Origin of the sequence: Microbulbifer agarilyticus (genome assembly GCF_019800665.1) — a bacterium.
In the GTDB taxonomy this organism is placed as follows: Bacteria; Pseudomonadota; Gammaproteobacteria; order Pseudomonadales; family Cellvibrionaceae; genus Microbulbifer; species Microbulbifer agarilyticus_C.
In genome coordinates this window covers 115,344-165,486 of the sequence record NZ_JAHVKO010000007.1, presented here as the reverse complement: position 1 = coordinate 165,486, position 50,143 = coordinate 115,344, and the positions used below count along the sequence as shown (strand labels likewise).

General features: G+C 56.4%; 49 protein-coding genes and 1 pseudogene (1 of these 50 running past the window's edge). 13 read left to right on the top strand and 37 right to left on the bottom strand.

The annotated features are described in order from the left end of the window. Nucleotides 1–629: 629 nt before the first annotated feature. The 9 genes from KUV22_RS16280 to KUV22_RS16240 form a co-directional block, all read right to left on the bottom strand. Complete coding sequence (locus tag KUV22_RS16280; RefSeq protein ID WP_222232837.1) at nucleotides 630–1,088, bottom strand: hypothetical protein; 459 nt, start codon at nucleotides 1,086–1,088, stop codon at nucleotides 630–632. Between the two features lie 577 nt (nucleotides 1,089–1,665). Further along, nucleotides 1,666–2,196: a hypothetical protein gene (locus tag KUV22_RS16275; RefSeq protein ID WP_222232836.1), complete on the bottom strand. Its 531-nt coding sequence runs from the start codon at nucleotides 2,194–2,196 to the stop codon at nucleotides 1,666–1,668. Between the two features lie 54 nt (nucleotides 2,197–2,250). Next, nucleotides 2,251–2,514: a CPCC family cysteine-rich protein gene (locus tag KUV22_RS17560; protein WP_390625305.1), complete on the bottom strand. Its 264-nt coding sequence runs from the start codon at nucleotides 2,512–2,514 to the stop codon at nucleotides 2,251–2,253. Nucleotides 2,515–3,131: 617 nt separating this feature from the next. Next, complete coding sequence (locus KUV22_RS16265; protein WP_222232834.1) at nucleotides 3,132–3,629, bottom strand: hypothetical protein; 498 nt, start codon at nucleotides 3,627–3,629, stop codon at nucleotides 3,132–3,134. A 138-nt stretch (nucleotides 3,630–3,767) separates the two neighbouring features. Further along, entirely contained in the window at nucleotides 3,768–4,112 is a 345-nt protein-coding gene (locus KUV22_RS16260) for a hypothetical protein (RefSeq protein ID WP_222232833.1), read from the bottom strand. A gap of 504 nt (nucleotides 4,113–4,616) precedes the next feature. After that, nucleotides 4,617–4,886, bottom strand: a complete 270-nt coding sequence (locus KUV22_RS16255) for a hypothetical protein (RefSeq protein WP_222232832.1) — start codon at nucleotides 4,884–4,886, stop codon at nucleotides 4,617–4,619. Nucleotides 4,887–5,057: 171 nt separating this feature from the next. After that, nucleotides 5,058–5,771, bottom strand: coding sequence for a hypothetical protein (locus KUV22_RS16250; RefSeq protein WP_222232831.1), 714 nt, complete (start codon nucleotides 5,769–5,771; stop codon nucleotides 5,058–5,060). Between the two features lie 184 nt (nucleotides 5,772–5,955). Beyond that, nucleotides 5,956–6,426, bottom strand: a complete 471-nt coding sequence (locus KUV22_RS16245) for a hypothetical protein (protein ID WP_222232830.1) — start codon at nucleotides 6,424–6,426, stop codon at nucleotides 5,956–5,958. Nucleotides 6,427–7,697: 1,271 nt separating this feature from the next. Beyond that, complete coding sequence (locus tag KUV22_RS16240; protein WP_222232829.1) at nucleotides 7,698–8,393, bottom strand: SDR family oxidoreductase; 696 nt, start codon at nucleotides 8,391–8,393, stop codon at nucleotides 7,698–7,700. 55 nt (nucleotides 8,394–8,448) lie between these two features. Here KUV22_RS16240 and KUV22_RS16235 point away from each other — a divergent pair, with 55 nt between their 5' ends. The 5 genes from KUV22_RS16235 (at nucleotide 8,449) to KUV22_RS16215 (ending at nucleotide 12,100) form a co-directional block, all read left to right on the top strand. Beyond that, nucleotides 8,449–8,769, top strand: coding sequence for a DUF3301 domain-containing protein (locus tag KUV22_RS16235; protein ID WP_224919577.1), 321 nt, complete (start codon nucleotides 8,449–8,451; stop codon nucleotides 8,767–8,769). Nucleotides 8,770–8,805: 36 nt separating this feature from the next. Continuing rightward, nucleotides 8,806–9,027: a DUF1653 domain-containing protein gene (locus KUV22_RS16230; RefSeq protein ID WP_010133025.1), complete on the top strand. Its 222-nt coding sequence runs from the start codon at nucleotides 8,806–8,808 to the stop codon at nucleotides 9,025–9,027. Nucleotides 9,028–9,073: 46 nt separating this feature from the next. Continuing rightward, on the top strand, nucleotides 9,074–10,141 hold the full coding sequence (locus tag KUV22_RS16225; RefSeq protein WP_222232827.1) for a saccharopine dehydrogenase family protein: 1,068 nt from the start codon (nucleotides 9,074–9,076) through the stop codon (nucleotides 10,139–10,141). A 148-nt stretch (nucleotides 10,142–10,289) separates the two neighbouring features. Continuing rightward, nucleotides 10,290–10,817 carry a phosphatase PAP2 family protein gene (locus KUV22_RS16220; protein ID WP_222232826.1) on the top strand — a complete coding sequence of 176 codons (528 nt, stop codon included), beginning with the start codon at nucleotides 10,290–10,292 and terminating at the stop codon, nucleotides 10,815–10,817. A gap of 83 nt (nucleotides 10,818–10,900) precedes the next feature. Further along, nucleotides 10,901–12,100, top strand: coding sequence for an MJ1255/VC2487 family glycosyltransferase (locus tag KUV22_RS16215; RefSeq protein WP_261319632.1), 1,200 nt, complete (start codon nucleotides 10,901–10,903; stop codon nucleotides 12,098–12,100). Nucleotides 12,101–12,130: 30 nt separating this feature from the next. Here KUV22_RS16215 and KUV22_RS16210 read toward each other — a convergent pair whose 3' ends face one another. The 13 genes and pseudogenes from KUV22_RS16210 to KUV22_RS16150 all read right to left on the bottom strand — a co-directional run bounded on the left by KUV22_RS16210 (nucleotide 12,131) and on the right by KUV22_RS16150 (nucleotide 22,149). Then, complete coding sequence (locus KUV22_RS16210) at nucleotides 12,131–12,976, bottom strand: polysaccharide deacetylase family protein (RefSeq protein ID WP_222232825.1); 846 nt, start codon at nucleotides 12,974–12,976, stop codon at nucleotides 12,131–12,133. 36 nt (nucleotides 12,977–13,012) lie between these two features. After that, nucleotides 13,013–14,419, bottom strand: coding sequence for an ATP-binding protein (locus KUV22_RS16205; RefSeq protein ID WP_222232824.1), 1,407 nt, complete (start codon nucleotides 14,417–14,419; stop codon nucleotides 13,013–13,015). Between the two features lie 5 nt (nucleotides 14,420–14,424). Then, on the bottom strand, nucleotides 14,425–15,099 hold the full coding sequence (locus KUV22_RS16200; protein WP_222232823.1) for a response regulator transcription factor: 675 nt from the start codon (nucleotides 15,097–15,099) through the stop codon (nucleotides 14,425–14,427). A gap of 35 nt (nucleotides 15,100–15,134) precedes the next feature. After that, a complete protein-coding gene (locus tag KUV22_RS16195) occupies nucleotides 15,135–15,560 on the bottom strand; it encodes a PepSY domain-containing protein (protein WP_222232822.1) in 426 nt (141 codons plus the stop codon). Between the two features lie 56 nt (nucleotides 15,561–15,616). After that, nucleotides 15,617–16,222, bottom strand: coding sequence for a glycine zipper 2TM domain-containing protein (locus tag KUV22_RS16190; protein WP_222232821.1), 606 nt, complete (start codon nucleotides 16,220–16,222; stop codon nucleotides 15,617–15,619). A gap of 221 nt (nucleotides 16,223–16,443) precedes the next feature. Continuing rightward, nucleotides 16,444–16,950, bottom strand: a complete 507-nt coding sequence (locus KUV22_RS16185; RefSeq protein WP_222232820.1) for a DUF3106 domain-containing protein — start codon at nucleotides 16,948–16,950, stop codon at nucleotides 16,444–16,446. Then, nucleotides 16,943–17,248, bottom strand: coding sequence for a hypothetical protein (locus KUV22_RS16180; RefSeq protein WP_222232819.1), 306 nt, complete (start codon nucleotides 17,246–17,248; stop codon nucleotides 16,943–16,945). The genes KUV22_RS16185 and KUV22_RS16180 overlap by 8 nt, the downstream gene beginning before the upstream one ends. Next, on the bottom strand, nucleotides 17,232–17,630 hold the full coding sequence (locus KUV22_RS16175) for a hypothetical protein (protein WP_222232818.1): 399 nt from the start codon (nucleotides 17,628–17,630) through the stop codon (nucleotides 17,232–17,234). The genes KUV22_RS16180 and KUV22_RS16175 overlap by 17 nt, the downstream gene beginning before the upstream one ends. Further along, nucleotides 17,627–18,169, bottom strand: a pseudogene (locus tag KUV22_RS16170) (RNA polymerase sigma factor); the annotation flags it as partial. The gene KUV22_RS16175 and the pseudogene KUV22_RS16170, both read right to left, overlap by 4 nt. A gap of 131 nt (nucleotides 18,170–18,300) precedes the next feature. Then, a complete protein-coding gene (locus KUV22_RS16165; RefSeq protein WP_222232816.1) occupies nucleotides 18,301–18,684 on the bottom strand; it encodes a hypothetical protein in 384 nt (127 codons plus the stop codon). Between the two features lie 144 nt (nucleotides 18,685–18,828). Beyond that, nucleotides 18,829–20,187 (bottom strand): L-cystine transporter, encoded by a 1,359-nt coding sequence (locus KUV22_RS16160; protein ID WP_222232815.1) that lies wholly within the window; start codon nucleotides 20,185–20,187, stop codon nucleotides 18,829–18,831. Nucleotides 20,188–20,336: 149 nt separating this feature from the next. Continuing rightward, complete coding sequence (locus KUV22_RS16155) at nucleotides 20,337–20,834, bottom strand: TlpA family protein disulfide reductase (protein WP_222232814.1); 498 nt, start codon at nucleotides 20,832–20,834, stop codon at nucleotides 20,337–20,339. Continuing rightward, complete coding sequence (locus KUV22_RS16150; RefSeq protein WP_222232813.1) at nucleotides 20,791–22,149, bottom strand: YihY family inner membrane protein; 1,359 nt, start codon at nucleotides 22,147–22,149, stop codon at nucleotides 20,791–20,793. The genes KUV22_RS16155 and KUV22_RS16150 overlap by 44 nt, the downstream gene beginning before the upstream one ends. A gap of 219 nt (nucleotides 22,150–22,368) precedes the next feature. On the opposite strand from KUV22_RS16150, the gene arsC reads away from it, so the two are divergent. From arsC to KUV22_RS16110, 8 genes are all read left to right on the top strand, one after another. Continuing rightward, nucleotides 22,369–22,713, top strand: coding sequence for an arsenate reductase (glutaredoxin) (gene arsC, locus KUV22_RS16145; RefSeq protein WP_222232812.1), 345 nt, complete (start codon nucleotides 22,369–22,371; stop codon nucleotides 22,711–22,713). Further along, nucleotides 22,713–23,327 carry an NAD(P)H:quinone oxidoreductase gene (gene wrbA / locus KUV22_RS16140; RefSeq protein ID WP_222232811.1) on the top strand — a complete coding sequence of 205 codons (615 nt, stop codon included), beginning with the start codon at nucleotides 22,713–22,715 and terminating at the stop codon, nucleotides 23,325–23,327. The genes arsC and wrbA overlap by 1 nt, the downstream gene beginning before the upstream one ends. Next, nucleotides 23,320–23,724, top strand: coding sequence for a DUF2069 domain-containing protein (locus tag KUV22_RS16135; RefSeq protein WP_222232810.1), 405 nt, complete (start codon nucleotides 23,320–23,322; stop codon nucleotides 23,722–23,724). The genes wrbA and KUV22_RS16135 overlap by 8 nt, the downstream gene beginning before the upstream one ends. A 45-nt stretch (nucleotides 23,725–23,769) precedes the next feature. Then, nucleotides 23,770–25,638, top strand: coding sequence for a signal peptide peptidase SppA (sppA, locus tag KUV22_RS16130; RefSeq protein WP_222232809.1), 1,869 nt, complete (start codon nucleotides 23,770–23,772; stop codon nucleotides 25,636–25,638). Nucleotides 25,639–25,854: 216 nt separating this feature from the next. Then, entirely contained in the window at nucleotides 25,855–26,592 is a 738-nt protein-coding gene (locus KUV22_RS16125) for a glycine zipper 2TM domain-containing protein (RefSeq protein ID WP_222232808.1), read from the top strand. A gap of 413 nt (nucleotides 26,593–27,005) precedes the next feature. Further along, entirely contained in the window at nucleotides 27,006–27,857 is an 852-nt protein-coding gene (locus KUV22_RS16120; protein ID WP_222232806.1) for an HAD-IIB family hydrolase, read from the top strand. A 12-nt stretch (nucleotides 27,858–27,869) separates the two neighbouring features. Further along, nucleotides 27,870–29,093: a glycosyl transferase gene (locus KUV22_RS16115; protein ID WP_222232804.1), complete on the top strand. Its 1,224-nt coding sequence runs from the start codon at nucleotides 27,870–27,872 to the stop codon at nucleotides 29,091–29,093. Nucleotides 29,094–29,189: 96 nt separating this feature from the next. Beyond that, nucleotides 29,190–30,890 (top strand): sugar phosphorylase, encoded by a 1,701-nt coding sequence (locus tag KUV22_RS16110; RefSeq protein WP_222232843.1) that lies wholly within the window; start codon nucleotides 29,190–29,192, stop codon nucleotides 30,888–30,890. Nucleotides 30,891–30,904: 14 nt separating this feature from the next. Here KUV22_RS16110 and KUV22_RS16105 read toward each other — a convergent pair whose 3' ends face one another. From KUV22_RS16105 to KUV22_RS16035, 15 genes are all read right to left on the bottom strand, one after another. Further along, complete coding sequence (locus KUV22_RS16105; protein ID WP_222232802.1) at nucleotides 30,905–32,152, bottom strand: MFS transporter; 1,248 nt, start codon at nucleotides 32,150–32,152, stop codon at nucleotides 30,905–30,907. A gap of 122 nt (nucleotides 32,153–32,274) precedes the next feature. Beyond that, nucleotides 32,275–34,338, bottom strand: a complete 2,064-nt coding sequence (locus tag KUV22_RS16100; protein WP_222232800.1) for a transglutaminase TgpA family protein — start codon at nucleotides 34,336–34,338, stop codon at nucleotides 32,275–32,277. Beyond that, complete coding sequence (locus KUV22_RS16095; protein ID WP_222232799.1) at nucleotides 34,335–35,345, bottom strand: DUF58 domain-containing protein; 1,011 nt, start codon at nucleotides 35,343–35,345, stop codon at nucleotides 34,335–34,337. Before KUV22_RS16095 ends, KUV22_RS16100 begins: the two co-directional genes overlap by 4 nt. A gap of 20 nt (nucleotides 35,346–35,365) precedes the next feature. Further along, the gene (locus KUV22_RS16090) at nucleotides 35,366–36,277 is read right to left on the bottom strand and encodes an AAA family ATPase (protein WP_222232797.1); all 912 of its coding nucleotides are present in this window, start codon (nucleotides 36,275–36,277) and stop codon (nucleotides 35,366–35,368) included. A gap of 111 nt (nucleotides 36,278–36,388) precedes the next feature. After that, entirely contained in the window at nucleotides 36,389–37,573 is a 1,185-nt protein-coding gene (locus tag KUV22_RS16085) for an O-succinylhomoserine sulfhydrylase (RefSeq protein ID WP_222232795.1), read from the bottom strand. 150 nt (nucleotides 37,574–37,723) lie between these two features. After that, entirely contained in the window at nucleotides 37,724–39,202 is a 1,479-nt protein-coding gene (gene purF, locus KUV22_RS16080; protein WP_222232793.1) for an amidophosphoribosyltransferase, read from the bottom strand. Between the two features lie 68 nt (nucleotides 39,203–39,270). Beyond that, nucleotides 39,271–39,768, bottom strand: a complete 498-nt coding sequence (locus tag KUV22_RS16075; protein ID WP_077405036.1) for a CvpA family protein — start codon at nucleotides 39,766–39,768, stop codon at nucleotides 39,271–39,273. Nucleotides 39,769–39,898: 130 nt separating this feature from the next. Further along, nucleotides 39,899–40,612, bottom strand: coding sequence for an SPOR domain-containing protein (locus KUV22_RS16070; RefSeq protein ID WP_222232791.1), 714 nt, complete (start codon nucleotides 40,610–40,612; stop codon nucleotides 39,899–39,901). 37 nt (nucleotides 40,613–40,649) lie between these two features. Next, the gene (gene folC, locus KUV22_RS16065; protein WP_222232789.1) at nucleotides 40,650–41,903 is read right to left on the bottom strand and encodes a bifunctional tetrahydrofolate synthase/dihydrofolate synthase; all 1,254 of its coding nucleotides are present in this window, start codon (nucleotides 41,901–41,903) and stop codon (nucleotides 40,650–40,652) included. A 190-nt stretch (nucleotides 41,904–42,093) separates the two neighbouring features. After that, the gene (accD, locus tag KUV22_RS16060) at nucleotides 42,094–42,948 is read right to left on the bottom strand and encodes an acetyl-CoA carboxylase, carboxyltransferase subunit beta (protein ID WP_222232788.1); all 855 of its coding nucleotides are present in this window, start codon (nucleotides 42,946–42,948) and stop codon (nucleotides 42,094–42,096) included. A gap of 258 nt (nucleotides 42,949–43,206) precedes the next feature. Beyond that, nucleotides 43,207–44,019, bottom strand: coding sequence for a tryptophan synthase subunit alpha (gene trpA / locus KUV22_RS16055; RefSeq protein WP_222232787.1), 813 nt, complete (start codon nucleotides 44,017–44,019; stop codon nucleotides 43,207–43,209). A gap of 11 nt (nucleotides 44,020–44,030) precedes the next feature. After that, complete coding sequence (trpB, locus tag KUV22_RS16050; RefSeq protein ID WP_222232786.1) at nucleotides 44,031–45,251, bottom strand: tryptophan synthase subunit beta; 1,221 nt, start codon at nucleotides 45,249–45,251, stop codon at nucleotides 44,031–44,033. 3 nt (nucleotides 45,252–45,254) lie between these two features. Then, nucleotides 45,255–45,917, bottom strand: a complete 663-nt coding sequence (locus KUV22_RS16045) for a phosphoribosylanthranilate isomerase (RefSeq protein ID WP_222232785.1) — start codon at nucleotides 45,915–45,917, stop codon at nucleotides 45,255–45,257. 190 nt (nucleotides 45,918–46,107) lie between these two features. Then, entirely contained in the window at nucleotides 46,108–46,992 is an 885-nt protein-coding gene (gene truA / locus KUV22_RS16040) for a tRNA pseudouridine(38-40) synthase TruA (protein ID WP_222232783.1), read from the bottom strand. Nucleotides 46,993–47,095: 103 nt separating this feature from the next. Continuing rightward, nucleotides 47,096–50,143 carry the 3' portion of a FimV/HubP family polar landmark protein gene (locus KUV22_RS16035; protein WP_222232781.1) on the bottom strand. The gene runs 54 nt beyond the window's last position, so the window shows 3,048 of its 3,102 coding nt (coding positions 55–3,102); its start codon lies beyond the right edge, outside the window; it ends in the stop codon at nucleotides 47,096–47,098.

The following is a 50,143-nucleotide window of genomic DNA, read 5'->3' as shown; positions in this document are numbered from 1 at the left end:
CAGCATGCGCACCTATTGACTGCTTGTATCTATTCTCGTTGTTGCATTCCCAGGCTTCGGTGTAAAAAGAAACACAAACAAGAAAAAACGCAATTACCTTATTCATAGTGTGCCTTAACGCCCACAGCAGGGGCGGCTTACCTTGTGCGCGTTTTGCGAAAAAATGGGAGCGAAGCGACCTGCGCAAAAGGTGCACAAGGTAAGCCGTCCCGCGGAGGCCCAAAGGGCCGTAGCAAACTGCCTGTGATTGTTACATGTGATCATATACCAACCAACTAGCAGCTAGTGAAAGCATGAGGAACAACAACACTATACACGATCGTGTTTCTCGATTTTCTGAACTGGCCACAATATGTATTTTATAAAATGGCTCCAGTCCCATTGGCCTGCCGAACACTAGTTCCAAAAAGAACTTGCCTGTATAGGACCATAATGCCGCCAACACGTAAAAGACTTTAGGTAGGGCAAGTAAATATATAAGAGCACTTGCAACAACAAACCCAACTAATGCAATTAATCCCATTCAATCCTTCTACCGAAATGACATGTAACGCCCCGCACAGGGGCAGACAAATAAGCGCAGCGTTTTGGCTGTCCCAGCGACCAGTGGGAGCGATTGCTGCGGCTTGTTATACGCTGAAATGTGCAACGGCACGCTCATAAATGGGCCTGTATTTATTAAAAATAGGCAGTGAGTGTCTGACGGCTTCTTTCTCTGCGTGGTTATGCCAGCCAAAGTAATCTTCCGCGATATATAGCTCTTGCCGCTCTTCCTCGGACAACCCCAAATCAAGATCGAAGAGTATTCGCGCTATAGCAGCGTATAACGACAACTGCTCTTTTGAATACATACTCGCAGTCTCTCCAATAAGGAAGCCTTGAGTAGGCTCCCCATACACTTGGAAGTCATTGCTGATTAGCTCAATAATCTCAGACTGATCATATGCCAAAGATATTTTCTCAACAAACGGGTCAACCCCTTCTTTTGTGTACTGAGAGTAGGCCCAGTCGATGGCCTTCTCATACGAGATGGATTTTTTCTGCAAGAGATAGCTCAGAACGTTGTATTCGGCTGCACTATGTTTCATGTTGGTTGCGTATAACGCCCGCAACAGGGGCGACCAATACTATGCACATTTTGTGCGAAATTGGGCGCGCAGCGACTCGCACAAAATGTGCATAGTGTTGGGCGTCCCACGGAGGCCCGCAGGGCCGGAGTCAACTGCTTGCGTTTGTTATGAGTACCTCCAGGAGTAGCAGCGCAACGAAGAGAAAAAAGAATATGAATGATGCTTCATACCTTCTTTTTACTCGTTTTTTAGACGCTAATACTTCCTTTGGTAGATCCTCTCGCTCAAGTTCCGCATTGCCAAATATCAGCCCCCAATAATAGTAGGAACGATTGAAAAGCGAAAAATACTTTTTGTGAAGATCCGGGCGTTCGTTCTTTACAGCCTTTAAAAGGCTCCTGCCTGAAACCGTGGCAAAGAGAAACAGCCCAAACCCCAAAGTAAAACAAAGTATTCCAATAACTAGCATGCTGTCAGTACGTACTCATAACGCCGCGCTCAGGGGCGGCTTGCTTTGTGTATTTTATGCGCAAAAATGGAGCGGAGCGACTGCGCATAAAGTGCACAAAGTAAGCCGTCCCCTTGCAGCGCTTTGTTAGGTGGATATGTCGTTAGCTACGAGCTCTTCGCCTGAGAAATGCATACCGACATACAGCCACTTGTACTCCGGGAAACTTTCAAAGCATATTTCCCACTCTTTATGATCAGCAGAGTTCACTGACAGTGCTGATACTTTAAATATTTTTTTAGCTGAATCTGATTTGTTGATCGTGTCATAGCTATGAGCTATGTACTCAAGATCTGATTGGCACTTTTGCCAAAATTTTTCTAATTGATTTAGCTTATTTACTACAAAGTCGATAGCTGCCTCTGAAGGGCCGTCATTATCTCCAGGAACTGAGTGAAAAATATCACCCTCATCAGTTTCCCATGTGCTGGCCCGTTGATCGAAAATCATTGAGCCGAGCTTTACGTTCTGAACACGCAACGGCTCATCTTTCTCAAATATTTTTTTTATTGCTTTGAACATGGCCGTACTGTCACCTAACGCCGCCGGCAGGGGCAGCTTACCTTGTGCGCCTTTTGCGCGAAAATGGGAGCACAGCGACCTGCGAAAAAGGTGCACAAGGTAAGCTGTCCCGCGGAGGGCCACAGGCCCGTAGCAAATTGCCCGGCCTTGTTATACGTTACGCTTTGCAACATGTAATGTGCGCCTCTCTTTTGCGTCAATTACCACGTTACTAAATTTTGCCTTCCAGGCTCCGAACTTTACGAAATTACCTCTTGCTTGACGAAGATTCATATCATCGTTTAATTCAGATGCAGCATTCCAATCTGGGTTTTCAGGATCAAGACAGTCGTCTTCCCAGAAGCAGACTGGGCATACTAGGCATTTTCCTCGTTCCGCTAGTGAATAATAATCACAGCAGGGACACTGCTGCATATTATCACTGATAGGGAATTCCCTTAATTCCATCGCTCGGTCTCGACTTACGTATAACGCCGCCGGCAGGGGCAGCTTACCTTGTGCACCTTTTGCGCAAAAATGGGAGCAAAGCGACCTGCGCAAAAGGTGCACAAGGTAAGCTGTCCCGCGGAGGGCCGCAGGCCCAGAGCATATTGCCCGGCCTTGTTATGTGTTTAGAAACCACAATAGTGAAATTACTACGGCGCAAAACAAAAACTGCCAACCAAGTGCCCACATTGCAAATTTCAGCTTACCAAAATTTCCACACTCTACCTTTTCGATATATGCCGGTTGAGACAATCTGTCATAAGCATACAAGGCTGGGAGCATCAGTAGGTAGAACCAATTACTAATGTATCCCAACTGCAGCACCAGCAAGGCAACAACGATAAAGTATGGAGTGCCCAAAACTCCGAGAAAACACATATGTTTCCTACTGACCCTACTCAACATCTACTCTCGACACATAACGCCGCCGGCAGGGACAGCTTACCTTGTGCGCGTTTTGCGCGAAACTGGGAGCAAAGCGACCTGCGCAAAAGGTAAGCTGTCCCGCGGAGGGCTGCAGGCCCGGAGCAAATTGCCCGGCTTTGTTAAGCGCCTTCACTGAACAGCCAATCAGGGTATATTTCTTTTGCCTTATTCATAACCGATTTCTCCGAAATACCTATTTCCTTGTCCGTGATGGGCACGCCCAACAGCCATTTTACCGACTGTCCATTAGATAGTTTTAAATCAAATGGAGACGGAACATAAGCCATATGCCTATAGGTACTCTTCCCATTTACGCGAATCACATCTTCACAAACCAAAGGCCACTCATCGGAGCTACGCTCAGCTAACCAGTAGATAGAGCTTGCTAACGAATTCGGTAACCATTGTTCAGAACCCATCGCAGTAAACTCGAAATTACCTGCAGGTAACGACAAACCCATTTCAAATGCGCCAATTGTCGAGAAAAAAACCTCCCCGAAGTGTCCAATTGGGATAGGTCTACTACCACTGTTATCACGATATGCATTAACAGAAGGAGTACCTCCAACTATCTCCTTCAAGAAAATTGCTAATTCTTTATGGTGATTCGGTGGCATTCAGACTCCTTTATCGCTTAACGCCGCCAGCAGGGGCAGCTTACCGTGTGCGCGTTTTGCGCAAAAATGGGAGTGCAGCGACCTGCGCAAAACGCGCACACGGTAAGCTGTCCCGCGGAGGGCCACAGGCCCGGAGCTTCATTGCCTGGCCTTGTTAGGTATTTCTTGTACCTTATCACTTCCACAGTGACAACCACAAAGCGGGAAGGAGCTAGAAACCTTCGAAAAGTTTCGTATTTTTAAATAGGTCTCTAAGCTGTTTTTAAGTGAATTAATCCTCTCAGAACAAGGTAAAAAATGATACGAAATTGAATGATTTGGCGGCAGTGGATCAAGAACCGACTTTAATTCATTGATACCTTTGTATGTATGTCCTTGATATATATAACCGGCTTCCCGAACTAATATCCGCTGCTCACTTTCACCAGCTGTAGCATTCATTGCAAACAACGATATAGCAGCCACTATGGTTGCAATTTTCATGTGATACCTAACGCCCGGCTTTGGGGCGGACTTGTAGCTGCGAAGCAGCGGAAAGGCCGTCCCAGCCCCGGAGGGGCGACAACAGCCGCTTGTTAAATGGCATGCTAACCCCACTTACCCTTGTAACGAGAGTACTCTGCTATATTTTCCCAGCAAGCGCGACATGAAATTAACCCATGCTCCTGCGATAGTTCTACGCCACCATAAAGTTGCTTTTCTTTTAGCACCTGCTGGAAGGGAATTTCACCACTTACTAAGTGCCCAACACCCCAGCCTTTTCCATTTACGGTGGACACGACTTTTAATCCATGATTTTCGGATAAATAGTTCAGTGTTTTCTGTAAATGTACGCACATGACTAATGCCTTTTAACGCCGCCGGCAGGGGCAGCTTACCTTGTGCGCGTTTTGCGCAATAATGGGAGCGTAGCGACCTGCGCAAAAGGTGCACAAGGTAAGCTGTCCCGCGGAGGGCCGCAGGCCCAGAGCATATTGCCCGGCCTTGTTATGTGTGACCAACCACTCTTGCCAAAAGGGCAATGAAAACCCAACCGACCAGCCCCCAAAAACTAAATTTTTGTACTTGAATAAGTAACCAGAATTTCTCAAATTGTTCTGGCACTATTCTTTCTCTAGCAGCGTCTTTATGCCAGATCGACCCTTTGATCACAAAGCCCGATCCTGGCTTTGAGAATGCCACGATGAAGAGCAAAATCAGAAAAGACGAAACCCCCACCCCAAACATTAATACTTTAGGTATGTGCTCATAAATCAAGGTGTAGTTTCCCTGACACATAACGCCTGGCTCAGCGCGACATAGCGACGCAGAGCTTTTGTGTAAAAATGTGAGCGCAGCGAACATCACAAAAGCGAAGCAAAGCGTATGGAGTCGGCTGCAGCCATTTGTTATGTGATAGATCTTGGCGGTGCCTTGGCACACGACAATTCATTGCCGGTCCGTATTACTTTCTCCTGATGCAAGAATATGATAACCACCAACACTCCAATTTATTTTACACGGAAGATACCCGCAGTTCTCTGAAATATATTCATAGCTGCGACTAAGCTCACTACTCGCACCGTTAAAGGAAACAACTATTTTTTCATACATCCCGGAGAAACCATTATTCTCCATATATTCATTAAAGTTATCTGCGATAGATTTTGCTGCGCGCTCATAAACGGATGTTTTTTGTAGCAAGCCATTAACCTTTAGCTGCTTTGCCATTTTTACACGGAGCTCCACCAACAATGAGTCCGCGTCAGGTCCGAAGCCAGTCGTCTTGCTGCTTTCCGACATTGAACGAATATCAAAAGCAACAGGCTCAGACAATTCCAAATCTGGAGCTTTAATGTATAGTGTATCGCCACTAAGATGATGAACAATGTCACCAAGCTGAACAAAATACTTGTAATTCGCAACTACCGAAATTCTAGCTTCCGTGTCCCCAATTGGTAAATCAAAAAGCGTCTTATTGAATCTTTTTACTTCAAGTGTTTCACCACTTCTCAATGTGGCAACGACATATTCATCCGAACCCTCAATTGAAATAAAAGACGAAACGCTATTGTTAAATTCCTCGAAGGAGACCAATTTAAAATTGGCCGCCCACGCACCAAAAATTATGGCGATAACGGATAAAATTACTACTACATTCAAACTTATTTTTCGTAAAGAAGAAAACAAAAGAGTCACTCCGAAAACTTCTAATTAAAATTCAGCTATTCAGCACATATTACGGGAATACTTAGTTTTCACATAACGCCGCCAGCACAGGCCGGAGCACGCAGTGCGGAGGTCCAGCCCCGAAGGGGCAATTGTGCCTGGCCTTGTTAGTTGAATTTTACTTTTGGATAACATCAATTGGCTTTGCTTCCAACTTGTACTGAGAGATTATAGATTGCGCTTCCATGACTGAAAGCACTTTGAGCTGAAGCCTTGCTAGGGATTCTTGGCTAGAAAACATCGAGCGTAGTAATAGCGCACGATAAACCTCTTTACGCTCAGCAGCAGTATCACAGCGAGATTTACAGAATATATTGTAAACGCGTGCCATCTCTTCCCAAATTACTAAATTAGATTCTGGGTCTAGATCTCTTTTATAAAGGTCAACCGCCTGCTCAAAGGATATTCCATCAATAATCTCAAAGGTATCGGTGGTAACTTTGATACGCTTTAGCAAATCTTGGGGCAAGCTTTGATGTACATAGCCATGCATCTGGATCTGATTAGGATCGATAGTTACTATTTTTTCCTGGGCATAGGCCGTATAGGAAAAAGATAAAACCATTAATACTGAAATAATACCCTTCACTTTAACTCCTCTTGGGTAGCAACTAACGCCCACAGCAGGGGCGGATTACCTTGTGCGCGTTTTGCGCAAAACTGGGAGCGTAGCGACCTGCGCAAAAGGTGCACAAGGTAAGACGTCCCGCGGAGGCCCGAAGGGCCGGAGCATATTGCCTGTGCTTGTTATGTGAGCGTGTTCGCAAGCTACTGCGCCCCTAACCATATGATAAAGACAACAAAAATAACTACAAAAGTCTGCAGCACAGTGCCCATCTTGACTGATATACGGAGCGCAATACCAGGAATCAATAGGCATAGAGAGCCTAGTAACGATACCGAAGCGATTATCCTTCCAAGACTATGTGGATCTTTATCACCTTGCGCCATACCAGTCGTTAGGAACAGCCATATTGAAATCAGCGCAAGTATGAAGCCTAGGCCTATTTCGATGCTCGATAAATGCTTCATAGCTTTTGAACGCTGCATTACTAGCTCACATAACGCCGCCGGCAGGGGCAGCTTGCCTTGTGCGCGTTTTGCGCAAAAATGGGAGCGAAGCGAACCGCGCAAAATGTGCACGAGGTAAGCTGTCCCACGGAGGGCCGTAGCCCGGAGTTTTTTGCCCGGCCTTGTTAAGCGGGCCCTGCTAATCGGACTGTTCATTTCGCAGACGACCATTCCGCTTACGTAAGACTTCGTTCCTCGATTCAGAATATCGAAAATATCCTCCAAAACCAAAGCGGCCGTCATTTTTTAAGTCGCTTGACTGAGGATTAGTCCTATCTGTTACAAACAAATAGAAAAATGGCCCCAGAAATGGAATTACAGTTACTGCACTAACCATTATTTTCATAACTAGGAATCTCTCTCTCCGCCAGTTGCGTATCACAAGGAATAACGAGACCAATTCAGATGCTACTACCAGATAAAAGATGCCTGTAATTTCCATATGCGCTTAACATTTTAATCGTAGTCCCAAAGACTACTATCTCATGCCTACTATTCCTAGTGACACTCAAAGGTAACTTCTTTCAGAAACCCTATAAAATTCAAGCAGTTGACCACTCCAACTCACTCATTACCTTTCTGCAAAAGTGATCGTCACGACTACTATCCCCGATTGGCGCAATCGCTCTAACTTATTGAATTGAATAGTCTTTTAGAAGAGCGTGCCTATCTCGCTGGAGATAGTAGTCGTAACGACCGAAATACCGAATCTATATTGGTCATATTTGGATTAGTAATAGCGTGACTGACAATTGAAATTAGCTGCTCCACACACGGATATTCAAATGGTCACCAGGGAATAACGCATCCATCGTAATTAAAGAACTGGCCGCTATCTTCCTCACTGGCATTAAGCAGTAGACTTTTTATACCAGTAACACTTTCCTCGGTAGATATCAGTGCATTGGGGCCGCCCATTTCGGTTTTAACCCAACCCGGATGCAGGGCAACAACCTTGATCCCCTGCTCTTTTAGATCGATCGCAAGGCTCTTTACTACCTGGTTCAGCGCAGTCTTTGAGGAGCGGTACATGTAGCCGCCCCCTGACTGGTTATCGGCAATACTGCCTACCTTACTGCTCAATATTCCGACAACTTTATTTTGGCCAGCCGCCAGATTGGGGTAGAAGGCCTCGGCGAGTTTGTATGGGGCGATGGTGTTGATTTCCAGTACCTTGCGCCACTCATCCACATCGACGTGGCCAAAGGTCACGCCTTTCGGCCCGTAATAGCCGGCGTTGCTCACCAGAATATCCAGTGGGCGCCCTTGCAGGCTCCGCGCCAGGTCTGCCAACTGCACATAGTCGGTAACATCCAGCGTGTGCACTTCCAGGTTTGCATAGGATTCGTTCAGCTCGCTCAGCTCCCACGCCGCGGAAGGGTTACGGCAGGTAGCGATCACTTTCCAACCATCTTTGGCAAATTGCCGGGCCATTTCGAGGCCTATGCCGCGGTTACAACCGGTGATGAGAATCGTGCCAGACATGTTGACTCCTGTGGTGGTATTCTTGCCCGGTTCGATAATAGCAACTGCAAATGTTATGTATTACTCGCTTGGCGATTTGATCTGGATTTTTTTACTGGCACTGCCCGCCTGGTATTTTTGGGCCGGTATGGCGGCCAAGGACCGGGTACGCAAGGTTGTTAAGGATCACTGTATGAAGACCGGTGTTCAGTTGCTGGACGATACGGTGATGCTGGACCGCACCCGCATCAAGCGCGACCGCCACGGCCAACTGCGCATTCAACGTCGTTACGAATTCGAATTCACCTCGACTGGCGAGCGCCGCTACGAAGGTTTCGCGGTACTGCACGGCCAGCGTATTACCCAGATCCAGCTCTCGCCCTTTCACCTCGACTAATCCTCGAGCCGGTGAAAAAACAAACAAGAGAACCCCATGCAATCACTCAAGAAAGGTATCTACCGGCACTACAAGGGCAATCTGTACCACCTGATGGAAATTGCCACCCACAGTGAAACCGGGGAACAACTGGCTATTTACCGCGCTCTGTATGATGACTTCGGTGTGTGGGCACGTCCCCTGGCCATGTTTGCAGAAACCGTAACCAAAGACGGTAAGACATTCCCGCGCTTTGCCCTGGAAAAGCCGCTTGATTGACTTCAGCATCGCGGCCTTCGCCAAATAAAGACAATAAGGACTCTCGGTGAACAACAAACAAATCCTGATTTACGGCGCCTACGGATACACCGGCGAACTCATCGCCCGTCAGGCCGTGGCCAAAGGGCTGAAGCCTATTCTTGCTGGCCGCAGTGCCGCCAAGCTGCAACCGTTGGCAAACGAGCTGGGCCTACCCGCCATTGCGGCCTCGCTGGACGATGAGGAAGCCCTGGCGCACGCGCTGAAGGATGTGGCCGTCGTTATCCACTGTGCCGGGCCCTTCTCCGCCACCGCGGAACCCATGATGCGCGCCTGTATCGCCACCGGCACCCACTACCAGGACATCACCGGGGAAATGTCCGTGTATCAGATGGCCCACGGGATGGACGCCGAGGCGCGTGCAGCTGGCGTGGTGCTGTGCCCGGGCACCGGCTTTGATGTCATTCCCACCGATTGCCTGGCGGCGGCGCTGCATAAGGAAATGAACAGTGCCACCCACCTGACCCTGGGGTTTGACTCGGATTCGGGCCTCAGCCCGGGTACCGCCAAGACCTCGATCGAAAGCCTCGGAGTGGGCGGTGCGGTGCGCCGCAATGGCAAAATCGAGGTAACGCCCCATGGCGAGCTGACCCGCAAGATCAATTTCGGGCGTGGCGAGAAGTTTGCCGTTGCCATCCCCTGGGGCGATGTGGCTACCGCCTACTATTCCACCGAGATCCCGAATATCGAGGTGTATATCCCCATGAGCCCGCGCCGGGCGAAGAAAATGCAAAAGCTGAACGCATTCCGCTGGCTGCTGCGTATGAAGTGGGTACAGAACTGGATGAAGGGCAAGGTGGACGAGAAGGTCCGCGGCCCCAGTGAGTCACAGCGCTCCCAGCAGCAGACCTGGGTATGGGGCGAAGTCCGCAACGACCGCCGCGGCGAGCGCCGGGTAGGCCGCGTGGTCACCGCGAACGGGTACGACGTTACCGTGCATGGGTCACTAGCGGTACTGGAGCATCTGCTGAGCTATACCGGGAACGGGGGCTATTTCACCCCGTCGAAACTGTGTGGCCATGAACTGGTCGAGAAGCTGCCGGGCTCCGGCGCGATCAAAATGTCCATCGACTAGACCTGTGCCTACGGCGCCACCACTCGCGTGGCGCCCTCTCTTCCCTCCCCACCAAAACGGCACCTAAACGCCACCAGCGTTTGCAGATTTCACAGACCTGACACATTTTGTTCAAGTCTGCGCAACATAGGCTTCGTACTTTTACCGTATGCGAAGGTTACCTATCACCCTAAAAACCGTCGATGTGTCGCTGGTCCTGCGTATGGCAGAGCGCGCGGCGCGACCGGCATCCCGTAGAAACTACCTGCTGCTGTCCCGCTCCGCGGACGGCTGGCTCTATCTGGCATCACCGCTGCTAGTAGCGATTGTGAGCCTGCAGGTGGCGCTGCAGTTCCTTACGGTCTGCGGTGCGGCCTTCGTCATAGAGCGCTCACTCTACTGGACAATCAAAAACACCACCCGCCGTAACCGGCCCCCGGAATCGATTCCCGGGCTGCGATCCATTGTTATTGCCAACGATCGCTTCAGCCTGCCATCGGGCCACACCTCCGGTGCCTTCCTGTTTGTGACCATGCTCGCCCAGTGCCTGCACCCATTGTGGGCCCTGGGTTACTTCTGGGCCGCTGGTGTCGGCACTTCCCGTGTCGGGCTCGGCGTACATTACCCGACCGATGTTTGTGCCGGTGCACTGCTCGGTACCTGTGTAGGTCTTACGGTCGCCGGATCACTGCTATAAGTGCCGCGCGCCACGTTTGACCAACCAAGCATAAGACACCTCAAAACCCTGCAAACCATCGCAATTCCTTTCGGAGAAGCAATTTGAAAATTCTGTACGGCGTTCAAGGTACTGGTAACGGCCATATTTCACGGGCCCGGGCCATGGCGGAAGCCTTCCAGCAGTTCCCGAACTTGGAGGTTCAGTGGCTGTTCTCTGGCCGCCCGCCGGAAAAGCTGTTCGCGATGGACACTTTCGGCGATTACTGGTGGCGCGAAGGGCTTACCTTCGTGCACAAGGAAGGCAAGATCGATCAGCTCGCCACCGCCAGGCAACTGGATTTACGCAAGCTGCTGAAAGACATTCGTGAACTCCCGGTAAACGATTTTGATCTGGTTATCAGTGACTTTGAGCCGGTCACCGCCTGGGCGGCGAAAAAGCGCAAGTGCCCAAGTATGGGATTGGGGCACCAGTATGCCTTTGATTACGCTATCCCAGCACCGGCTTTTGGCTGGCTGCCACGGACCATCATGAAACTGTTTGCGCCAGTGCCCCTGGGCCTGGGGATGCACTGGTATCACTTTGGCCAGCCGATCTTGCCGCCGATTGCCCACGCCCACGAGGACACCGTGCCCCCAGAGCAGGACCATGTGCTGGTATACCTGCCGTTTGAACATGCACTGCCGCTGTTGCAACAACTGGCGCAATTGCCGCAGAAGTTTATTGTTTACGGCTTGCCAACCGATCTCCCCAAAGCGGACAACATCACCCTTAAGGCACCTTCGATAGAAGGCTTCCGCCACGATGTCGCCACGGCGCGTGCGATTATCTGCAACAGTGGCTTTGAACTAATTGCCGAGACACTGACGCTGGGCAAACCGATTTTGACCCGCCCGCTCAAGGGGCAGTTCGAACAGGAGGCCAACGCCATGGCGTTGCAAGAACTGCAACTGGCGAGGGTGGTAAAACATATCGATGCACTCACCATTGGCCGCTGGCTGGAGGAGCAGCCGAGAGGCGTGCGCATCGACTGGCCGGATGTAGCGCACGCTATTGTTCAGTGGATTTCCGAAGGCCGCGCCGAAGCGCCACAAGAGCTGTCCAGAAGATTGTGGCAGGGTGTCATTCCCGGCCAGCGCCGTACCAAAGCCGAAGTGCAAGGCAACAGCGCAGCGGTGGAAGTGGACGGTGTCGAAGGTGTGGAAGGTGTGGAAGGTGTGGAAGGTGTGGAAGGTGTGGAAGGTGTGGAAGGTGTGGAAGGTGTGGAAGGTGTGGAAGGTGTCGAGGGTAGCGAAGGCACCTGACAAGGTGCCTCGGTTTTTGCGCAGCGCGGTTTAACGCTGATTACGCACCTGCTCCCGTTGCAGATGGGCTACGGCTTCCCGCATGGTCGTTACCCAGTAGCGCTCCGGATTGGCCGCCAGGTGTTGCAGGAGTGCGCGGTGGTCCTCGGAGGCGACCGAGATGTAATCCCCACCCACTCCGTGAAACAAAAAGCCCACAAGGCTGTGGTTTTCCCGGGCGGCTTCCGCCACGGCAATCAGTTGTTCTGCGGTTTTTTCTGCACCGTCGAACGAGGCTATTCGGTAAAAATCTTTGTTGTCCGGATGATGCTGCCCGTCGGCGGAAAACAAGCGCGCGGCACTTACCAGTTTTTTCAGCTCCGGCAGTACATCCTCACCCCCCGCCGTCATATCACCGCACGGGTAAGCAAAGGTACGCTCCTCCTCACCGTCGATGGCCTTGAGCATGGTATTGGTGGTCTGCACTTCATCCACAAATTGCGCGAGGGTGTATTTATCCAAATCCTGCCACGGTTGCACCCAACTGCGGTTAGCCAACGATTTTCGGCACGGGTGGTAAAGCATATGGTTGCCGAGTTCGTGGCCGCTCTGCGCGGCGCGGCGCCACTCGTGCTGGCGCAAGCGCACCGACGGGCGCGCACCGCTCAGATAAAAAGTACCGGGCAGTTTATGTTTATCGAGCTGGGGGATGGCCACGTCCAGGTGTGAATCCAGCGCATCATCGTAGGACAACACCACAGCAACTTCCGCACCACCAGGCCAGGGGGAAGCGGCCTGAGCGGCCGGCGCCAACAGGGCTGTGCAGCAACAAGCGATAACGGGAAACGCTGCCGACAGTAGCTGCCGTAAATTTTTCCCTGACCATCGTGAAAACATACAAAATCCCTGTTTGTTTTATTGTAACTGTACGGGTTAAAGCTCGACCCGCAGGGTAAGCCCGCCGAGATTTCCCTCGGCCGTTTCCGACGGCGCCGCTATGGCGATGCTACCGTGGTAACTCTCCACGATATCAACCACCACGGCAAGACCAATGCCCTGCCCCTGTTGCTGCTCGTCGGCCCGTACACCGCGTTGAACCACCTGTTGCCACTGGTCTTCGCTAAGGCCCGGACCATTATCGGCAATAATAATTTCCAGGCCGCGGCGGTCGTCGGTGTTCTTCGCACTGACCAGCAGTTTGCCACCGCCATACTTGTAACCGTTGTCGAGAAGGTTACCCAGCATTTCCATCAGGTCCCCTTCATCGCCATAAAATAATACGGAAGGATCGCACAACAGTTCCGCATCGATGGTTTTATCCCGGTAGGCTTTATCCAGTGCCGAGAGAATTTTCTCTGCCATGGGCTGTACCGCCACGCCGCGCAAAATGGACTTGGGCGACGTCGCCACCGCACGCTTCAGCTGGTAACTGATAATCCCGTCCATGCGCTCCACCTGCTCCGCCAGCGCCTGCTGTGCGGCCTGTGGGTTTGCCGCCACGTCCATGCCTTTCAGTACCGCCAGTGGCGTTTTCAGACTGTGCGCGAGGTCACCCAGCGTATTGCGGGTTTTCTCCCGCTGGCGACGCTCATTTTCTATCAGCAGGTTCAGGTTATCGGTCAGGGGTACGAGCTCTTTGGGGAATTTGCCCTGCAAGGTATCGGCACCCCCACGCTGCATGTTTTTCAGCGCACTGGTCACTTGGCGCAGAGGTGCCAGCCCCCAGTGCAGCACGAGGAGCTGTACCGCGATCAGTGCCAGGGCGCCGATACCCAACCAGCGCCAAAGGGTAGTATTGAATTGATACACCTGCGCCTGCAGCGGCCCGGCGTCTTCCAGCACCACAAAGGTAAATTGCAGCTCGTTATCCAGCCCCCAGGCGATTCCCTGGCGGAAGCTGCTGTAGGGCACGGTCGAGTCCGGCAGCTGAATTTCGGCAAACACCTGCTGGCCCTGGCGCAGCGGTAACGGCAGCGGTAACTCGGAGAAATTTGGCAGGCTAAGTGCCGAAGGGGAACGCCAGATAACCCGGCCGCGGGCATCCATTACCGCACCGATCAAGCCGGAGTCCGGCTGGTTGAAGCGCGGCTCCGGCAGGTTCAGGGGCAACAGCAGATTGTCGCCGTCTGGCTCGGCCACCGCCAGCAGCGTATAGATATGCAACTGCAGCTCACGCGCTTTGGACTCATCCAGGGAGGTGCGGTAGGCCTTTTCCAGCACACCAGAAAGTACCACCAGAAAAACCAGTAGTACCAGGGTGGCCATCAGCGAAAGACGGCCAGACAGGGAGTGTATCCAGCCCGAGAGGAACTGGCGGATATCAGAGAGGCGGTTCAGCAAGGTAATCAGCTCGCCGGGCTAAACCGGTAACCGCGCCCACGCAGGGTTTCGATGGGTTTTATCCCACCTGCGGCATCCAGTTTCTTACGCAGGCGACCGATAAATACTTCAATCACGTTACTGTCGCGATCACAGTCCTGCTCGTAGATGTGCTCGGTGAGTGTGGTTTTCGATACCACCTCATCCGGATGCAGCATCAGGTATTCGAGCACCTTGTACTCAAACGACGTCAGGTCCAGCTCGCTGTCGGACACCTTCACTCGCTGGGCACTGGTATCCAGCTCGATGGGGCCGGCACTGATGACAGGGGAAGAAAAGCCTGCGGAGCGTCGCACCAGTGCGTTCAAGCGGGCGAGCAACTCTTCGGTATGGAAGGGCTTGGTCAGGTAATCGTCACCACCGGCTTCCAGGCCGCGCACTCGCTCCTGCCAGTGGCCGCGAGCCGTGAGAATCAGGATAGGGAAATGCCGCGATTCTTTGCGCAGGGTTTCAATAACCTGGATACCGTCGATTTTCGGCAGCCCCAGGTCCATTATCGCTACGTCGTAAGGGTATTCACGCCCCAGATACAATGCTTCTTCGCCATCCGGCGCTTCGTCAACGGTGTACCCCCCCTTGCGCAGGGAAGCCGCCAGCTGTTCTCGCAACGCGTGTTCATCTTCTACCAGCAGTGCGCGCATGGTGTGTCCTCAGTAATGCATTTTTCGTTATAGAGTTAGCGAGAAATTCTTCCGCTCTGTCGATCCACGAACACTACATAGACCTGACTTTTGTCAGAAAGTCCCTTCACGCGGAACATACTTTTGCCTTTCCGCTGTACTTCGCTGATCGCCAGGATCTTGCCACCAAAGCGTCGTTTCACCAGCGCCGCGGCCTCATTTTTGGAAATGCCTTTGTTCTGCACCCGCACCGTGGCCAGAGGCTTTATTTCCAGATACCTTACTTTCGCGGCCTGCGGCATTTGTGCCCCTGTTAACGCCGCCTGTGACATTGCCGATGCCGCAGACACCGGCGCGCTCACCAGTGCCGCCAGTAATAAGCAGGCCAATACGGCAAACGGTACAAGTTTCATCCCTGCGAAGTTGATGGATACGGCCCCTTTCACTTGCTGTGCGGCTTGCGGACCTCGAGTGACTTTCACTGCTCTGCTCCTGTCGATTCCATAGCGCCGGTGGATGAATAACAATCAGACGTTGATCACAGTACCGGCGTGACGTCTACACGAACCCGAATTCTATCTCCAGGATGGTGGTTAGTGCGAATCAGATATTCCTGGCCGTTGTAGCGGTAGCTGACGTCGTAGCCAATCAGCTCTCGGCGTGTGCTCACTTCTTCGACAACCTGACAGCGCTGCTGGGTGCCGTACTGGACTGGCGCCTGGCTGCGGCTGATGGCATTGCCGATAACGGCGCCTACCGCAGCGCCCGCGACCATGCCCGCAGTCTTGTTACCGTGATGGTGGCGGTGATAGCGACGGTGGTAGCGCTTGTGGTGCTTGTGTCCTTTGCTCACATTGCGCCCCACCGCAGCCCCCACGAGGCCGCCGATGATGGCTCCGGCCGGGGACGGCTGCTGATAGGTGACGGTCTGGTCCCAGCACTGGGTTCTGGGTTCGACGACATTCACGTCATTATAGATAGGCGTCACTGCGGTGACGGGGGCATAGTCATAGCCATCCTGGCCCCCATGTGGACCGGGGTAATAGCCACTGTCGCCCGCGCTAGCGCTGACACTCACCGCCACCAGTACCACGGTGAGACCAACCAGTGCCAGCTGCTGTAACCACTTGTTTGTTAATGCCATGTTGCATACTCCCTAGACCTGAGCGGTGGTGCTCTGGTGTGACTCTTTTCTGAAACTGGTCACTACCAGGCATCTTTGTTTGGCCAACAATTCGACCGATGGGAGTACTTTAATAGGCGCTGACTGAATCGTTCCTGAACTGAAATGAAAAAGCGGGGCCTCCTGCCCCGCTTATATTGGACCCGCTTAAGTTGGCCCCGCTTATATTGGTCTCGTGTGTATCAGCCCCGCTTCTGCCGTTTACCTCTGCGCTGTTTGAAGCGCTCCCGCTGCTCTGGCGTCATGTTGCGCCAGCGGTCGCGCAAGCGGCGCTGCCGCTCGGGTGGCAGCTGCTTGAAGCGCTCGCGCGCCTCGCGAATTCTCTTGCGCTCTTCCGGCGGCAATTTTTTGAAGCGGTCATAGGCCTCGCGCAGCTTCTGGCGCTGCTCGGGCTGCAAGCGTTGCCAGCGGCCAAATTCCTGACGGGCCTGCTGTCGCTCCTGAGTGCTCATGCCCGCCCAGCGCGCCGCGCCCTCCCGCAGGCGGGTGCGTTGCTCAGGGGTAAACTGGTCCCAGCGGCCTTCAAAGCGCTGCAGTAATTGGCGCTCGCTGTCGCTCAGGTCCTTCCACGCGGCCGGGTCTGCCCAGGCGCTACTGGCAAGGGAGGCCAACAACAGCAGCCCGAAGCCGATTTTCCGCACGTTGCCGAAAACGGGGTTCGATGTGTGTTTAGCTGTGGCGTTACTCATTTCGCTCACCCTGCTCACTTTGTTCACGTTGCTCTCTCTGCTCACGACCTTCACCCAAATCGACCACCTCTGGCCTGGGCGGGGCAGGCTCCTTTTCCAATACGCCTTCCACATCGCTGGGGGCGATAAATTCACCAGTCTCGTCGGTCCAATCCGACAGGAATAACAAAAAGTCTTCATCCAGGGGTTCGTTGGCAAACGCAAACGGCAACATCACCAGCTGAAGCGGTAAAGTCCAAGCCAGAATCCGCTTTGAAGTGCGGCGCCTGCCGCGGCCCAACTCAGGACGTGTGGCCATCCAGCGCCTCCTCTGCCAGCCACTGGTAAAACTCCACGTCTTCGATCATGTCCAACTCGGCGTCTTCGTTCAGAATCCACGCATCGGCCAGCATATCCACCGGCTCGCCCTGGGAGCTGGAACGCTCCTGTCCGACAAACAGCGCCACCGTAAGCACTGCTGCGGCACTGGCAAGCCCCGTGGGTAACCAAAGCATCCAGCTTGGCCGCGAAGTATTCGCCGCACCATCTAGTGCTGCAGAGCGCGCACGACGCAGGCGCGACAGGGTTTCGCCGTCGAGCGATTGCTCGCGGCGCTCCATGGCTGCGCGCGCACCGGCCGCTAATTCGGCATCGTTGTGCTCCCTCGACTGAGCCTTGGACTTGTCTTGTGGCGACGTCATCGCACTTCCTCCAATTGTCCACGCAGGGCAGCCAGTGCCCGGGACAGGTGGGTCTTCACACTACCGCTACTGCAGGACATAGCAGCAGCGGTTTCCGAGATATCAAAGCCTTCGACACAGCGCAACATAAATGCCTGCTGCTGCCGCGGGGGCAACCGACCGACGGCGGACTCAATCGCATCCAGAGCGCGCTCGGAAAACACACCTTGCTCCGGCCTCGGGCCACTCTGGTCTTCCAGTGCGCCCGGGTCAAACACATCGTCCGACTCATCGTCACCGCGGGCAAACTTTTCCCGCAGAAGCTGCCAGCGCGAGACGGTCTTGTGCCGGCGGTGCCAATCGGTAATTCGGTTATTGAGAATGGTAAAAAACAGCGGGCGCCACTGCTCCCGCTGTTTGTGGCTGTAATTGCGCACCAGCGCGAACATAGCATCCTGCACAATATCCAGCGCATCGTCACGGTTCCCCACCGCCATCGCGGCCATGGAGAAGGCACGCTTCTCTACCGAGGCTAAAAATTGTTCCATGCGGCGTGCAGCGGCCCTTTGCCTGGAGACCCCTTGCTTGGAAACCCAAAGTACAGGGGCCTATTGTGAAAGCTTGTTATTATCATGCGATTGCGGCGCGGCCCGCGCTACCCCGGGCCGCAATATCTAATCTCCGAGTTGCGTTAGCTACCCACCCGCGCGCTGCGACGGTCCATTCGGCGATCCACTTTCTGCCCCTTGCGATCGAGCTTGCGGTCGACGCGCTCGCCTTTGCGATCCAGGCGGTTGTTGATGCGATCCCCTTTCTTATCGAGGTGCGCCGCGCGTTTGTCTTTGCCGTTGGCTGCCGCGCGTTCGGACTTGCGGTCTAGCCGGTTGTTAATCCGGTCACCCTTGTTGTCCAGTCGGTTCTCAATGCGGTCGCCCTTGTTATCCAGGCGCTGTTCGATGCGATCCCCTTTGTTATCCAGGTACTCCGCGCGCCGGTCGCTGGCATCTGCTGCTGCGACGCTGGAAAGCGCAGCGGTTACGGTCAGGAGGACGATCTGTTGCTTGATCCGTTTCATCGATGGTTCCCTATTATGATCAGTGATCAGTAATCAGTGGTCGGTAAGTAAATGCCAGGTGGAAACGTCGTTACACACCTGTGTGGTTCACTTATCAAAACGTGCAAGACCGCAATAGGTTGACACATCGATGAAATTTTCTGGTTAGCGGGCCTCTGCAACCTCCACGCTGGGCCCCAACCAACGCTGAGTCAGGGTACCCGCGGTCATGGCGCCATTCACATTCAACGCGGTGCGCGCCATATCGATCAGCGGCTCGACGGAGATCAATAGTGCGGCAATCTGCACCGGCAGGCCCATGGTAGGCAGTACCACCAACGCGGCAAAGGTCGCCCCGCCACCCACGCCCGCGATACCGAAGGAGCTGATCACAATGACGGCGATCAACGAGGTGAGCCACACGGGGTCAAACACATTGATCCCCATGGGTACCGCCACCATCACCGCCAACATGGCCGGGTAAATACCCGCGCAACCGTTCTGGCCAATGGTGGCGCCAAAGGAAGCGGAAAAGTTGGCAATGGCCGGGGAGTTGCCGAGCTTGTCGATCTGGGTTTCCACATTGAGTGGAATGGTCGCGGCACTGGAGCGGGAGCTGAAGGCGAATACCAGCACCGGCAACACAGTGGCGAAATAGTGCAATGGACTAATGCCGTTGATCATAAGCAACAGCGCGTGCACCACAAACATCAGCGCAATCGCCACAAAGGAAGCAAGTACAAAGTTGAACAGGTTAAAGATATCCGTCCAGCTGGACTTGGCCACCAGCGCCGTCACCAGCGCCATAACGCCGTAGGGAGTAAACGCCATAATCAGGCGCACCAGCTTCATTATCCAGGCCTGCGCCACGGTAACAAAACGTTCGATAGCGGCACCCTGCTCCGGGTTCTCCCGGCGTACCGCCAGCGCGGCGAGCCCCATCAATACCGCAAAGATCACCACCGCGATCACCGAGGTATCGCGCTGGCCGGCGAGGTCCGCAAAGATATTGCGGGAAATAAACGAGGTAAGGATTTCGGGAATGCTGAGGTCCGTCACGCGGCCCATGCGTTCATTCAGCACATCCACCCGCGCGGCTTCGCGGGAGCCTTCCACCAGCCCCTCTGCCGTCAGGCCGAACAGGTGCGCGATTACCACACCAATAAAGGCAGCAATCGCAGTAGTGCCCAGCAGGACCACCAGCACCGACCCGCTGATTTTGCCGAGCGAGGCGGTGTTGCTCACCTTAACCACCGCGGCGAGGATCGAGATCAACACCAGCGGCATCACCAGCAGGTGCAGCAGATTCACGTAGCCGTTGCCAATCAGGCCAATCCAGTCGAGTACCCAGGGAGTGTTTACGCCCCAGCCCTCCGCCAGATGCATCAAGCCACCCAGCAACACCCCCAACAGCAGCCCGGCAAATACCGCCGGGGCCAGCGAATTGCGGCTGTGGTGCCAGCGCGCCAGCGGCCAGAGTAAGAACAGATAGAAGGCCAGCAGTAGAAATGCACTCAATTGCATTTATTTTGAGTCCCAGATTGCGGATTTAAGGAAAATAGTTTGCGCGCATCCTAACAGCCGGCGCGTATGTCCCTTAAAGACGCTTTGGTTATACGGGTAGAAGCAAGCGTACGACACATGCCGGCCTATCCTCACCCGCTGCTCCGCCCTTACTCTGATAGGTAAGGCTGGATAGCTTCCATTAGGGATTCTGCGGTTTGCGGGCCGATTAACGTCCGCTGCCACTGGCCGTGACGGTCGATGATAAAGGTGGAAGGCAGCACCTGTGGTACCGCCTGGCCCCAGCGACCTTCGGGGGCATCCGCCAACAGCGGGAAAGCGATGCCGAACTTGTCCGCTTGCCGCTGTATTTCTTCTTTTGGCGGCTGGTCAAAATTTATCCCGAGCACCAGAACCCGGTCTTGGTGCTCGCGGTAGAAGGTATTTAGCTCCGGTATCTCTTCACGACAGGGTGCGCACCACTCTGCCCAGTAGTTCACCAACAGGACTTTTCCCGAGGTATCCAGCGGTTTGCCGTGCAAATCGGCTAGGCCACCGGAGCGCGCACCGCACCCCGTGGCCAGTGCGAGCACTGCGATAAGCAGGAAAAGAGCGCGGAACCGCTCAAGACTTAGCTGTTTTACTCGACGACTTGCCGCTACGCGCATTGCGGCCACTCCCTTTACTGACCGATTTATTATCTGGGACCTCTTCCCCGGCCACGACGGCAGGGGTCAAACTGGTATCCACGCTCTTCTCCACAACCTCTTGCGACATCGACTCGCGAAACAAATCGCCAAGGCTCCGGGAAAGGTGCTCGCGGGAAAAGTCTCTCGCTTCGCGGAAGCGCACTTCCACCTCGCGGTACCAGGGGCGCACCTCCAACTCACGGTGGCCGCTCTCTGGCACCGGTGCCGGGTGCAGCCAATCGAGCATCTGCTGCAGGGTCACGGAATCCAGGTCGCGCACCAGCACGAACTCATTGCGGTCGGTTTGTCCGATTACCTGATTGTCTTGCAGTACTTCGCGAATGCGCCGCCACTGTGCCGGGCGAATACCCGCGCGCGAAATATCCTGCTCGCGGATGGTCTGCCCCTGCTGATAGTTGCAGAAGAACTTCCACAAAATAGACAGGGTTGCCACCAGGTCGGAGTAATTTCGCCCCTGTGCCGCCGCGTGGTAGGCGGACAGTGTACGTACCAGCACACATCCTGCCAGTACGATCATCCACATCAAATAGATCCACAATAGGAACAGCGGTACGAAGGCAAAGGCACCATAGATCGCCTGTACCGAACTGCGCGCGACAATGGCACCAAACAGATACTTGGCGAACTCAAAGGCAAAGGCGGTGATCACGCCACCGGCGAGGCCATGACGCAGTGGCACGCGGCAATTGGGCACCGCCACAAACAGCAAGGTAAAGGCGATGGCGGTAAACACCCAGGGCAGCACCCGCAGCACCACCGGCAATACGCCCAGGCTATCGTTGTGCGCGAGTACTTTCTGCGAGAACAAATAGGTGGTGGCGGCCATGCCGGCACCGAGCAAGATCGGCCCGAGACTCAGAATTGCCCAGTAGAGCAAAAAGCTGGAAACACCACGGCGGCCCTTGGGAATATCCCAGATCGCATTAAACGTGGTCTCGATATTTTTCAGCATAAAGCCCGCAGTCAGCAGCAAAATGCCAATACCGACACCGGTAAGGCGCTGGGCCTGGGAGGAGAAACTATCGATGTACTCCTGCACTTCGCGCCCGCTTTCCGGCACGAAATGGGAAAAGATCTGATGTTGGATTTTGCTTTCCAGACCCGCGAAGTCTGGAAACAGTGACAGCATGGCGTAACTCACGGTCACCAGGGGAACGATCGCGAACAGCGTCATGTACGTGAGTGCGGCGGCATTCTGCCGGCAGTTCTTCTCGTTGAACACGGTCCACAAAGAGGTAAAAAAGCGACGCCAGCGGTGCACCATTTCAGTCATGGGTCTTCTCAATTTGTTATAGCTTTTGTCATACGACTCCCCACACCACTTGCCAAACCCGCTCTCGCTTACCTTTTGAAACAAGTGGCTACGCGCCATTTTCTCGTGAATGGAGCGTATAAATCCATGCAATTTGTCTAAAAAGTACGCCATACCTCAGCGTAGACGACCAACCGCAGGCTGTTAGAATACGCCAAACCTTAACAGGATACGCTTTCGATGTGGACGATCTACCATAACCCTCGCTGTTCAAAATCTCGCCAAACCCTGCAGTTGCTGCAGGAAAACAATATCGAACCGGAAATCGTACTCTATCTGGAGACGCCGCCAGATGCCGCTGCCCTGAAAACGATTCTTGGCAAGCTCGGTATTGCTCCGCGCGATTTGCTGCGCAAGGGCGAAGATGCCTATAAAGAACTGAACCTGAAAGACACCAGCCACAGCGACGACGATCTGATCGACGCCATGGTGAGTCACCCCAAACTGATCGAGCGCCCTATCGTGGTCAAAGGTGACAAGGCCGTACTCGGCCGTCCGCCTGAAAATGTACTGGAGCTGATCTAGTGGCTGCGGCAAATCAAGCGCCTTACATCCTTGTTCTTTATTACAGCCGCAGTGGCGCCACGGCCAAAATGGCCGCGGAACTTGCCCGCGGCGTCGAAGAGCTCGGACTGGAAGCGCGATTGCGCACGGTACCTTCGGTTTCGCCAGATACCGAGGCTTCCCAACCTCCGGTACCGGACAGCGGTGCGCCCTACTGTACCGCCGACGACCTGCGCCACTGCGCCGGCCTGCTGCTGGGCAGTCCCACGCGTTTCGGCAACATGGCATCGCCATTGCGCTACTTTCTGGACCAGACCAGCGACATGTGGCTCGACGGCAGCCTGAGCGGCAAACCCGCCGCAGTGTTTACTTCCACCGGCAGCCTTCACGGCGGCCAGGAAACCACCCTGCTGTCGATGATGTTGCCGCTGATGCACCACGGCATGGTCATCGCTGGTATCCCCTATTCTGAAGGTGCCTTGATGCACACCTCCACCGGCGGAACACCGTACGGTGCCTCCCACTGGGCGGGCAGCGCCGAGGACGGCCTGAGTGCCGATGAAATAACCCTGTGCCGGGCACTTGGGAAACGCATTGCTGATCTGGCGAGCCGACTGGGAGAACACCGTGGCTAAAGAGAAGAAACCAGGCAAGCCCATCGACGAGGCACTGGTAGCCCGCAAATTGGCGTTCGCACGCAAACTGAACTGGGTGTGTTACGGCGGACTTTTGCTGTTGTTCGTGGTGTGGAACCTGTTCCTGGGTGGTTCGTTTAAGTGGTGGTTACTGCAGACAGTACCCCTGCTGCTGGTATTACCCGGCCTGCTCAAGCAGCGTCAGCGCAGCTATTTATGGCTGTGTTTTATCCTGCTGCTCTATATTACCGCCGGAATCGTCGACGTAATGATGCCTACACGCGGCTGGCAGCATGGCGCGTTGACCGCCCTCAGCCTTATCCTATTTGTATCTTCAATGATGACCAGTCGCTGGCAGGTGCAGTTGCATAACGCGCGCACCCACGTCAGTTTGTAAACCACAGAAGAAACACAACAGACCGATCAACAAGGAGTTTCAGGTTTGACCGACTCAACACGCAGCCGCGGGTTTATCCGCCGCTTCTTTGGCGCCATTGGCGGAGCCATCACCTGGCTGCGCCGGGTGGTTACCAACCTAATCTTCCTGCTGCTACTTCTGTTTATCGGCGCCGCCATCTTTGGTGGTGAAGAGCGCATTACCGTACCTCAGGGTGGCGCGTTAAAGGTGGCACCCAGTGGTTTCCTGGTGGATGAACTCAGCCAGCCAGGTGGGCTGCCGGGCTTTTTCGGTGGTCCCTCCGCACCGCAAGAGACGCGGGTAAAAGATCTGGTCGATGCCATTGATCACGCGGCCGGCGACAGCCGAATCTCTGCATTGGTTCTGGAACTCGACAGCCTCGCCGGCGCCAGCTTGAGCAAGCTCGAAGAAGTGGGTGAAGCGGTGCAACGCTTCAAGGCCAGCGACAAGCCGGTTTATGCCATCGGTGACAACTTCACCCAGGGCCAGTACTTCCTCGCCAGCCATGCGGACAAGGTTTACATGAACCCGATGGGCTCACTGCTCATCACCGGTTTCGGCAGCTACCGCAGCTACGTGAAAAGCGCGCTCGACAAGCTAAAGATCAACTTCCACGTATTCCGCGTGGGCGATTACAAAGACGCCATCGAGCCCTATATCCGCGATGATATGTCGCCCGCCTCGCGCGAGAACAAGGCGCGCTGGCTCAATCGTTTGTGGAACGAATACACCGAACAGGTTACCGGCCTGCGCAACCTGCCCCCCAGCGCCGTCGATAACTATATTGCCGAACTGCCGCAGAACCTGCGTGCCGAAGGCGGTAGCTGGGCCAAGGCTGCTTTGGCGAATCAATTCGTCGACAAGCTTCTCACTCGCCGCGCGGCCGTCGCCGAGCTGCAGGAGGTCGTTGGGGAAGCCAAGGAAGATAAATCCCAGTACCGCGGCATTCATGCGCAGGATTACCTGCGCCACATGAAAATGACCAACCTGCCGGACCCGCGCCAGCCCAAAGATAAAATCGCCCTGATCAGTGCCGCCGGCGCGATCGTTGATGGCGATGCACCGGCCGGACAAATCGGCAGTGCCAGCCTCGGCAAGCTGATTGCCAAGGCCCGCGACAAGAACGTCAAGGCGCTGGTTCTGCGTATCGACAGTCCGGGCGGATCGGCATTCGCATCGGAAGCGATTCGTCAGGAACTGCTCGCCACCCGCGAAGCGGGCATCCCGGTGGTGATTTCCATGGGCAGTGTTGCGGCCTCCGGCGGTTACTGGATTGCGGCCGGTGGCGATCGCATCTGGGCATCGCCGTCGACCATCACCGGCTCCATCGGTGTGTTTGGCGCCTTCCCAACCTTCGAAGACTCGCTGGAACACTTGGGCATCTACAACGACGGTGTTGGCACGACCGCGCTGGCGGGCACCATGCGTCTCGACCGGCCGCTGCCTGAGGCCGCCGCCGATATCCTGCAGCAGGGCGTCGAGCATACCTATGCGCAATTCCTGCAGCTGGTAGCCGAAGCCCGCAACAGCACTCCCGAGGAAATTCACAAGATCGCCCAGGGTCAGGTGTGGACCGGCCGCGCGGCTCTGGAGCTCGGGCTGGTGGATGACCTCGGCAATCTCAAGGATGCCATTGCGGACGCCGCGCAACTGGCCGAGATCGATAAGTACGATGTGATGGAGATCCAGCGCGAGTTGAGCCCCAGCGAAAAGCTGATGCGTGCACTGGCAGAAAATGTCGATGCCCAGGTTTCAGCGAGTATCGAGCGTAACCTGCCGCTGGGTGCCTGGTTCAGTAGCCTGCAGCCCGCATTGCAACCGTTCGCTGAACTGAAGTCGTTCAAAGATCCGCGTGCGCTGTACCTCCGCTGTATGGGGTGTGTCGCCCCCTAAGAGGACTCTAAAATCTCCTCTGAAAAGGCCATGGTGGTCTTCATCGCCACCATGGTTCCCTCTCCCGCTCCCACTCCCCGCCCCTCTAACGGAGCCACGAGCGTTAAAGCTCTCAAGGCAATTTTCCAGAACGTCGGCCATGTCACTTCCTGTCGACCTGCTGGTTGATAGTATTCGCGCCATATTTGGCAAATTTCGAAATGCGGATACCAAGTCATGAAACTACTCTCCTCCGTTCTCGTCGCACTGCTCTGCGGCAGCCTGTCGGCGGCACTGCACGCCGAGCCCCCCGAAGGAAAAGGCTGGAAGAAACACCACAAGCACAAAAAGCACAGTTACAAGGAAGAGTACTGGGAAGGTAACTGCAAGATTGAGCGGAAGTGGAGCCGCAACGGCGACTATAAAGAAGAGCGCACCTGCAAGACTCCCCGCCGCTATGCGCACCACCACGGCCATCGCGATGCTGCACGTGTGATCATTCTGCCCCCTTGGTTCGACCAGCGCGCACCTGAGCCCGAATACCGTCCGGAATGGCGCCCAACCACCCGCACCTCAGTATCGCGCTGTAACAGCGATCAAGTGGGCAGTGTTCTGGGTGGACTGATTGGCGGCGTCATTGGCCACCAAATCGGCGATGGCCGTGGCAACACAGCGGCCACCATTGGCGGAGCCATTGCCGGGGTATTGATCGGCGGCGAAGTGGGCCGGCGTATGGATCAGCGCAACCAGGCGTGCGTGGCGCAAGCACTGGAGTTTGCCCCCGAAGGCGAGCGCATCACCTGGCAAAACACCCAGGGCAATGAGAACTACGCGGTAATCCCCGGTAGCGTCGAAATGCGTGGCGATCAGTATTGCCGCTCCTACACCGCCGAGTTCTTTTCGAACGACGCATCCGACAGCACTCGCGGCACCGCCTGCCGTCAGCCGGACGGTACCTGGGTCCGCTCTATTTGATTCAGGCGCTGTCTCCTGACTTCGCAGCTCTAGTTAACGGCTAGACAAGGGCATTCCCTCTCCGGGAATGCCCTTTCTTTTTGCCCTCAAGGGCCTTTCAACCTGCCCAGCCCCAGCCCCAGCCTTAACCTTACCGTCAGCTCGCCTCCCATCTCCCACATTTTCGCCGCAATAAGCGCCGCACCCAATTGGTGCACCCCCTGCTCTGGCCTCGACTCGATTACCCAAGATGAGGCATGCGGTGCGATGGACTGGAATCAACAAGAGAATTTCCACGCCAATTGTCGTGAGCAAAGCACCGCCGTGGCTCACTTTCCGTAGACTGGCACTATTTTTGGATTAGTAGATCTGAGCGCGCCCTTTTAGGTGACGCTCTCAAGACCTGCATCAGGAAGACCCGCATCTGGAACGGAATGAATAAAAATACCCGACTGCCGCACCATTGGATGATCGTCAGTGATCTGGACGGTACCCTGCTCGATCACTTTACCTACTCGCACCAACCGGCCGATGCGACCCTGATGGATCTGGAAACGGCCGAAATCCCGGTGATTCTGAACAGCAGTAAAACCCGCGACGAGATGCTGACGCTACGGGACGCACTGCAAAACCGCCATCCGTTTATTGTGGAAAACGGTTCCGCGATTTTTATACCCTCGGGTTATTTCCCGCAGAAGCCAGAACACGCACAAGAAGAATCCGGTTACTGGGTTCTGGAGCCGGGAGCTCGTCGCCAGTCCATCCTCGACTTCCTGGCACAGGACCGGAAAGAACACGGTGCACCTTATTTGAATTTTGCCGCCGCCAGTATCGATGAAATCGTTGCGGCAACCGGGTTGAGTCACGCGCAGGCCGAACAGGCTAATTCCCGCCATTATTCCGAACCACTGCTCTGGCAGGGTACAGAGCAGGAAAAAACGGCTTTTACAGGCCGCGCCGAGGCCGCCGGCTTCGCCACGCTACAGGGCGGACGCTTTCTGCATGTGCTCGGCCAGACCGACAAGGGGCATGCAACGCAGTTGCTGCAACAGATCTACCAGCAGCACAGCAACCGCCCTTGTAAATTGGTCGGCAGTGGCGACGGACCCAACGACCTGGACATGCTGAAGGTTGCCGACATCGCCATCATCGTGCGCTCGCCAACCCATGCCCCGCCCACGCTCGACGACCACCCTTTTCTGGCCGTCACACAGAATACCGGCCCGCAAGGCTGGGCAGATGCGATCCAGAAGCTACTGGCAACCGAATTTAAAACTGCACAATAACAGGAAAATACTGTGACCGATTTTTTTCAAAATGGCGATATCACAACCCTGCACAATCTTTCCAATCGCAGCCTGGAAGATATGGAGGCAGACCTTATTCGCTTTGCCAAGCACCGCCCCATGTCGCTGTTACTGCCGTCGCTCTATTCTGAACTGGAAGGCGAGGCACTCCCGAAAATTCTCAAAATCCTGGCTGAAGTTCCCTACCTTTCCGAGATTGTTATTGGCCTGGACCGCGCCGATGAATCCCAGTACCGCGATGCACTGAAGCAGTTCAGTATCCTGCCGCAACACGTACGGGTACTGTGGAACGATGGCCCGCGCCTGCGCCAGCTGGATGCGCAGTTACAGCGCGACGGCCTCGCCCCGCAAGATGCCGGCAAGGGACGCAATGTGTGGTACTGCCTGGGATATATTCTCGCTTCCGGCCGCGGTGAAGCGGTAGCCCTGCACGATTGCGATATCGTCACCTACGATCGCGAGATGCTGGCTCGCCTGTTTTACCCGGTGGCCAATCCGCAGTTCAACTACGAGTTCTGCAAAGGCTACTACTCCCGTGTAGCCAACGGAAAAATCAACGGCCGCGTATGCCGCCTGCTGGTGACACCGTTGATTCGTACCCTTAAGAAAATTTATGGCCACACCAAGTATCTGGAGTACATGGATAGCTTCCGCTACTCCCTCGCTGGCGAGTTTTCCTTCCGCCGCGACGTGATCAACGATCTGCGTATTCCCAGTGACTGGGGGCTGGAAATTGGTGTGCTGTCAGAGATGTATCGCAACTACTCCACCAACCGCCTGTGTCAGGTAGACATTGCCCACGCCTACGACCACAAGCATCAGGATGTGTCGTTCGACGATGAAGACTGCGGACTTTCCAAGATGTCCATCGATATCGCGAAATCCTTCTTCCGCAAACTGGCCACCCAGGGCACGGTGTTCTCCTCGGAAACCTTCCGCAGTATTAAAGCCACCTACTTCCGTATCGCACTGGACTTCGTGGAAACCTATCGCAACGACGCCATAATTAATGGTCTGAATTTTGATATACACAAGGAAGAACAGACCGTTGAGCTATTCGCGAGCAACCTGGTAAAAGCGGGACAGGCGTTTCTGGAAAACCCGATGGAAACACCGTTTATCCCCAGCTGGAACCGAATCACCAGCGCGGAACCCGGATTCCTCGACCAGCTCAAGCAGGCGGTGGAAGCCGACTACGAAGAGTACAACGTTTGACCGTCGCACTATTTTCAGATTTGTAGATATCCGGGGGAGACCGTGAACCAATCGACTGCACACCTGCCAATCAAAGAAGTATTGCACCAGAAGGTGATGGATCACCTCACGTTTATCTACCCGGAACTTGACGTTGAACCCATTGCGCAAAACCTGATTCGGACGATGCGCTTGGACGAGGACTGCCAAAGCCCGCTTGCGCATAAAAACCTTTGGGATCAGACCGACATTGCGGTAATCACCTACGGCAACAGCATTCTGAGCGACAACCAGCCACCGCTGAAAACGCTGCACCACTTTTTACAAGCGCATTTTCCAATGCTGATCAATACGGTGCACATTCTGCCATTCTTCCCCTATTCCAGTGACGATGGCTTTGCGGTGTCCGCCTACAAACAGGTAGACCCACCACTGGGTGACTGGAGCGATATCCTGCGCATCAGCGCCGATTTTCACTTGATGGCGGATCTTGTTATCAACCACTGCTCCGCCCAGCACGAGTGGTTTACCAACTACCAGAAGGGAAAAAATCCGGGCCGTGATTTTTTTGTGGAGGTAGACCCGAAAGAGGACCTCAGCAAAGTGGTGCGCCCCCGGGTTACGCCGCTGCTTCGCGCAACCAGTACACCGCGAGGCACGCAGCATGTATGGTGTACATTCGGCCACGACCAGATCGACCTGAATTTCGCCAACCCCAAAGTACTGGCGAAAATAGTCGATATTATCCGGCTGTATCTGGACATGGGTGTGCGTATCTTCCGTCTGGATGCGGTTGCCTTTATCTGGAAAATTCTCGGCACTAATTGCCTGAATCTGGAAGAAACCCACGAGATCGTGCGCTTGCTGCGCACGCTAATTGAGCACGCCGACCCCAACGCGGTCATCATTACCGAAACCAATATTCCCAATCGGGAAAACCTGTCCTACTTCGGTAATGCCAACGAAGCGCACTGTATCTACAACTTCTCGCTGCCGCCGTTACTGGTGAATTCACTGGTCACTGGTAACTGTCGCTATCTGAAAAACTGGCTAATGAGCATGCCACCCGCGCAGAACGGCACGACCTATTTCAACTTTATTGCGTCGCACGACGGGATTGGCCTGCGGCCGGTAGAAGGACTACTGGACGACAGTGAGCAGGAAGCGCTGATTCAGACGATGGAAAACTTCGGCGGGCAGATATCCTGGCGTGCGCTGGATGATGGCAGTAACAAGCCTTACGAAATCAATATCTCTCTGTTTGACGCCTTGAAAGGGACTACCGCTGGGGAAGACGACTGGCAGCTTGAGCGCTTTGTGTGCGCCCAGGCCATTATGCTGGCACTGGAGGGAATACCGGCGTTCTACCTACACAGCCTGGTGGGTACTACCAACGACTACGAACGGATGAAAGAGCACGGTCATAACCGCGCCATCAACCGCCGCCAATGGCAGGAACAGGAACTCAACGAACGGCTGGCGGACCCGGAGAGCCACCATCACAAGGTGTTCCACAAACTGCGCCGGTTAATCAAACTGCGCCGCGAGCAGCCGGCCTTTCACCCCAATGCCACGCAGTTCACCTTGCATCTGGGAGACCACGTATTTGCTTTCTGGCGTCAGAGTCTGGACCGCAGGCAAAGTATTTTCTGCCTGAATAACATCTCCGATCAGCCACAAACGGTGTCGCTGAACGCGATCAACCTGATTGGCACAGACAAGTGGAAAGACCTGGTGAGCGATGCCACCTTCGATGACATGCTTGCGAGTATTACCCTCGATCCCTACCAGACGCTCTGGATCAGCAACCGCTGGTAATCAGGTTTACCGCGTTAATCTTCTGTGCCCTGCGGCTGCCGGATATCCAGCTGACGCAGGGCGCCACTGATCCACACCAGCACAAACGCCAGCAGGCTGAAGATACCCGCCCATAATAACGTGGTGAGTGGTGCGGTAAATTCACTGATCACGCCGGCGAGCAGTGCCCCGATCGCCGCAGAGCCGAACAGGGAAAACTGGTAAATCGAAATAATGCGGCTGCGCACCTGCTCCGGAGCCAATACCTGGACAATGGATTTACCCAGCGCTGCCGAGGCCGCGGCCACCGCGCCCCAACAGGCGCAAAGTAGCGCGAGACCAAAGGCGGTGGGCCCAAAACTAATCGCGATCAACAGCGCGGCGCTGTAGAGCAGACACATCAGGACGCCCCGGCCGGGATGGTCCCCCTGCCCGCGCCGCAACATCACTACGGTTGCCGTCACCGTGCCCACAACAAATGCAATTTGCAGCCAGGCGTAGTAGCTGGCGCCCCGCTCGTAGCTTTCCGCAAGCAACGGCAGTACCACCAGGAACACACCGATATGCACCAAGCCGTTAAAGCCGACCAGTAGCACCAGCTCGAAAATTGCGCGGCTCTTGCGCACCTCGGCAAAGCCTTCCAGCAAGGCCCGCGGTAATTTCTTGGCAGGCTTTGCTGATGGGGCGCCGTCACGACGCAGGGAAATAAAAAAGCCTGCAGCGAACAGCAATACCACTACCTGAATCAGCAGCAAGGTTTCCGCGCCCCAGCTATCAAACTGGCTGGCCAGCAGCATACCTACCGCCTGCCCGCCGTACTGCGCCAGCATCATCCAGGTCACCAGATGCTGTACCTGATTCTCCTGCAGCTTACCCCCCGCTGGCGGTTGTTGCCCGCGTTGCACCAGCGTTTCCCGGGCCGGCTGTAAAAACGCCGTGCACACCCCCAGGCTCACGCCATACATCAGCAATAGCGCCAGACTGGGAATAGAGTGCATCAGATAATAGGCGAGCACTGCGTGACACAGGGCCAAACCGATACAGGAAAGCGCCGCGACCCGCGCAGCGTCGATACGATCCGCCAGCGCACCGCCGAACAGTAAAAATATCAGGTTGGGAAGTAATACCGAGGCCTGCACCCAGCTCAGCTGCAGAGCGGGTAACTCGACCAGCGATACCGCAATCCACGGCAGCAAAACCACCTGCAGACCGGTGGCAAGCGAGGTGCCACTGAAGCCAAGCAGAAAGGTTCGCAGTCGAGCCGCCAGTGCGGGAAAAGTCATTTCAGAATCCGGAAAACAGTCACTCGCTAGCCGCGTTTTTCCGCTGCAACGATTCGGCAACAGACACAGAAGCCTGAGATACAAACGCCTGAGATACGACAGGGTCGCGATTAAAGAGCGGCCTATTGTCCCACAGATTGATGCGGTGCGGGGGCAGCGCCCAACTTGGCCAGCTGTCGCAGCGGCCAGAATCCTCGCACCAAACGGCGCAGCTGTTTTAGCGCACCTTTGCTGTCGGTATAGGCCGCCCTTTCATAGGCTACGGTAATACGTGCGGCCATCGGACCGAGCGCCGGCAACTCCCGTTCGATACGTCGTGCAAAATCTCCCGGTGCCTCACCGGAGCGACGCGGCAAGCCGGCACGGGCCATGCGCTGACAGAATCTCAGATAAGCGCGACTGGCCGGGGGCAATGCCGGACCGCGCGCAGACAGGTTGAGCCAGACCAGCAGTCCCAGCAGACCCACGGCAACCGGTACACCGAGAAGCATCGCCATACGCAGCGGTGAGATCTCTCCGAGCCAGCGCTTCAACAGTCCCTGCTGACGGTCCGCGTCAAAACTCACTACCGTCTGATACCAGCGGTAATTAATCATGTCCCACTGCAGCCGCAGGCGATTCAAAATATTGAACTTATGCAAGGGCAGCAACGCATCCTGCATAAATTCTTCGGTAACCGCACTTTGCAGGCCATCGCGAATACGCTCCGGTGCCACCGCCGCAGTGGGGTCTACCCGCACCCAGCCGCGTTCGGGCAACCAGATTTCTGCCCAGGCATGGGCATCGTACTGGCGCACCAGCAGATACTCCTCCTGTTCCACCCATTCGCCCCCCTGATACCCGGCGACGACCCGCGCAGGCACTCCCGCGGCGCGCATGGTAAACACGTAGCTGTTGGCGAAATGCTCGCAGAACCCCTGCTGCGTATCGAACATGAATTCATCCACCGTATCCGCACCCAGGGCGGGCGGTTTCAGCGTGTAAGTAAAACTGCGGTTGTATAACGCTAACAGAGACTGCGAGATGGCCTGTGAATCCATGCCTTCCCGCCGCCGGGCCTCTGCCCAGGCGCGGGCCTGTGGGTTACCTTCCTCGGGCAATTGCAAATGACGACGCTCTTCCGCCGGACTCAAGCCTGGTCCTGCAGTGACACTCTCCCTTGGCCAGGAGCGAACGTCGTAAGCAAGCCTGCTGCCCACTGGCATGTGGTAAACCAGCGTATCGTCGCCGGTCGAGCGCACCCCTCTTGTATCGGAGTCGGAAATCGCCAGCGCGAATAGCCATGGGTTATGGCTGGCCTCCTGAATCACCTGATAGCGATAGCGCGGGCCCACCGCAGGCAACCTGCCGTCGTTTTCCTGACCGCTCTGCGTATTGCGAAAGCGTCGGCCAAACCAGCGGTTACCGGTAACCCCGGGCTCACTCCAGCGTCGGCCGTCAAAGTGGGTATACACTAACCCGCGCCAGTAGCGCTGCTCTGGAGGGGGCACAGAACCGTCGAAGGAAATACGCAATGCGGGCTTGTCGGATTTTGACAACCGACTGAAGTCCCCGGGGCTCATGGAGTCGCTGATTCCCGTGGAAGCGGCGGAGGTATTATTCGGTACCGCCCACAAGGGCCCCAGGCGCGGCATCACCACAAATAGAATCAACATCACCGGCACGGCTTGCGCCAGTATTTTCACCGACAATCCAAGTGCCCGCCCAATCCGGGCACTGCCACTGCCCTGCTGGGCCACCAGTGCGGCAGTAATCACCACCAGACACAACACCCCATACAACGCGTACGGAATGGTCTGCTCAAACACAAACAGCGTGGCGGCAAGGAAGTAGGCCAACATCAAACTGAGCACCGCATCCCGGCGGCTCAGCAACTCGATATTCTTCAGGGTAAAGGAAACCGCCAGCAAAGCGACCATCGGCTCTAACGCGAACCAGCGCCGGTAAGTCAGCGCTAACCCGGCGACGGCCAGAGAGACCGCCAGCAGTTTGATCGCGCGCCCGGGTACCGCCCGGCGCCCTCGAAACACCTCTATCCGCCATAAAACTGCCAGAAACCAGGCAAAAATAAGCCAGCTCGGCAGGTGCGCAAAGTGCGGCAGCAGGACGACGAACTGCGCGGCAAATACCCACAGCAGGCTCTCGCGCGGCAGCAAGGTACGGAACTGGCCGGAAACCTCGCTCACGATGACACCCCCTGTACCGGGAACAATGCCAGCAAGGTCAGCGCTTTTTGTCGGTGTGCAGCGCCGATCGCAGGCGCCAAGGCCTGCCCCGGAATGCGCAGGCCGTAAGCCACTTGCGCGCGTTCCGCCTCAAGCACCCAGGCACACAGATTACTCAGGCGGGTCTCCAACTCACGGCCGGCCAGTAAATCCCAATCCAGCCACAGGCGGGCATCACTGCCGGAGGCATACTCTTTACTGTAAAGGTCGCGCCCACCGGCAAATTGCTTCCACGCCACGTGGCGCAGCGAGTCACCGGCCTGATAACTTTTCAGCCCGGCGAAATCGTCACCGCCTGCGGAGTGGGTTTTCTCCTGATCGCCTTCACCAACGCTCGCGCCCCAGGGCAACGGTCCGGCAGACCTGGGTTGCGGATACACCAGAAACTCGACATCCAGGTCCACCCAACTCCAGCACTTGAACAACCCTGCGGGAAAGCGACTTTCCACGCGAATCCGCGGCGCGCGCACTTTTCCTCGACGTATCAGAGGAAGCTCGAGGGTCACTTCCGTCGGCTCACTATCGATAATATCTACCAGCGCCCCCTCTTCCGGTGGCCAGCACAGCCGCACCCGTTCATGAGAGCGCTTGCCGGTTTTCTCCAGTACGATTTTGGCGCGGCCGAAATCACCGGCAAATGCGGGCTCTACTTCTTGCAGGCGCAGTTTGAGCCCCGACAGGTTGGCAAAGGTGTGCACCGGCAATATCACGAACACTCCCACCAGCATGAATACCAGCGCGAGCACCAGGTTATTTTCGTAGTTGGTGCCCAGCAGCCAAAGCAGAACGATCAGCAGCAGGAACCCCATACCGGCGGCGGTGGGCAGTACGAACAATTTGCGGTGATTGAGGGTAACCGTCGACGCAGGCGGCAAGCGACGATTCAGCCAGCGCAACCACCGCTGCTGCAGCAGCCCGCCGGCTTCACTGTTATCGCTTACCGCTTTAAAGGAAATTTTTTCGAGCACTGGCCGGCCCCTCACTCGCCTCAGGCAGCGATGATGTCCACTTGGTGCATCATGCGCTCGACCAGTTGCGCGCCATCGCCACCATCCGTTTGCAGGCGGTGACCGGCGACGGCGGGAAGAACCGCCTGTAAATCTTCCGGCAGGATATGACCGCGGTTGTGGATCAGCGCCCAGGCGCGGGCCGCATGCAGCAGTGCCAGGGCACCGCGGGGAGACAGGCCTACACCGCATTCGGCGCTCTGACGCGTGTGCTGCACCAGGCGCTCCAGGTAATCGAGCAGCGAGTCGGAGGCTTTCACCTGGTGCACCAGTCCCTGTAGCTTGCGCAGCCCTTCGCTGTTGATGCGCGGCGTGATCTGCGCCAGCTGCGCACGCGGGTCGACGCCATTGAACAGCGCGCGCTCGGCCTCGCGGGTGGGGTACCCCAGGCTAATACGCATCAGAAAGCGGTCCAACTGGGATTCCGGCAGCACAAAGGTGCCGGACTGTTGCAGCGGGTTCTGGGTGGCGATAACAAAGAAGGGTTCCGGTAGTGGGCGGGTCTCGCCATCCACACTGACCTGACGCTCCTCCATGGCCTCCAGTAATGCGCTCTGGGTCTTGGGAGAGCTGCGGTTGATCTCATCCGCGAGCAGCAGCTGACTGAACACCGGCCCCTCATGGAAACGGAATTGCCCGGTCTCACGCTCGAAAATGCTGATACCAATAATATCCGCCGGCAGCATGTCGCTGGTGAATTGGACCCGCTTGTGAGAGAGCCCAAGCACCCTCCCCAGGGCGTGCGCCAGGGTGGTCTTGCCCATACCGGGCAAATCTTCGATCAACAGGTGACCGCGCGCCAACAGGCAAGCCAGCGCCAGCTTTACCTGGTGCTCCTTACCCAGAAGAACCTTACCGATATCCTCGACGATGGCGGAGATGATTTTTTGCACGGCAAATCCATTACTGCTCGGTTTATCTCTTAGCCATTAATGATAGGCCCCGCACCCGGCGGGGCCCTTCACAATGTCTCATTTCACGCCATTGTGGCTCTTTTAAGCCCGCTAGACTAGTGCCGACAAACCCCGCGCCAGATCGGCTTTAAGGTCCTCGACATTCTCCAGACCCACAGAGATGCGGATCAGGTTTTCGCTAATACCAGCCTTTTCCTTGTCCTCGTCACTCAGGCGACCATGCGTGGTGGTGGCCGGGTGCACAATGGTGCTTTTGGCATCGCCGAGATTCGCGGTCACCGAGAAAATCTTGCAGGCATCGATCACTTTCCAGGCAGCCTCCCGTCCCCCGGGCACGGTAAAGCTGAACACCGCACCAAAACCGGACTGCTGTGCCGCGGCCAGCTGGTGATTCGGATGGCTCGGCAGACCCACATAATTGACCTTCTCTACTTGCGCATGCTCATTCAGCCACCAGGCGATATCCAAAGCACTGGTGCAATGCGCGCGCATGCGCAGGCTGAGGGTCTCCAGGCCTTTGAGGAATACCCAGGCGTTAAACGGGCTCAGGCTGGGACCGCAGGTGCGCAGGAAGATCACCACTTCATCCATCAGCTCCTGCTTGCCCACAACCACGCCACCGAGACAGCGGCCCTGCCCGTCCAGGAACTTGGTGGCGGAATGCACCACAATGTCCGCACCCAGATCCAGCGGGCGCTGCAGCGCCGGGGTGCAGAAGCAGTTATCTACCACCAGCTGCGCGCCAGCACTGTGGGCCAGGTCTGCCATGGCACGGATATCCGCAACCTCACACAGTGGGTTTGACGGCGTCTCCATAAACAGCAACTTGGTATCGCCGTCTAACGCATCCTGCCAGGCCTGGAAGTCGGTCAGCTCCACAAAACTGACCTTGACCCCAAACTTCACCATGTAACGGGTAAATAGCGCAGTCGTTGTACCGAACACACTGCGTGAACAGATCACCTTGTCGCCACTTTTTAGCGTCGCCATGCACAGGCTCAGGATCGCGGCCATACCGCTGGAGGTAGCGACGGCCGCCTCCCCGCCTTCCAGTGCAGCAATGCGCTCTTCGAACATGCGCACGGTGGGGTTGGTGTAGCGCGAGTACACATTGCCGGGAGAATCCCCGGAAAAACGCGCGGCGGCTTCTGCCGCGGAGGGAAAGACGTAACTGGAAGTGGTGTAGATAGGCTCGGCGTGTTCGCCTTCCGCCGACCGGCTCTGGCCCGCTCTTACTGCCAGTGTTTCCAGTGCATAGCCGTCATCTTCAAACATGGGGTATCCGTCCCGGATTTAAAAATCATCTGAACCGGTAATCTTACCCCAAGAAACGAGCCTGCGTGGAGCACTGCCTGCGCGTTGTGTAAAAACAAAAAGGCCCACCAATTGGTGGGCCTTCTCTGTGCGAAAAATAGCTTGGGCAGCTTATAACGCGCTTTCGTTACCTTTGGCGGTATCGTTGCGCGCTGCGTGCAGGCTGTCCAGGTACTCCTCGGTTACATCACCGGTGATGTACTTGCCATCAAACACCGCGCAATCAAACTCTTTGATTTCGCTGTTGCCATCGGCAGAGGAAACGATCAGCTCATCCAGGTCCTGATAAATCAGCCAGTCTGCCCCGATCTCTTCACACACTTCTTCGGTGGTGCGGTTGTGCGCAACCAGTTCGGTGGCAGACGGCATATCAATACCGTACACGTTCGGGTACTTAACCGCCGGCGCTGCGGATGCAAAGTACACTTTTGCCGCTCCGGCCTCGCGGGCCATCTGGATAATCTGCTTACAGGTAGTACCACGCACGATCGAGTCGTCTACCAGCAATACATTCTTGCCACGGAACTCCAGCGCAATCGGGTTCAGTTTCTGGCGCACAGACTTCTTGCGTTGCTTCTGTCCCGGCATGATAAAGGTTCGGCCGATATAGCGGTTCTTCACCATACCTTCACGGAACTTCACGCCCAGACGGTGGGCAACCATCTGGCCTGCGGAACGGGAGGAGTCCGGAATCGGAATAACCACATCGATGTCGTGGTCCGGGCGCTCGCGCAGGATTTTTTCTGCCAGGTGCTCGCCCTGACGCAGACGCGCCTTGTGCACGGAAACACCATCCATGATGGAGTCCGGGCGGGCAAAATAAACGTGTTCGAAAATGCACGGACGCAGCTGCGGGTTTTCCGCACACTGCTCGGAGTGCACGGTGCCGTCCAGCTCGATGTAGATACATTCGCCCGGCGCCACATCGCGCACCAGGGAGTAGCCGAGTACGTCCAGCGCAACCGACTCGGAGGCCACCATATATTCGGTACCCTGCTCGGTCTCGCGCTTGCCGTATACCAGCGGGCGAATACCGTTTGGATCGCGGAAGGCAACAATGCCATAGCCCACAATCATCGCCACACAGGCGTAGCCACCGCTCACACGCTTATGCACGGCGCGCATTGCGGTAAAGATATCTTCCGCTTTTGGCTGCAGCTTGTGCTGCTTGTGCAGTTCGTGGGCGAACACGTTGAGCAGCACTTCAGAGTCTGAATCGGTATTAATATGGCGCAGGTCCTGCTGAAAGATCTGCTCCTTCACCTCTTTTACATTGGTGAGGTTGCCATTGTGCGCCATGGCAATACCGTAAGGGGAGTTCACGTAGAACGGCTGAGCCAGCGCAGGACCGGAGCTACCCGCGGTGGGATAGCGAACATGGCCGATACCGAAGTTACCGGTAAGGCGCTGCATGTGGCGCGCGCGGAACACATCGCGCACCAGGCCGTTCGCCTTTTGCTGGTTCAGACGGTCACCGTCACAGGTGACGATGCCGGCGGCGTCTTGGCCCCGGTGCTGCAACAGGGTAAGGGCGTCATACAACTGCAGATTGACGTCACTCTTACCGACGATTCCAACGATGCCACACATACTTCAGATAACCCCAGTCATTTTGAAATGGTCTCGGTGATCCAGCGCCGCCTCCTGCAGCCCATCGATCAGTCAAATTGCGCTGCGAAGAAGTCCTTTATCGCGCCGGCCGCTTCGCGTGCGCGATCTTCAAATTCAAGAAAATTCGGTATTAACGCCGACTGCTGCCACCAGCTGTCCTGATCCACCGGTGCCAGTGCCGGAGCAAAGATCAACAGCGCCATCACCACGATGCAACCGCGGAACAAGCCAAATACCATCCCCAGCACCCGGTCTGTCCCCGAAAGCCCGGTGGCTTCCACAAACGCAGACAAAAACATATTCAGGCCCGCGCCTGCTAACAAGGTGACAATAAAGAGTATGGAAAAGGCCGCGATGACCTGCAGTGAAGGCGTATCGACGAGGTTGGAAAGCAACGGGGCCAGCTGGTCACGAAACATCATGGCCACGACAAAGGCCGCCACCCATGTAAGTAGCGACAGGACTTCGCGCACAAAGCCTCGGCTCAAGCCGATAAGCGTCGAGATGGCAATGATTGCCAGAATGGTCCAGTCAGCCCAGTTCATTCAACCCTACCTGCTACGCGGCGGCTGCCGCGAAGAGCGCGCATTCTAACTTACCGACCCGGGCCAAGGAAGCCATTCACTGAACCACTTCACAAACGGAGATCTTAAGGTCCCGCCACAGGCCCCGGTATCAGGCGCGATAGCGCAGGATGAGAGTCTGGGTTTTCAGCAATTTATCCAGCTTCTGCTTGTCTGACTGCGCATCCACCCGACTTAGCTTGGGTCCCACAAACACCCGCACCAGGCGCCCCTTGGGGGTATCGACCGCACGGGTGTAGGCTCTGAAACCGGCATCCATCAGCTGGTTGCGCATCCGGTCAGCGCTCGCCACTTCCTTATAGGCACCAACCTGCACCACCCAGCCTTCGGGCAACCCGTTGTCATCCAGCTGGGTTTCTTCTGCTGGCATCTGCAGTTCGGGGGCGGGCTCAGACTTGGGTTCTGGCTTGGCCGGCTCGACTTTCGCCACCGCGGCGGCGGGCTTGTCGGGTTTTGAACTCGCTGCGTCGTCATTGGAGGAGGACACCGACTCCGGGGCGGGCCCCGATTGCTCGACATACTCCGGCTGGAAGACTTCGTTTACCGGCGGCGCTGGCTCGACGTTTTCTACCGGCTGCGGCTCAGCAATGGTGATAGGGGTAATATCCGGAGGTGCCGGAATCTGGCTGGTGACATCAATGTAACGCGCCCCTTCCCGGTCAAACAGACTGGGCAGAAAGATGACCGCCAACGCCGCCAGTACCAGTGCACCGACAATACGCTGCTTTACCCCGTCGTTCAGACGACGTGGTGCACCTTCTGGGCATTGATTAAAAGAATCGGATTCGCTGTTCCGGCCGGCCATTTCGTTGCTCTCTTGTCGCTGCTCTAGGCTACTTTGCTCACTTGAGCGGCTGAATTGCTGACAAAACCTCTGCAACGGTAAAGAAAGAACCGAATACAAGCAACCTGTCTTCGCAGCCCAGGGCAGCAGCGGCCAGCTCAAGCTGCTCCGCCACAGGTTTACCCACTTCTTCCACTTGCCCCGCTTTAACACCCGCAGCGGCAAGCCCGGCGCGGACCTGCTCGGCATCCGCGGCCCGGGGATTATCCGGCAAAACCGCCGGATACCAGTGGTCCACCAACCCCCTTAGCGGAGCAACAAGCCCATCCAGATCCTTATCCGCCATCACCGCCACCAGTGCAACGGTGCGGCCGGCAACCGGGTGACCAGCCAACCACCGCGCCAGGTATTCCGCCGCCGCAGGGTTATGCCCCACATCCAGTAACAAGTCGCGCTCCTTATAGCGGACCGCCTGACAGCGCCCGGGCATTTGCAGTGCGGCGAGGACATCGCACACCTGCTCTACGCCCGGCAACTCGCCGGCCAGCACCAGAGCGGTTATTGCTGCAGCCACACTGGAGGGAGGCAAGCGCAGTTCTGGCAACCCAATGCGCAGTTCCGGTTCCGCTTTTAGCAGGTACTCACCTTCGATCAGAGAAAACTGATGGTCGATAAAATAGCCGTCGCATCCCAACTCCCGGGATGCATCCACCACCGACGCCGGTGGCTGCGGATCCGCACACACAAACGTCTTGCCCGCGCGCAAGATCCCCGCCTTCTCACGACCAATCACCTCGCGGTCATTGCCGAGCCAGGCTTCGTGATCCACCGCCACACTGGTGATGATGGATATATCGGGGTCCACCAGGTTCACCGCGTCCAGTCGGCCGCCGAGACCTACTTCCAGCAGTGCGAACTCCACATCCGCGCGCTTGAACAACCAAAGGCCAGCCAATGTGGTGAATTCAAAATAGGTCAGGCTGATATCGCCGCGCGCCGCGTCTACCGCCTCAAAGGCCTCAATGAGCTGCGCATCGCTGACCTCTTCACCATTCACCCGAATGCGTTCGTTGAAACGCAACAGATGTGGTGAACTGTAGGCGCCCACCGAGTGATCCCCTGCGCGCAACAGCGCTTCCATGGTGCGCACACAACTGCCCTTGCCATTGGTACCACCGACGGTGATCACACGCCGTGCCGGCGTCTGTACATCGAGTGTACGCGCCACGGCGGAAACCCGCTCAAGACCAAGTTCGATTTCTGTGGGGTGTAGCTTTTCCAGGCGAGCAAGCCAGGATTGAAGGTCACTCATGAATGCACCAAACGTTCGTCAGAACGAGAATTCTATTCAGGAAAGCCCAGAGAGAACAGGCAATAACGAGCCGAATTGGGGGGCGATTGAAAATAGTAAAAGGACGACGGGGGAAAACCGGGTCGAGAAGAAAAGTGTAGAAAGGGAGCGACGGCCCCGCCCAAGAACGAGAGCGGGACCGCAAAAGGCTTTAATTGTTGGTCAGCTTACTTAACAAACGGCCAACGGTATTGCGCATATCTTTACGCGGAATAATCATATCGATGGCACCATGCTCCAGCAGGAATTCAGCACGCTGGAAGCCTTTCGGCAGCTTCTGACGAATAGTCTGCTCGATGATATTCGGCCCAGCAAAACCGGCGCGAGCGCCCGGCTCCGCGGCATTGATATCACCCAACAGTGCCAGAGAGGCAGAAACGCCACCGTAAACCGGGTCGGTCATGATCGAGATGTACGGCACACCGGCCATACGCATTTTCTCGAGTACCGCAGAAGTCTTCGCCATCTGCATCAGCGAGATCAGTGCCTCCTGCATGCGGGCACCGCCGGTCGCGGAAAAGCACACCAGGGGAATGTTTTCTTCCAGCGCGCGCTGGGCTGCGCGGGTGAATTTCTCACCCACGACATAGCCCATGGAACCGCCGTGAAAGGCAAACTCAAACGCGACCGCAACCACTGGCTTGCCTTCCAGCAACCCTTGCATGGCTACCAGCGCATCTTTCTCGCCGGTCGCCTTCTGCGCCTGGGTCAGGCGGTCTTTGTATTTTTTGACGTCCTTGAACTTCAGACGATCCACCGGCTCGACATCTGTCGCCAGCTCTTCCCGGTGTTCAGTATCCAGGAACATGTCCAGACGACGGCGAGCGCCGATACGGAAATGGTGATCGCACTTCGGACACACATCCAGATTGCGCTCCAGCTCCGGGAGATACAGGGTGGAATCGCACTTTACGCACTTTTTCCAAACGCCTTCGGGTACCTTGCTGGCACCGGGACGACGTTCAGCGCGAATGACGGAGGGAACAATTTTTTCTAACCAGCTCATTCTGTTTCCAAATCCAATGCTTGCAGGATTGAGTCGCCGGGCTTCGACCCCTTGCGAAGTAGAGGTCAGACTATATGACCGGCAATTCTAAAACCGCGAATTAAACCACTTTCAGAAAGATTGCTCTTGGCCAGATAAGCCGCCTATTCGGGCTTTCTGGCCAACCTCTGCTGGCGCCGCAATCACCTCACTGCAGAACCCCTTGCGGAGCAAGGGGCGGTCGCCTGTTAACTCAACTATCTAACTCGACTACCTAATTCAACTATCCAGCGCGGAGCGCATTTCGCCCACAATGGCGCCCACACGGTCTTTGGCGGCGGCAGCGTCGGCAGATTCGCCCACTGCGGACACCAGCACACTGCCGACCACCGCGCCGTCTCCGTCGGCACTCACCGCTTTTGCGGAGGCGCCATCCTTGATACCGAAGCCCACACACAGGGGCAAATCGGTGAAGCGGCGGATACGGGTCAGGTTCTCATGCACGGAATCGAGGTCCAGGTGACCGGCACCGGTCACACCCTTGAGCGATACATAGTAGACAAAGCCACTGGCCAGCTCGGTAATCTCGGCAATCCGCTCGTCGCTGGTCGTAGGCGTCAGCAAAAAGATATTGCGCAGATCGCGGGCTCTCAACAATTCGTTCAGCGGCACCGCCTCTTCCGCCGGCAGGTCCACGGTCAGCGCGCCGTCACCGCCAGCGGCCTGGAGCGCATCCGCAAACACTTCCGCACCCATTTTTTCAATGGGGTTGGCGTAGCCCATCAAGATCACCGGGGTCTCGGCATCCTTGGTGCGGAACTCTTCAATCAGTGCCAGACACTTACGCAGTGAGGCCTTGTGCTCGAGCGCGCGCTCGTGCCCCTTCTGGATCACCGGCCCCTCGGCCATCGGATCTGAAAACGGAACCCCCAGCTCAATCAGGTCGGAGCCACTGGCAACCAGCTGATGCATCAGATCAACGGTATTTTCCAGGCCGCCATCGCCGGCGACGATATAGGTAACCAGCGCCTTGCGGCCTTCGCTGCGCAGTTTGGAAAAGCGACGATCGATTCGATTATTTAATGTAGTCACGACCGGGTTCCTTAAACTTCAATGCCGTCGATAGCGGCAACGGTGAAAATATCCTTATCACCGCGGCCGGAAAGGTTCACAACAATGTTCTGATCCGGGCGCATGGTGGCAGCCAGTTTCAGTGCATAAGCTACCGCATGGCTGGATTCCAGCGCCGGCAAAATACCCTCGGTGCGCGTCAGCTGACGGAACGCCGCCAGGGCTTCATCGTCATTCGCAGCCACATACTCGACACGGCCAATATCGCGCAGCCAGGCGTGCTCGGGACCTACCCCCGGGTAATCCAGGCCGGCAGATACCGAGTGGGTCTCGATGATCTGACCATCGTCATCTTCCATCAGGTAAGTGCGGTTACCGTGCAGTACACCGGGCACACCATCATTCAGCGGCGCGGCATGACGACCGGTTTCGACGCCGTCACCACCGGCCTCTACGCCGTACATTTTTACGGATTCGTCAGCCAGGAACGGATGGAACAGGCCAATGGCATTAGAACCACCGCCCACACAAGCCACCAGCGCATCCGGCAGCTGTCCAAATTGTTCCAGACTCTGACGACGCGCTTCGCGACCGATAATGGAATTAAAATCGCGCACCAACTGCGGGTAAGGGTGTGGCCCAGCCACGGTACCAATGATGTAGAAGGTATCGTCCACATTGGTGACCCAGTCGCGCATCGCCTCGTTCATGGCGTCTTTCAGGGTTTTGGAGCCGGACTCCACGGGAATAACTTCTGCCCCAAGCAACTTCATGCGGTACACATTCGGCGACTGACGCTTAACGTCTTCCGCGCCCATGTACACCGCACACTTGAGCCCCAGACGCGCCGCAACCGTGGCGGTTGCCACACCGTGCTGACCGGCACCGGTTTCTGCAATCACCCGGCTCTTGCCGCTGTGCTTGGCCAGCAGCGCCTGACCAACGGTGTTGTTCACCTTGTGCGCGCCGGTATGGTTGAGATCTTCGCGCTTCAGCCAGATACGGGCACCGCCGGCGGCTTCGGTAAGACGCTCCGCCAGATACAGGGGCGAAGGACGGCCAACGTAATGGGCCAGGTCGTAATCAAACGCGGCCTGGAATTCCGGATCGTTTTTCAGTCGCTCATACATTTCCCGCAATTCATCGAGAGCGCTGATCAGGGTCTCGGAGACGAAACGCCCACCGAACTCACCGAAGTGCCCGCGGGCATCCGGGTAGGCCCCAAAATCGATGGGTGAACTGGGTTTACTCACGGCTCAAACTCCTTGAATCAATGCATTACTGGACGCGCCGCTCGCAGCGGCAGCGCGGGCTGCGCGAACAAATTCGCGCACCTTGTCTGGATCTTTACGGCCCGGTGCGGCTTCCACACCACCGCTCACGTCGACCGCGTCGGGGGCCGCGGCGGAAACCGCCTGCGCCACGTTTTCCGGGTTCAAACCTCCGGCGAGAATCACCTGGCGCTCATTGCGCTCGCGCCCCTGGGGCACGCGCTGCCAGTCAAAGGTGTCACCGGTGCCACCGGGAACGCCTTTGCGGTAGGCATCCAGCAGGTAACCGCGGGCGTCCGGGTAGGCCGACATGGCCTCACTGGGGTTCAGCTCTGGTTTCATACGCAGGGCTTTGATATACGGACGATGAAACTGCCGACAATAGGCAGCGGTTTCATTGCCATGGAATTGCAGCAGGTTCAGCGGGACTTTCGCGAGCACCCGCCCGACCTCCTGTGGATGGGCATCCACAAACAGCCCGGTCAACACAACAAAGGGCGTCACTGCACGGGCAATTTCCGCTGCCTGCTCCAGGGATACGTGGCGGGGGCTGGGCGGATAAAACACCAGACCGAGCGCATCGGCGCCGGCATCGACAGCCAGCCGAGCGTCTTCGACACTGGTAATACCGCAGATCTTTACGCGCATAATCCTTACATCGCTATACCTGCCAGACTGGCGCTCTGTCGGACGCCACTGCGCCCAAATCAGAAATCATCATACGACGATCGCCATACATCCCGGGCGCTGGCAGTAGAAGAATTCGGAGAGCAGGCGATACTAGCAGATCACCGGGCGTGGCGAAATGCGCTCTCACCCAGCGCCCCCGCAAATGCGGCTACTCGGTACCGATACTGCCAAATGGCAGGGGTACTAACAACGGCCCCGGCGCCACTTCCGGCAGGGTGAACTCCGGCGGATACTGAACGTCCACCAGATAGAGACCATGCGGCGGTGCGGTAACGCTGGCGGCGGTACGATCGCGCGCTTCCAGTACTTGCTGCACCCACTCCGGTGAACGGTCGCCGCGCCCCACCGCCATCAGGACCCCGGCGATGTTGCGCACCATGTGATGCAGAAACGCGGTGGCACTCACTTCCAGCACAATCAGCTGCCCTACCCGGCCAATATCCAGGCGGGTAAGCCGCCGCACTGGCGAACGCGCCTGACACTGCGCAGCGCGGAAGCTACTGAAGTCGTGCTCGCCAATCAGGTAGCGAGCACCCTCGCGCATGGCCTCCAGATCGAGGGTGCGCTCGGTCCAGGTCACTTCGCTGGCAGCCTGCGCCGAGCGCGTAGGCGCACTGTGGATCAGGTAACGATAGCTGCGACTGCGGGCAGAAAAGCGGGCGTGGAACTGCGCGGGCACTTCCTGGGCCCAGTGCACTCGCACATCGAACGGCATCTGCGTGTTCACGCCCTGCACCCAGGCCTTAAGCGGGCGCTGCGCGGTGGTATCAAAATGCACCACCTGGCTGGATGCGTGCACACCGGCATCGGTACGCCCGGCACACACCAGTGTCACGGGCTCTGCTGCGACCTTGGACAGGGCCTTTTCCAGGGTTTCCTGCACCGTGAGCGGATCGTGCTTTTGCTTTTGAAAGCCCCGCAGGCGGGTACCACAGTACTCCACACCCAGGGCAATACGACGCAACCCTTCCGGCAAAGATTCCCCCGGGGGCACCTCACCGTTCGGCTTGTATTGGTAAATCTTGTTCTTCATAGGGCGAATTTTACACGGCCCCAGAAAAAAGAAGACCCCGCAAAAGCGGGGTCAAAGTGTTGTTGCTGTAGACAGCTTGAATTCGTTGGTGCAGAGCGCGCGATTAACCCATGCGCTCCAGCATTTCTTTGGCGCGCTGCTGGTGCTCACCCGCACTCTCATCAACCACTTCGCCAAGGATTTCGCGGGCACCTTCTTTGTCACCCATATCCAGATAAGCCTGGGCCAACTCGAGCTTGGTGCTCACTTCGTCGCTGCCTTCGAGCAGGTTCAGCTCGGAATCCAGGTCACCCTCCAGGTCAAAACTCAGGTCTGCCAGATCCTCTGTAGTATCCGCAGCCGGCTGGGCGCTCGCGGGCGCATCCATAACCGCCAGATCGAGATCCTGAGCTGCCGCCGGAGATTCAACGGCCGGCGTTTCGGCCAGGCCCGCATCCCCCAGATCAATATCGCCCAGATCGATGCTGTCCAGATCCAGACTTCCCAGATCATCTTCAAGGCTGACACCCAGGTCATCAGTGGCAGATTCATTTGACGACTGGTCACCACCCTCCATCGGGGTCAGATCCAAGTCAAAGTCCAGGCCAGCATCATCGGATTCGGCGGCAGGAACCGCGGCCGCTTCTTCTGCGGCAGGTTCACTGGTTTCCATAGAGGAATCCAGATCCAGACTATCCAGATCCAGCTCACCGTCATTCATCAGCTCATCCAGAGCGAAATCTTCGGCGGCGGCAGGCTCGCTCGCTTCAAGCGTCAGGTCAGCGCCAGATCCGGATTCCAGATCGTCGCCACCCAAATCCAGGGAACCGAGGTCGAGATCGAATTCCTGCTCCGAGGACTGCGCTTCTGGCCCAGCGTCCAGCTCCAGGCCACCCAGTTCCGCAGCAGGCTGCTCAGCATCTGTTGCGGTAAATTCATCACCCAGGTCCAGGTCGAGCGAAAAGTCGTCATCTGCAGTGATGGGTTCAGCATCTGCGCCACCCAGATCCAGGGACAGGTCGTCGAGGGCGCCAATGTCGTCACTCTCCGCAGCCGGGGCTGCGGTGCTCGCTGCCGAGTCACTGTTGGAGAACTCGTCCAGATCATCAAAGCTCGCCTCAAAGTTGTCGAGGTCAGAACCCAGATCATCCAGCTGCGCAGCCTCCAGGGACTCGCTGGAGAAATTCGTTTCCGGCGCTTCAAAAGGACCAATACCGGCAATGGTTTCGCGCAGGCGCGCCGCACGATCCGCTACCGGGCCATCGCTGTAGCCCAGCAGCTGACGGTAATGATCGTCAAACTGGTTGCCGTCTTGCTGGTGCGCGTACACCTCCAGCAACATCAGGCGTGCATCAACATTCTCGGGCGCACCCTTGAGGCCTGTCAGAAGCTTCGCTTCTGCTTCCTGATACTGCCCGAGAGACAGGTGAATTTCCGCTTCCGCCACCGGGTCGTCGGTTTCGACTTCACCCAGTTGGTCCAGGTCGAGATTGCTGTTTGCTTCCAGCTCTTCAACCGCCACCAGAGAGTCATCTTCGAAGGATTCGCTGGGTGCTTCCGCCAGCGCGCGCTCGGCAGCCATCTCCAGCTCAACCTGGCGGATGGCCTCTTCCTCTTCCTTGCGACGACGCCAAGTGAAGAAGCCAAACAGTGCGGCCAGCAAGGCGCCAGCGCCAATGCCGATCCACTGGATGTTCTCCATCAGGGTGTCGACCAGGCTCGGTTCAGAACGGGTCTGCACCACTACGCGATTGCGGTTAGCGTCCGCCTCTGCGGCAGGTGCAACTTCTGGAGCAGCTTCGACTTCCGCCGCTTCCTCGCTGGTAGTGTCAAACTCGCCAGCTTCTACCTCGGTACCTTCTACCTCAGTACCTTCAACTTCGCTATCAGCAAACGCTGAGTTTTCTTCGCCGGCGAGATCCAGTGCCTCACCGTCGATTTCAGCGGACTCAAAGGTTTCCGCTTCTGCTTCCAGCGCGTCATTGGTCTCAGTGGCCGCAGCCTGCACCGCCTGCAACTCATCGTTGGAGACTTCAACCAGGCGCTCCATGGTATCGATCTGCTCGCTCAGCTCACCGATACGCTCTTCCAGTTCGGCGCCCTCGAGACGGGACTTGTCCAACTCTTCTTCGGTAACCGCGAGCTCGCCTTCCAGCGCATCGCTCTCGCTGCTACCGCTGCCAGAACCGGACAAGACGGACTCGTTGTCACCCGGCGCGCCCAGAGACACACGACCTTCCAGGGCATCGCTCTCGTAGGTTTCTTCAACGGTGGCACGTGCGTCCAGCGGGGCGCCGGTAACGTCGGTATCGGCCACTCGTTCACGCCAGGCATCGTTCTGGGTAGCAACCTGAGAAACCGCTTCGGAGCGCGTCAAACCGCGCACTTCGTCTGCGGTGGGCAGACGCAGGACTGCACCTTTCTTCAGCAGGTTGATGTTGTTGTTGATAAACGCTTCAGGGTTCAGGCGCTGGATCGCCAGCATGGTCTGTTGAACAGACAGGTCGCGAGACTCACGGCTATCGCGAGCGATTTCCCACAGGGTCTTGTTGGCTTCCACTGGACCGTAGACGCGGCTGCCACTCTCGGTAGAGGTCTGCGGGTCAATAAATTCTTCTGCCGGCTCTTCAAAGATCGGCTGCTGCACCTGCTCTTCCACGGTTTCTTCAACCGTCGATACCGGAGCGGCCTGCTCCGCCGGAGCCGCTACAGGCTCTGGTGCGCGCTCAACTGTGGGCTGGATGGGGCGTTGAACCGGGGTGGTATTGCGCTGCACCTGCTGGCGCTCGCGCTCTGCAGCACGCACTGGCTGGGATGCGGTGTTGGTGGAGAACGCCGGCAGATCCATCAGCAAGGTGTACTCCCGCAGCAGGCGGCCACTTGGCCAGCGGGTTTCTACCAGGAAATTCAGGAAAGGTTCGCGAATCGGAGAGCGGCTGGTGATGCGCACCATCGGCTGGCCGCTGGAATAGTCGACGTCAAAGCGGATGCCATCAAGGGAATACCCCCGCTCGACTCCTGCGCGCTCAAAATCTTCCAGGCTCGCCAGGCGGACCTTGATTTCATTCTCACCCAGGCCGCGGGTTTGCAGCAGCTTAATTTCTGCATCGAGCGGCTGATTCAGAGTGGAGTTTACCTTGATCTCACCGAGACCAAGTGCCAGAGCCCCATT

Excerpts from the sequence above, each read along its gene's own strand:
- KUV22_RS16280 (WP_222232837.1), bottom strand. The coding sequence starts at position 1,088 with ATGAAACATAGTGCAGCCGAATACAACGTTCTGAGCTATCTCTTGCAG.
- KUV22_RS17560 (WP_390625305.1), bottom strand. The coding sequence starts at position 2,514 with ATGCAGCAGTGTCCCTGCTGTGATTATTATTCACTAGCGGAACGAGGA.
- KUV22_RS16265 (WP_222232834.1), bottom strand. The coding sequence starts at position 3,629 with ATGCCACCGAATCACCATAAAGAATTAGCAATTTTCTTGAAGGAGATA.
- KUV22_RS16260 (WP_222232833.1), bottom strand. The coding sequence starts at position 4,112 with ATGAAAATTGCAACCATAGTGGCTGCTATATCGTTGTTTGCAATGAAT.
- KUV22_RS16240 (WP_222232829.1), bottom strand. The coding sequence starts at position 8,393 with ATGTCTGGCACGATTCTCATCACCGGTTGTAACCGCGGCATAGGCCTC.
- KUV22_RS16235 (WP_224919577.1), top strand. The coding sequence starts at position 8,449 with ATGTATTACTCGCTTGGCGATTTGATCTGGATTTTTTTACTGGCACTG.
- KUV22_RS16230 (WP_010133025.1), top strand. The coding sequence starts at position 8,806 with ATGCAATCACTCAAGAAAGGTATCTACCGGCACTACAAGGGCAATCTG.
- KUV22_RS16220 (WP_222232826.1), top strand. The coding sequence starts at position 10,290 with ATGCGAAGGTTACCTATCACCCTAAAAACCGTCGATGTGTCGCTGGTC.
- KUV22_RS16210 (WP_222232825.1), bottom strand. The coding sequence starts at position 12,976 with ATGTTTTCACGATGGTCAGGGAAAAATTTACGGCAGCTACTGTCGGCA.
- KUV22_RS16200 (WP_222232823.1), bottom strand. The coding sequence starts at position 15,099 with ATGCGCGCACTGCTGGTAGAAGATGAACACGCGTTGCGAGAACAGCTG.
- KUV22_RS16190 (WP_222232821.1), bottom strand. The coding sequence starts at position 16,222 with ATGGCATTAACAAACAAGTGGTTACAGCAGCTGGCACTGGTTGGTCTC.
- KUV22_RS16185 (WP_222232820.1), bottom strand. The coding sequence starts at position 16,950 with ATGAGTAACGCCACAGCTAAACACACATCGAACCCCGTTTTCGGCAAC.
- KUV22_RS16180 (WP_222232819.1), bottom strand. The coding sequence starts at position 17,248 with ATGGCCACACGTCCTGAGTTGGGCCGCGGCAGGCGCCGCACTTCAAAG.
- KUV22_RS16175 (WP_222232818.1), bottom strand. The coding sequence starts at position 17,630 with ATGACGTCGCCACAAGACAAGTCCAAGGCTCAGTCGAGGGAGCACAAC.
- KUV22_RS16165 (WP_222232816.1), bottom strand. The coding sequence starts at position 18,684 with ATGAAACGGATCAAGCAACAGATCGTCCTCCTGACCGTAACCGCTGCG.
- KUV22_RS16160 (WP_222232815.1), bottom strand. The coding sequence starts at position 20,187 with ATGCAATTGAGTGCATTTCTACTGCTGGCCTTCTATCTGTTCTTACTC.
- KUV22_RS16155 (WP_222232814.1), bottom strand. The coding sequence starts at position 20,834 with ATGCGCGTAGCGGCAAGTCGTCGAGTAAAACAGCTAAGTCTTGAGCGG.
- KUV22_RS16150 (WP_222232813.1), bottom strand. The coding sequence starts at position 22,149 with ATGACTGAAATGGTGCACCGCTGGCGTCGCTTTTTTACCTCTTTGTGG.
- arsC (WP_222232812.1), top strand. The coding sequence starts at position 22,369 with ATGTGGACGATCTACCATAACCCTCGCTGTTCAAAATCTCGCCAAACC.
- KUV22_RS16125 (WP_222232808.1), top strand. The coding sequence starts at position 25,855 with ATGAAACTACTCTCCTCCGTTCTCGTCGCACTGCTCTGCGGCAGCCTG.
- KUV22_RS16120 (WP_222232806.1), top strand. The coding sequence starts at position 27,006 with ATGAATAAAAATACCCGACTGCCGCACCATTGGATGATCGTCAGTGAT.
- KUV22_RS16110 (WP_222232843.1), top strand. The coding sequence starts at position 29,190 with ATGGATCACCTCACGTTTATCTACCCGGAACTTGACGTTGAACCCATT.
- KUV22_RS16105 (WP_222232802.1), bottom strand. The coding sequence starts at position 32,152 with ATGACTTTTCCCGCACTGGCGGCTCGACTGCGAACCTTTCTGCTTGGC.
- KUV22_RS16085 (WP_222232795.1), bottom strand. The coding sequence starts at position 37,573 with ATGTTTGAAGATGACGGCTATGCACTGGAAACACTGGCAGTAAGAGCG.
- purF (WP_222232793.1), bottom strand. The coding sequence starts at position 39,202 with ATGTGTGGCATCGTTGGAATCGTCGGTAAGAGTGACGTCAATCTGCAG.
- KUV22_RS16075 (WP_077405036.1), bottom strand. The coding sequence starts at position 39,768 with ATGAACTGGGCTGACTGGACCATTCTGGCAATCATTGCCATCTCGACG.
- KUV22_RS16070 (WP_222232791.1), bottom strand. The coding sequence starts at position 40,612 with ATGGCCGGCCGGAACAGCGAATCCGATTCTTTTAATCAATGCCCAGAA.
- folC (WP_222232789.1), bottom strand. The coding sequence starts at position 41,903 with ATGAGTGACCTTCAATCCTGGCTTGCTCGCCTGGAAAAGCTACACCCC.
- accD (WP_222232788.1), bottom strand. The coding sequence starts at position 42,948 with ATGAGCTGGTTAGAAAAAATTGTTCCCTCCGTCATTCGCGCTGAACGT.
- KUV22_RS16045 (WP_222232785.1), bottom strand. The coding sequence starts at position 45,917 with ATGCGCGTAAAGATCTGCGGTATTACCAGTGTCGAAGACGCTCGGCTG.
- truA (WP_222232783.1), bottom strand. The coding sequence starts at position 46,992 with ATGAAGAACAAGATTTACCAATACAAGCCGAACGGTGAGGTGCCCCCG.